Source organism: Xanthomonas sp. CFBP 7698 (assembly GCF_003600855.1).
Taxonomy (GTDB): Bacteria; Pseudomonadota; Gammaproteobacteria; order Xanthomonadales; family Xanthomonadaceae; genus Xanthomonas; species Xanthomonas cannabis.
This window is the reverse complement of record NZ_PRDN01000002.1, coordinates 956,680-1,014,191: the sequence shown is the minus strand read 5'-3', so window position 1 is coordinate 1,014,191 and position 57,512 is coordinate 956,680. Positions and strand designations below refer to the sequence as shown.

The following is a 57,512-nucleotide window of genomic DNA, read 5'->3' as shown; positions in this document are numbered from 1 at the left end:
TGCTGGCGGTGATGATCTGCTTCGGTGCGATCGGCTGGTACGACGACTGGATCAAGATCGTGCGCCGCGACCCCAACGGCCTGAAGTCGCGCTGGAAATACCTGCTGCAGTCGATCTTCGGTCTGGCTGCCGGGCTGTTTCTGTACTACACCGCCGACGTGCCGGCGGCGATCACCTTCTACATTCCGATGTTCAAGTCGATCGCGCTGCCGCTGGCCGGCGTGAGCTTCGTGGTGATCGCCTATTTCTGGATCGTGGGCTTCTCCAACGCGGTGAACCTCACCGACGGCCTGGACGGTCTGGCGATCATGCCGACCGTGCTGGTGGCCTGCGCGCTGGGCGTGTTCGCCTATGCCTCGGGCAACGTGGTGTTTGCCGAATACCTGAAAATCCCGCTGATTCCCGGTGCTGGCGAGCTGATCATCATCTGTTCGGCGATCGCCGGGGCAGGGCTGGGCTTTCTGTGGTTCAACACCTATCCGGCCATGGTGTTCATGGGTGACATCGGCGCGCTGTCGCTGGGCGCGGTGCTCGGCACCATCGCGGTGATCGTGCGCCAGGAAATGGTGCTGGTGATCATGGGCGGCGTGTTCGTGATCGAAACCCTGTCGGTGATGATCCAGGTGGCCAGCTTCAAGCTGACCGGCAAGCGCGTGTTCCGCATGGCGCCCATCCATCACCACTTCGAACTCAAGGGCTGGCCGGAGCCGCGGGTGATCGTGCGCTTCTGGATCATTTCGGTGGTGCTGGTGCTGATCGGCCTTGCCACGTTGAAGGTGCGCTGATGAACGACATGTCCCGCCAGGCCACGCGACTGGACGCCATCGGCGGTCGTTACGACCCGTGGTTGCTCGGCGCGGCCGCCACGCTCGCCTCGCTGGGCGTGGTGATGGTGGCCTCCAGCTCGATCGAATTGTCGGATAACCCGTTCTATTACCTGACCCGTCACCTGCTGTTCCTGGGCATCGGCATCGGGCTGGCGTTCTGGGCGATGCGCACCGAGCTCAAGACCATCGAGCAATACAACCAGGTGTTGCTGCTGGCCTGCTTCGGGCTGCTGATGGTGGTCTTCGTGCCGGGGCTGGGCAGCAGCGTCAACGGCGCCAAGCGCTGGATCAACCTGGGCGTGTCCAAGTTTCAGACTGTCGAAGCGGTCAAGGTGCTCTACATCGTGTGGCTGTCCAGCTACCTGGTGCGCTTCCGCGATGAAGTCAACGCCACCTGGCCGGCCATGCTCAAGCCGCTGGGCGTGGCCATCGCGCTGGTCGGCCTGTTGCTGATGCAGCCGGACTTCGGCTCGTCCACGCTGCTGCTGGCGATCACCGCCGGCATGCTGGTGCTGGGTGGGGTGAACCTGCCGCGCATGTCGATGCCGATCGTGTTCGGCCTGCCGGTGTTCGCCTTCATCGCGATCCTGGAGCCGTACCGCCTGCGTCGTATCACCTCGTTCCTGGACCCGTGGGCCGATCAGCTCGGCTCCGGCTATCAGCTGTCGAATGCGTTGATGGCGGTTGGCCGTGGTCAGTGGACCGGCGCGGGCCTGGGCGCCTCGGTGCAGAAGCTCAACTATCTGCCCGAGGCGCATACCGACTTCATCTTCTCGGTGATCGCCGAAGAGCTGGGCTTCGTCGGCGTCTGCGGTGTCATTGCGCTGTACGCGCTGCTGGTCGGCCGCGCGTTCTGGCTGGGCATGCGCTGCGTGGAAATGAAGCGCCACTTCTCCGGCTACATCGCGTTCGGCATCGGCCTGTGGATCAGCCTGCAGAGTTTCGTGTCGGTGGGCGTCAACCTGGGCATCCTGCCGACCAAGGGCCTGACCTTGCCGCTGATTTCCTCCGGCGGTTCGTCGGTGCTGATGACCTGCGTGGCGATGGGCCTGTTGCTGCGCGTCTCCTATGAAATGGATCGTGCCGAGCGCCTGCGCAGCAAGTTGTCGCCGCAGGGTGCGGGCACTGCGGCTGCCGAGCCGGCCGAACCTGTCGCCGACGCGGCGCCGCCGACATATTCGCCAGCGCGCAAGCCGCAGCGCGAGACCGCTGCCGCCGCCGCACCGGTCGCTGCCGCCTCGGTGGCACCGGCATCGGCGATCTTGCGCGGCACCAGCCGCATGCAGCCGCGCGTGGAACCGACGTTCGGGAGGATCGCATGAGCGTTGATGCGACTGCCTCGCAAGCATCCGCAGCGTCTGCCGGAGCTCGGCCTGTGATGATTCTGGCCGGCGGCACCGGCGGGCATATCTTCCCAGGGTTGGCCGTGGCCAAGGTATTGCGCGCGCGCGGCGTGCCGGTGACCTGGCTGGGCGCCGATGGCGCAATGGAAACCCGTCTGGTGCCGCAACACGACATCCAGATCGACACCCTGGCCATCAGCGGCCTGCGTGGCAAGGGCGTGGTGAAGTTGCTGGGTGCACCGGTGCGGGTGATGCGCGCGGTGCGCGCCGCCGGCTTCGTGCTGCGCAAGCGTCAGCCGCGTGCGGTGATCAGCTTTGGCGGCTTTGCGGCCGGCCCGGGCGGTCTGGCCGCGCGCCTGCTCGGCACGCCGCTGCTGGTGCACGAACAGAACCGCGCGCCCGGCATGACCAACAAGGTGCTGTCGCGTTTTGCGCGCCGCGTGCTGACCGGCTTCCCGGGCAGCTTCGCCGGCGAAGAAGCGGTGGGCAACCCGGTGCGTGCCGACATTGCCGCACTGCCTGCGCCGGCTGCACGTCTGGTGGGCCGCGATGGCCCGGTGCGCCTGCTGGTGCTTGGCGGCAGCCAGGGCGCACGGGCATTGAATCAGGCCGTGCCGGCCGCGCTGGCTGCACTCGGTCACCCGGATGTCGACGTGCGCCATCAGTGCGGCGAAAAGCTGCGCGCCGAAGCCGAAGCGTCGTACGCACAGGCAGGGGTCAACGCCAGTGTCGAACCCTTCATCGCCGACATGGCGGCGGCCTATGCCTGGGCCGATCTGGTCGTGTGCCGCGCCGGTGCATCCACGTTGGCCGAACTGTGCGCCGCCGGCATCGGCAGCGTGCTGGTGCCGTTCGCCGCAGCGGTGGACGACCATCAAACCCGCAATGCCGAATACCTGGTCAGCGCCGATGCCGGCGTGCTGCTCAAGCAGGACGACGGCCTCGCGGTGCGTCTGCAGCAGCTCCTGCAGACCCTGCTCAACGACCCGGCCCGTCGCCTGTCGATGGCGCAAGCCGCCCGCACCCTGGCCAAGCCGGATGCCGCAGAGCGGATCGCCGACATCATTCTTCAGGAAGCCGGGAGTGGTGAATCGGGAATGGGGAATGGGCAGAGCTCGAAACAACTGCAGGAACACACAGTGATGCAAGAAGACAAGCGTACCGATCAGGCGCTCAACGCCGTCGGTGCCTCGCTTTACACGATTCCCGATTCCCGATTCCCGATTCGCACCTCCGCAGGAGGTGCCCTGTGATCCGCCGTCTGCAGGACAGTGGCGATCTGGTGCGCGCATTTCCGCGCGTGCATTTCGTCGGCATCGGCGGCACCGGCATGAGCGGTATTGCCGAGGTCATGCTGACGCTGGGTTATGAAGTCTCCGGTTCGGATAATTCGGATAACGCGGCGACGCGGCGTCTGGCCAAGCTGGGTGCGCGCGTGATGCGCGGCCACTCCGCCGCCAACGTGCTCGGCACCGATTGCGTGGTGGTGTCCAGTGCCATCCGCGAAGACAACCCCGAGCTGATGGAAGCGCGCAGCCAGCGCATTCCGATCATGCCGCGCGCAGCGATGCTGGCCGAGCTGATGCGCTTCCGCCGCGGCATCGCCGTGGCCGGCACGCATGGCAAGACCACCACCACCAGCCTGGCGGCAGCCGTGCTGAGCGAAGGTGGCCTGGACCCGACCTTCGTCATCGGCGGGCAGCTGCTGGCCGCAGGTGCCAACGCAAAGCTCGGTGGCGGCCAGTGGCTGGTCGCCGAAGCCGACGAGAGCGACGGCAGCTTCCTGCGCCTGAATCCGTTGATGGCGGTGATCACCAACATCGATTCGGATCACCTGGAAAACTACGGCAACGACTTCGCCCGCGTGCAGGCCGCATTCGCCGAATTCCTGCAGCGCCTGCCGTTCTATGGCCTGGCGCTGTTGTGCATCGACGACCCGGAAGTGGCTGCACTGGCCGGCAAGACGCCGCGTCACGTGATGAGCTACGGCATGAGCGAGAACGCCGACGTGCGCGCCGAGGATGTGGTGCAGGACGGCCCGCGCATGCGCTTTACGCTGCGTCTGCCCGAAGGCACCACCACGCCGGTCACCTTGGCGCTGCCGGGCCGTCACAACGTGCTCAACGCCCTGGCCGCCGCCGCAATCGGTTGGCAGCTGGGCGTGGAGCCGCAGACCATTGCGCGCGCGCTCGAAAATTTCGCCGGCATCGGCCGTCGCTTCAACGATCTGGGCGAAGTCACCACCAGCACCGGCGCACGTGTGCGCGTGGTCGACGATTACGGCCATCACCCGCGCGAACTGGAAGCGGTGTTTGCGGCAGCACGTGGCGGCTGGCCGGACAAGCGCCTGGTCGTCGCCTTCCAGCCGCACCGCTACAGCCGCACCCGTGACCAGTTCGACGCCTTCGCCGCAGTGCTCAGCACGGTCGATGCACTGGTGTTGAGCGAGGTCTACCCGGCCGGCGAAGCGCCGATCCCCGGCGCCGATTCGCGCGCACTGGCACGCGCCATCCGTGCGCGCGGCCGCAGCGAGCCGGTGGTCGTGGGCCAGATTTCCGGCCTGGCCGAAGTGTTGCCCGACGTGCTGCAGGACGGCGACCTGCTGTTGATGATGGGCGCCGGCGATATCGGCTATGTGGCCCAGCACATCATCAACAACGGGTTTGTTGGAGAGCAGGCGTGAGCGCTGTCATCGCCAATGCCCGCACCAGCGACCCGGCCGCATTCGGCCGCGTTGCGGTGCTGCTCGGCGGCACCTCGTCCGAGCGGGAAGTGTCGTTGAACTCCGGCAGCAATGTGCTGGAAGCGCTGCGCGCACGCGGTGTGGATGCACAGCCGGTCGATGGCATTCCGGCGTTGGCCAAGGCATTGGTCGCACAGCAGTTCGATCGCGTCTTCAACGTGCTGCACGGCCATAACGGCGGTGGCGAAGACGGTATCGTGCAGGGCTTGATGGAAGCGTTCGGCGTGCCGTACACCGGCTCGGATGTGCTCGGCTCGGCGCTGAGCATGGACAAGATCCGCACCAAGCAGGTGTGGCTGTCGCTGGGCCTGAGCACGCCGCGCTACGCGCGTCTGGCTGCCGGCGCCAGCGCCGACGACATCCATGCCGCGGCCCGGCAGATCGGCTTGCCGGTCATCGTCAAGCCGGCCAACGAAGGCTCCAGCGTCGGCGTCAGCCGCGTCTTCGACCAGGCGCAACTCGAAGAGGCGGTGACCCTGGCTGCCCGCTACGACGGTGCGCTGTTGATGGAGCAATTGATCGAAGGCGATGAACTGACCGTTGCCGTGCTCGGCGATACCGCGTTGCCGTCGATCCGCATCGTGCCCAAGGGCCAGTGGTACGACTACAACGCCAAATACCTGGCCGACGACACGCAATACCTGTGCCCGGGTCTGGAGGGCGAGGCCGAAGTGCAGATCCGCCAGCTCGCGCTGGACGCCTTCCGCGCTGCCGGCTGCCGCGGCTGGGGCCGCGTGGACGTGATGCGCGATGGCAGCAGCGGCCAGCTCTATCTGCTCGAGGTCAACACCGCCCCGGGCATGACCAGCCACTCGCTGGTACCCAAGGCCGCCCGCCAGCTCAGCATCGACTTCGAAGAACTGGTCTGGCGCGTGCTGGAGCAAACGCTGTGAAGCCGGGAATCGTGAATCGTGAATCGGGAATGGGTAACAGCAGATGCGCTGTTGCCGTTGCGATTCCCTATTCCCGATTCCCAATTCCCGTGTGCGGAGCACACCCATGAACGCCACCCTGCGCATCCTGGCGTGGTTGCTCGCAGTGGCGCTGGTCGCGTTGCCGGTGGTGGCCGTGCTCAATGGCTGGGTCGGCGCCGAGCGCTGGCCGTTGGCGCGGTTGCGGGTGTCTGGCGATTTCAAGCGGGTGCCGGCCGAGCAGTTGCGTGCGGTGGTCCTGCCGTATGCGCGCTCGGGCTTTTTCGCGGTGAAGTTGCAGAGCGCGCAGGACGCGATCGCGCGCCTGCCATGGGTGGAAAGTGCGCAGGTGCGTAAGCGTTGGCCGGACGTGCTGGAAGTGCACGTGACCGAGCACAAGCCGTTCGCGCGCTGGGGAACCGACCGCATGTTGTCCGAGCAGGGCCGCTTGTTCCGCACCCCGCCACTGTTGAAGGACTTCAAGTTGCCGCAACTTGGTGGCCCGGACAGCAAGACCCAGGACGTGGTGGCGCTCTACAACGAGTCGCGTGCGTTGTTCGCGCCGACCGGGCTGGATGTGGAGCGTCTTGAAATGGACGCGCGCGGCAGCTGGTCGCTGGGCTTGAGCAACGGCGTGCAGATCGTGATCGGCCGCGACGATGCCCGCGCCCGCCTGCAACGCTTCGCCCGCGTGCTCCCGCAGCTGACCGACCCGCAGCGCCCGATCGCACGCGCCGACCTGCGCTACACCAATGGCTTTACGGTTGAACGGCGAATGGAGAATGGGGAATCGGGAATCGAGAAGAAGCCAAAGCCCGCATCGCCCGCTGCGTCTCACACACTTGTTCTCAACTCTCCCCGCATTCGTGTACCGCTGTTGACGATTCCCCATTCCCCATTCGCTATTCCCGGCTTTAAGACATGAACCGCAAAGGCGACAAATCCCTCATCGTTGGACTGGACATCGGCACCTCCAAGGTCGTTGCGCTGGTCGGCGAGTATTCGCCCGGCAATCCGATCGAAGTGATCGGCATCGGTTCGCATGAATCGCGCGGTCTCAAGCGCGGCGTGGTGGTGGATATCGAATCCACCGTGCAGTCGATCCAGCGTGCGGTGGAAGAAGCCGAGCTGATGGCCGGCTGCGAAATCCGCTCGGTGTATGCCTCGATCTCCGGCAACCACGTGCAGTGCAAGAACTCGCCCGGCATCGTCCCGATCCGCGATGGCGAAGTGACCTGGAGCGATCTGGAGCGCGTGCTCGATGCCGCCAAGGCCGTGGCCATTCCCGCCGACCAGCGCATCCTGCATGCCATTCCACGCGAGTACGTGCTGGACGATTCGCAGGAAGGCATCCGCAACCCGGTTGGCATGACCGGCGTGCGCCTGGAGGTGCATGCGCACCTGGTGGTGTGCGCGCAGTCGGCCGCGGCCAACATCACCAAGTGCGTGCAGAAGTGCGGCCTGCAGGTGGACGATCTGGTGCTGTCGTCGCTGGCCTCCTCGGTGGCCGTGCTCACCGCCGACGAGCGCGAGCTGGGCGTGGTACTGGTGGACATCGGCGCCGGCACCACCGACCTTGCGGTGTACGTGCAGGGCGCGATCTGCCACACCGCCTCGCTGCCGATCGCCGGCGACCACGTCACCAACGACATCGCGCACATGCTGCGCACGCCCACGCCGGAAGCCGAACAGATCAAGGTGCGTTATGCCTGCGCGCTGGCGCAGCTGGCCACCGCCGAAGAAAGCATCCAGGTGCCGTCGGTGGGCGACCGCCCACCGCGCCGCATGCCGCGGCATGCGCTGGCGCAGGCGGTGCAGGGCCGGTACGAAGAAATCTTCGAGATGGTGCAGGCCGAACTGCGCCGTTCGGGCTTTGAAGAAATGGTGCGCGCCGGCATGGTGCTCACCGGCGGCGCCTCGAAGATGGAAGGCGTGGTCGAACTGGCCGAAGAAATGCTGCAGATGCCGGTGCGCGTGGGCATTCCGCAGCACGTCACCGGCCTGGGCGAAGTCGTCGGCAACCCGGTGCACGCCTCCGGCGTGGGCCTGCTGCTGATGGGCAGCCAGATCGAACATCCGCGCCGTCCGTCGATCCCGACCGGGCGCGCGGGCAGCTTGTTCAAGAAATTGAAGAACTGGTATCGCGGCGAATTTTGAATCGGGAATCGGGATTCGAGAATCGGTAGAAGCAAAGGCAAAGCGGTTGCAGCAGGCTTGAGTGGAGAGCGGTGAGAGCGGTGAGAGCGGTGAGAGCGGTGAGAGCGGTGAGAGCGGTGAGAGCGGGCAGGGCGTAGTTTTTTTGTGGTTCCGCCGAGGAAACAGTGGTTGGCGTGAGGTGTTTCGCTGTTGCGATTCCCCATTCCCAACTCCCCATTCCCGGCATTCAAACAACAACATTCGCCGACATGCGGGTGTTGGGCTGGCGAACGGAGCGATCCGATTCCCCATTCCCGATTCCCCATTCACGGCATCTAAAGAGGACACTGACATGGCACATTTCGAACTGATTGAAAAAATGGCTCCCAACGCGGTCATCAAGGTCGTTGGCGTCGGCGGCGGTGGCGGCAATGCCGTCGCGCACATGGTCAACACCAATGTCGATGGAGTGGAATTCATCACCGCCAACACCGACTCGCAGGCGATCAAGAACTGCGGCGCCAAGTTGCAGCTGCAGCTCGGCACCAACGTCACCAAGGGCCTGGGCGCAGGCGCCAATCCGGAAGTCGGCCGTCAGGCCGCGCTGGAAGACCGCGAGCGCATCATGGACGCGCTGCAGGGTGCGGACATGGTCTTCATCACCGCCGGCATGGGCGGCGGTACCGGCACCGGTGCCGCGCCGGTGGTGGCGCAGCTGGCCAAGGAAATGGGCATCCTGACCGTGGCCGTGGTCACCAAGCCGTTCCCGTTCGAAGGCCGTCGCCGCATGCAGGTGGCGCTGAAGGGCATCGAAGAGTTGAGCCAGCATTGCGATTCGCTGATCACCATCCCCAACGAAAAGCTGATCACCGTGCTGGGCCGCAACGCCACCATGATCCAGGCGTTCCGTGCGGCCAACGACGTGCTGCAGGGTGCCGTGCAGGGCATCGCCGACCTGATCGTGCGTCCGGGCCTGATCAACGTCGACTTCGCCGACGTGCGTACCGTGATGTCGGAAATGGGTCTGGCCATGATGGGCACCGGCTCGGCACGTGGCGATGACCGCGCGCAGGCCGCCGCCGAAGCCGCCATCCAGAACCCGCTGCTGGACGATGTGAACCTGGCCGGTGCCAACGGCATCCTGGTCAACATCACCGCCGGCCCGGATTTCACCATGTCCGAGTTCGACGAGATCGGCCGCACCATCGAAGCGTTCGCTTCCGAAGATGCGACCGTGGTCGTGGGCACCGTGCTCGACCCGGACATGCAGGACGAAGTGCGCGTGACCGTGGTCGCCACCGGCCTGAACCGTGCGGTTGCCCGTCAGACCCAGCGTCCGGACCAGCGCGCCCCGATCAAGCTGGTGCGCAACGCCACCACCGGCCAGCCGGAGTTCGGCGACTTCGACGCCTCCAGCGGCGATGCAGTGTCCAAGGCCGTCGGCGGCAGCATGGGTCTGGGCCTGCGTCGCCCGAGCAGCGATTCGGTCGGCAGCAGCCACAGCACCGGCAATTCCGCACCGCCGGCCGCAGACCTGCCCAACGATTACCTGGACATTCCGGCGTTCCTGCGCCGCCAGGCCGACTGAGGGGCGCCGGCGGCGCCGCCACGGCGGCGTCGCCCGTCCCACCCGGGGGTTGCCTCGGGGCTGTAATGCCATGTCCTTTCTGCCGGATCGGTGACGGTCCGGCAGCTTTTGCACTGGCGTGACTGCAGGATTACAGCGCTCATCACGCGCAACTTGTTAAAATTCGGATAATCTCACCGGATTAGACAGCCGGTTCAGCGTCTGTCTGCATTGTTCCCCCAGACTTCGCATATGACCCAGCAACGCACCCTCAAGAACACCATTCGCGCCACCGGCGTCGGCCTCCACAGCGGCGACAAGGTCTATATGACGCTGCGACCGGCCCCGGTCGACCATGGCGTGGTGTTCCGACGTGTGGACCTGGAGCCGGTGGTCGAAGTGCCTGCCGATGCGGAGCTGGTCACCGAGACCACGCTGTGTACCGGTCTGACCTACAACGGCGCCAAGATCCAGACCGTCGAGCACCTGATGTCGGCGCTGGCCGGGCTGGGCGTGGACAATGTCATCGTCGAACTGTCGTCGGCCGAGTTGCCGATCATGGATGGCTCGTCCGGCCCGTTCGTGTTCCTGCTGCAGTCCGCAGGCATCGTCGAGCAGGACAAGCCCAAGCGTTTCATCCGCATCAAACAGCCGGTGGAAGTGCGCGAGGGCGACAAGGTCGCGCGCTTCGAGCCGTATGACGGCTACAGGCTGGGCTTCACCATCGAATTCAACCACCCGATGATCCCGGCGAAGCAGTCGCGCCAGGAAATCGAGTTCTCCACCTCGGCATACGTCAAGGAAATCTCGCGCGCCCGTACCTTCGGCTTCATGCGCGACCTGGAATACATGCGCGAGCGCAATCTGGGCCTGGGCGGTTCGATGGACAACGCCATCGTGCTGGACGAGTTTCGCGTGCTCAACGAGGACGGCCTGCGCTACACCAACGAATTCGTCCGCCACAAGATCCTGGACGCCATTGGCGACCTGTATCTGGCCGGCGGCGCCATCCTGGGTGCCTACGAAGGCTTCAAGTCCGGCCACGCGCTCAACAACAAGCTGGTGCGCGCCCTGCTGGCGGATCAGGCTGCCTGGGAATGGGTGAGCTACCCGCAAGGGTCCCAGCAGCCGCCGGTCACCTACGCCAGCCCTGTCTACGCCTGAAGGCACTGATCGAACCCTCCGCAGCGGGCGACGGGCGCGGCCAAGGCCCAGCGTTGCAGCGCCCGGCATCCGCTGGTCGTGTCACGCGTGCCATCTGCCCCGGCGCAGCCGAGCATTCGGCAGCGTTTGTGTCAGGGAATGCCGCAATCGGCATTCAAAGTGTGAACTCTGTCAGATTTTGGGCCGGTTCTTAACTTTTATTTAAGACTTCTCTAACTCCTGCGGCCTCCACGCCCGCTAGGATGCGTCGGGTCGTGCGTGGTCTTCGCAATCTTTTCACGCACAGGCGGTCGCTTCGAGAAGGCGGCCAGGACGTCACCGCTTGGTCGGTAAGACGTCCTGCAAGGACGCCAGCGCTTCGCGCAGACCTTTGTGCGTGGCTTCGGATACCGGCCGTGGACGGTCGCGGTTCTGCTGTGTTGGGGAATGCAGCGGAGTGCTTGCTGTCTTGACGGTCACTGCGGTGGCCTTCAATCCGAGGGATCGGGCGGCATCAAGGAGTTGGGTCTCGGCAAGCCGCACCTTGGCATGCCAGATCGGTGAATCAACCAGAAAAACGAGCTGTTCGCCTCGGACATTGGCCAACCGGCAACGGGTGGCCAGATGGGGCGGTAACAGGGGACGCAACTGCCGGTCCAGCGCATCGAGCCACAAGGCCCGGCGCAACGGGTCGCCAGCCTTTTCCCCCAGCGCGGCCTCGATGGCCGGTTGTGGTGTGGAGGGGTTGCGTGCGTTGGACTTGGGCTTGGACATGACACTCATATGGCGTTGAAAAAAGTTGTAATCAAATCCCGTCAGACACGGGCAGAACGATTGACCCGGCAGATCCAGGGCTTTGCCGCAGATCGGCCGATGGTCGTCCTGGGCGCGGTACTGGGCCTGGGCATGCTGATGGGCGTCGGTGCGAGTACCGCGACCGGCATGGTGACCAATTCCGCGCTGCAGGCCAAGGTCGCGCAGCAGCAGGTCGAGCTGGCCCAGGCGCAGCGCGCCTCGCAGGCGCAGGTCAACGCGCTGGCGGCCCGCATGGGCGAGCTGCAGGCGCAGGCCACCCGCCTCAATGCGCTGGGTGAGCGGTTGACCGAAATGGGCAAGCTGAAGGACGGCGAGTTCGACTTCGACGAGCCGGTCGGCGTCGGTGGCGGCGACGAGCCGGTCAGCGACATGCCGGTGAAGGAGCTCACCGAGACGTTGGGCCAGGTCGAACAGCAGTTTTCCGCCTCCGGGCAGCAGCTGAACGTGCTGGCCTCGCTGATGTTCGATCATCAGCTCGAGCAGAACGCGGTGCCGTCGCGGATGCCGATCCGCAACACCTACATCACCTCCGGCTTTGGCGGCCGCGCCGACCCGTTCGATGGCGGCTCGGCCTTCCACAAGGGTGTGGATTTCCATGCCAACGTGGGCGACCCGGTGATGTCGGTCGCCGATGGCGTGGTCAGTTATGCCGGCGTGCGCGGCGGTTACGGCAATGTGGTCGAGGTGGACCACGGCAACGGCTACGTGACCCGCTATGCGCACAACTCGCGGCTGGTGGTGAAGGTGGGCGACCTGGTCCGTGCCGGCCAGCAGGTGGCCAGGGCCGGTTCCAGCGGCCGGTCCACCGGCGCACACGTGCATTTCGAGGTCTGGGCGGACGGGCGCGTGGTCAATCCGCGCAAGTTCCTGGGCGACACCAACACGCCGGTGGGGCGCCGAGGGCGCGGTTGACGAAGGCATGGCAGGCTCCCGCGGAGCTGCTTGATTCGTGAAGGCTCGCCCCAAGCTACAATAGGGTGTTGCCATGACAGGGCGCAGTGCGCCCTGTTTCGTTTACGGCGGTCGGGTCTTGGGGACCGGCGTCGGTCAAACCGTTCCTTTTCAACCGGTTTCTTCAATGATCAACAGTCTGCTTACCCGTGTCTTTGGCAGTCGTAACGAACGCCAGCTGCGCCAGCTCAACCGCCTCGTCACCCAGATCAATGCGCTGGAGCCGACGATCGAGAAGCTCTCCGACGCCGAGCTGCAAGCCAAGACCCCGGAGTTCAAGCAGCGGCTTGCCGCCGGCGAGTCCCTGGACAAGATCCTGCCCGAAGCCTTTGCGGTGTGCCGCGAGGCCAGCCGCCGCGTGCTGGGCATGCGCCATTACGATGTGCAGCTGATCGGCGGCATGGTGCTGCACCTGGGCAAGATCGCCGAGATGCGCACCGGCGAAGGCAAGACCCTGGTGGCGACCCTGCCGGTGTACCTCAACGCGCTGCAGGGCGAGGGCGTGCACGTGGTCACGGTCAACGACTACCTGGCGCGTCGCGACTCCGCGCAGATGGGCAAGTTGTACAACTGGCTGGGCCTGAGCGTGGGCGTGGTGTACCCGGGCATGCCGCATAGCGACAAGCACGCCGCCTACGCTGCCGACATCACCTACGGCACCAACAACGAGTTCGGCTTCGATTACCTGCGCGACAACATGGCGCTGTCGCGGGCCGACCGTTATCAGCGCAACCTGCATTACGCCATCGTCGACGAAGTCGACTCGATCCTGATCGACGAAGCGCGCACCCCGCTGATCATTTCCGGCCCGGCCGACGAGTCGCCGGAGCTGTACATCCGCGTCAACCGCATCGTGCCGCAGCTGACCAAGCAGGAAAGCGAGGAAGGCGAGGGCGATTACTGGATCGACGAGAAGGGCAAGCAGGTGCATCTGTCCGAGGCCGGCATGGGCCACGCCGAAGAACTGCTGATGCAGGCCGGCATCCTGGAAAATGCCGAAGACGGCCTGTATGCCGCACAGAACCTGAGCGTGGTGCACCACCTCAACGCCGCGCTGCGTGCGCATGCGATCTATCAGCGCGATGTGGACTACATCGTGCGCGATGGCGAAGTGGTCATCGTCGACGAATTCACCGGCCGCACGCTGTCCGGGCGGCGCTGGTCCGACGGCCTGCACCAGGCGGTCGAGGCCAAGGAAGGCGTGCCGGTCCAGCGCGAGAACCAGACGCTGGCCAGCATCACCTTCCAGAACCTGTTCCGCATGTACAAGAAGCTGTCCGGCATGACCGGTACGGCCGACACCGAAGCCTACGAATTCCAGAGCATCTACGGGCTGGAAGTGGTGGTGATCCCGACCAACCGCCCGACCGTGCGCAAGGATCATCCGGACCAGGTGTTCCTCAACCGCAAGGGCAAGTTCAATGCGGTGCTGGCCGATATCGAAGATTGCGCCAAGCGCGGCCAGCCGGTGCTGGTGGGTACCACCTCGATCGAGACCTCGGAGATGCTCTCCGAGCACCTGCGCAAGGCGGGCGTGAAGCACGAAGTGCTCAACGCCAAGCAGCACGAGCGCGAAGCCACCATCGTGGCCAACGCCGGCCAGCCGGGCGCGGTGACCATTGCCACCAACATGGCCGGTCGCGGTACCGACATCGTGCTGGGTGGGTCGCTCGAGTCCGAATACCACGCACTCGGCGAGGAGGCGACCGAAGAAGCGCGTTTCCAGGTCAAGACCGAATGGCAGCGTCGGCACGACGCGGTCAAGGCGGCCGGCGGCCTGCACATCATCGGGACCGAGCGTCACGAATCGCGCCGTATCGACAACCAGCTGCGCGGCCGTGCCGGTCGTCAGGGCGACCCGGGTTCGTCGCGCTTCTATCTGTCGCTGGAAGACAACCTGATGCGCATCTTCGCCTCGGACTGGGTGCAGAAGGCGATGCGCATGATGGGCATGAAGGAAGACGACGTCATCGAAGATCGCCTGGTCAGCCGGCAGATCGAAAAGGCGCAGCGCAAGGTGGAAGCGCATAACTTCGACATCCGCAAGAACCTGCTGGATTTCGACGACGTCAATAACGACCAGCGCAAGGTGATCTATGCCCAGCGCGACGAGTTGCTGGATGCCGAATCGGTCAAGGACAACGTCGACGGCATCCGCGGCGATGTGATCTACGACCTGGTCGCACGCTTCGTGCCGCCCAACTCGGTGGACGAACAGTGGGACCTGCAGGGCCTGGAAGCCACGCTGGAATCGGAACTGGGCATGCCACTGGCGCTACGCGAAATGGCACGCACCCAGGAAGAACTGGACGCCGAACAGATTGCCGCCAAGGTGCAGGCAGCGGTGGACGCGCACTTCGCCGAGAAGGAAGCGGCCGTGGGCAACGACACCATGCGCGCACTGGAAAAGCATGTGATGCTGACCGTGCTCGACCAGGGCTGGAAGGAGCATCTGGCCAAGATGGATTACCTGCGCCAGGGCATCTACCTGCGTGGTTACGCGCAGAAGCAGCCCAAGCAGGAATACAAGAAGGAAGCCTTCGAGCTGTTCTCCGAGATGCTGGAGAACGTCAAGCGCGAGGTGATCAACCTGCTGGCGCGCGTGCGCATCCGCAGCGAAGACGAAGTGGCCGAACTGGAAGAGCAGGAGCGTCGCCAGGCCGAAGCCCGCCTGATGGCTTCGCAGTTCCAGCACCAGGATGCCGGCGGCTATGGTGCCGACGAAGAAGTGGAACAGATGCAGGGTGCCAACGCCCCGGTGCCGGTCTCGCAGGTCACCCGCGACGAACCCAAGGTCGGCCGCAACGACCCGTGCCCCTGCGGCAGCGGCAAGAAGTACAAGCACTGCCACGGTCAACTCAGCTGATGCTGAGTTGACCGTGGCGCAGCCCGCGAAGCGGGCTGCGCACCAGGCATCCGCGTAGCGGACGCCTGGTGCACGGTCCTTGCTTCCGATCCCCGCGCCGTTGGCGCGCCCCCTTACCAAGGGGGCTCTGCTTACGGATGGGATTCGCTGGAGCTGCTGATGTGCAGCTCATGGAGTGTCGTAGGCTGGGTGCAATGCCCCGCCGGGACCTTGCACTCTTGATCCGGTTCCCTGCCAATGGCATTTGCATGCATCGTTGCCAGGTAAGGTCGGAAACCGCGGCATAGACGCTGGAAGAGTCCAGCAGCTGTCTTGCGGTGGGCCTCGGCAGGGCAGGTCCGCGACACGCTGTCCATCTCGTGTGACCACAACTTCGCCTTCCGCATGCAGGCGTCTCCGCCGGTGCCACTATGGGGCGTATGCTCGATCCACGTCCTGCGGGGAGTGCGTCATGTCGCAGCTGTCGAGCCAGCAACTGAAGGTGTTCGTGCCTGCGCGCGATTACGCGCTGTCGCAGCGGTTCTATCGTGCGCTGGGTTTTGTGCAGGAGGACGAGGTGGGCAACGTGACCTGCTTTCGGCATGGGGCGCAGTGCGCGTTTCTGCTGCAGGATTTCTATGTGCGCGAACTGGCCGAGAACCTGATGTTGCACCTGTGGGTGGACGATGCCGACGGGTGGTGGCAGCACGTGCACGACATCGGCTTGGACGAGCAGTTCGGCGTGACGTTCAGCGCGCCGGAAGATCGGCCGTGGGGCGCACGCGATTTCACGTTGCACGATCCCAGCGGGGTGCTTTGGCGAATCGGGCAGCCGCTTTAATCGGGAATGGGGAATAGGGAATTGCAACCGCGGGGCTGCGACAGTTCTGCTTCCCCATTCCCCATTCCCCATTCTCAGCTCGCCAGCGATTGCGCTGCACTGCTCACTCGCGGCACTCTTGCGCCATGCCCGATTCCCTTCGATCCATTCACGTCGTTGCCGGCGTGATCACCGACCCCCGCGGTCGGATCCTGTTGACCCGCCGCACCGAAACCCGCGACATGCCGGGGCTGTGGGAGTTCCCTGGTGGCAAGCGCGAGCCCGGCGAAACCTCCGAGCAGGCGCTGGTGCGTGAGCTCAACGAAGAGCTCGGCATCGAGGCGCAGGTAGGCGAGTGGGTCATGGAGGTGCCGCAGCTGTATCCGGACAAGCGGCTGCGTCTGGAAGTGCGCCACATCACTGCCTGGAAAGGCAGCCCGCGCGGACGCGAGGGCCAGGCGATGACCTGGGTGGCGGCCGACAAGCTTGCCCGCTATTCGATGCCGCCGGCCGACGTGCCGGTGGTGGGCGTGCTGCGTCAGCCCGACCATTATCTGATCACCCCCGAACCCGATGACGCTGCGTTATGGCTGGAAGGTCTGGAGCGCGCATTGCACAGCGGACTCACGCGCATCCAGTTGCGCGCACGGCAGGCCGAGCCCGCGCGCTGGAGGGCCTTGCTGCAACAGGTGATGGGCTTGCGTGGTCGTGCACGCGCGCAGCTGTTGCTCAACCGCGACATCGCGCTGGCCGGGGAGCTCGGCATCGGCGTGCATCTGGGCTCGGAGCAACTTGCCACCTTGCAGGAGCGTCCGTTGCCAGCCGAACAGGTCGTCGCCGCGTCGTGCCATGGCCTGGAGGATCTGCGTCACGCGCAACGGCTCGGCTGTGATTTTGCGGTGCTGGGGCCGGTGCAGGCGACGGCGTCGCATCCAGGCGCGACGCCGTTGGGATGGGACGGATTTGAACGCTTGCGCGAGCAGGTCGCGCTGCCGATCTACGCACTCGGCGGGATGCAGGCCGACGACCTGCGCGAAGCGCGTTCCCACGGCGCACAAGGTATTGCGGCGATTCGCGCGCTGTGGCCGCAGTGACTGCGTCGTCAGCAACCTTGGTGGTGTTCGGCGGATTGCCGGGCGATCGCCGCACACGCAGCCGCCTGCTGGAAATCGAAGGAGTGTGCAGCGATCGCAAGATGCATCGGCAGCGCGTGGAATCGCGTCGGAGCGACGTGGTCGGACTGCGCGTGCCGGATTGGTCCTCCGTACTCGCGCATGAATATGCGGTGTGGACCGAGCCGCATTGGGTGATCGACAGCGCCGGGCTGAACCCGCAGCAGTCGGCTACTCAGATCATGGACCGGCTTGCCGCGTAGCCTGCAGGCGTCACCTCCCGAGGCATGGGGTCCAACGGACTCGCGGAGCCGATACGCTCCACCGACGAAGGTACTTCACCACTGCAATCCGCTGGCGTCCTTCAAGGGGGCGCTGCGCTAGAACGTCACCCAGAAGCAGTTGTACTGCCGGCGGAGCCGCAACACGCTGCGCGCCGGGGTGCCGCTGGCGAGGTTCTGTTCCAGGCGCAATCCCCATGGGCGGGGACGCGTGGGTGCCGGCAAGGGCGCATCGATTGCGCTGCCGTCCAGCGAGGGTGTTGTTGCGGTGTTGTCTACGTCCCAGGTGGGCGGGTCGCTTTGCGGATACATCGGCACGATGTCCAGCAAGGGGCGTTGCACGATGGCCTCCAGCCGGCTCAGCACCTGGTTGGCCGCCGCGTCGGATTGCCCGCTCCACAGGTACAGGCTGGACAATCGATTGACATCGCGGCTGTCTACGGCGGTTTGCAGCAGCGTCACCAGCTCGCTCAGCCGCCGGGGGCAGCCATAGCGATGCAGCCCGGTGTTGCCCGGCGCGCGCGGGGCAGGTGGCGCGCGCGTAGCGGCGCCCACATCTTCGCAGCGGCGGTCGGTGAACATGGTCTGCCCATCCGGCGTCACGCAGCGACGGATCTCCTGTGCCTGCACGCCGATAGCGGCAGACAGGCCAAACAGCAGCAACAGCATGGGCAGGATGCGGGGCATCCGCGCAGCGTAGCCGGCCACGTGTGAGCTGGCGACAAACACCAGGATTCATGGCCTTCCGGGTCCGGTGCTGCCGGCCACGCCTGCGTGGTGGACTTGATGACAGCCCCGATGCGGCAGGCCTGCCGGTTGCCGACTTGCGCCCGTGCGCAGCAAGCGCGAGCCGGCGGCGAGGGTAACGCACGTGCGGCGCATTGCCCGTGACCAGGTGCAATGCTGCGCTCAGCGACCGAGCAGCTGCAGCACCTGGGTGGTCGGCTTGGCCAGGTTGAGCGTGTAGAAGTGCAGCGCCGGCACGCCGCCGGCGATCAGGCGCTGGCACAACGTGGCCACTACTTCCGCACCGAAGGCACGCACCGCGTCGGCATCGTCGCCATAGGACTGCATCTTCTTGCCGATCCAGCGCGGAATCTCCGCGCCGCACTGCTCGGAAAAGCGCCGCAATTGCGAAAAATTGGAGATCGGCATGATGCCGGGAATGATCGGGATCGCCACGCCCATGCGCTGTACCGCATCGCGGAAATGGAAGTAGGCATCGGCGTTGTAGAAATACTGGGTGATGGCCGCATCCGCGCCGGCATCCACCTTGGCCTTGAAATAGCGCAGATCGCTCAGCGCATCGGCCGCCTGCGGATGGGTTTCCGGATAGGCGCCCACTTCGATCCGGAAGGCATCGCCGTGCTCGGCGCGGATGAAGGCGATCAGGTCCGAGGCGTAGCGCAGGTCGCCGGGATGGCCCATGCCCGAGGGCAGGTCGCCGCGCAGCGCCACGATGCGGGTGCAGCCGATCGCGCGATACAACTTGAGCAGTTCGCGGATCTCCTGGCGGCTGCCGCCGACGCAGGACAGGTGCGGCGCCGCTTCGAACCCGTGCTTCTGCTTGAGATGGCGCACCGTCTCGGAGGTGTAGCTGAGCGTGGAGCCGCCGGCACCGAAGGTGCACGAGACATATTCCGGCGCGTAGCCTTTCAACCTGGCCGCGGTGCGGTCCAGCTGCGCGCGCTGGTCGTCGGTCTTGGGCGGATAGAACTCGAAACTGAGATGCGTCATCGCGGCGGCTTCTGCGGATCGTGCCGGCATACTATCGCTTCATCGCGATGAATGCATATCTGGTGGCGGATGATGCTGCGCACGCATCCGCGCCCCGTGCACGCAGCCAAAAGCTGCAGCGGCTGGAAGGGCCGAGCCTGCTTCTGTGCGCTTGTCTCGGTCTGCGTTGCACGCGGTAAGCTCAGGCACCCCACGCCACTTGACCGGAGCGCAACATGCAAGAAGAAATGGATGTAATCGCCGAATCGTTGGGCCGCATCTGGGTTGCACTGGCGCGTAGCGTCGGCGATCTGGCGCTGGCGCTGGCCGAGCAGCCCGGCGTGGATGGCAACAAGTTGCTGAGCGACTTTGCCGCGCGTCTGCCGTCGGGCCAGGACGACGGTACTTCCAAGGTGTTCGAGGCGATCCGCCAGTACATCGATCAGGACGTGGTCCCCGGCCAGGAATGAGCGCTGCCACGCGCGTCTGCTGCTGGCAGGCGCGCGATGCAAGGTGCGCGGCATCTGTGCCACACGTTGACGTCTGCCTGCCTACACTGGGTGCCCCTCAACGGAGCGCCTGCATGAGCGACACCACGATGACCGCCATCGCCATCCGCGATGGCAAGGGCGACGCCGATGCGCTGTACGCCACCGAGCAACCGCGCCCGCGTGCGGCATCAGGGCAGGTGCTGATCCGCGTGCATGCCGCCGGCATCAATCGGCCCGACCTGCTGCAACGCGCCGGCCACTATCCGCCGCCGCCGGGCGCGCCGGAAACGCTGGGCCTGGAAATCGCCGGCGAAATCGTGGAGCCGGCTGGTCGCTGGAAGGTGGGCGACCGCGTATGCGCGCTGCTGGGTGGCGGTGGCTACGCGCAATACGCCGCCGTCGATGCGCGTCATGTGCTGCCGATTCCTGCAGGCATGGATCTGGTGCAGGCGGCCGCGCTGCCGGAGACCATCTTCACCGCCTACACCAACCTGTTCGAACATGGCCAGCTGGCAGCCGGCCAATGGCTGCTGCTGCATGGGGCGACGTCCGGAATCGGCGTCACCGCCATCCAGATGGCCAAGGCTGCCGGTGCGCACGTGCTGGCCACCGCACGCTCGGCAGCCAAGGCGGCGCAGGCGCGCGAGCTGGGCGCCGATATCGCCATCGACTCCACCCGTGAGTCGTTCGTCGACGTGGCCAAGGCGCACGCCGGGGTAGATGTGGCGCTCGACATGGTGGGTGCAGCCGTCTTTGCGCAGACGCTGGACGCGCTCAACCCGCGCGGACGCATCGTCTATATCGCCTCGCAGGCCGGCTCCACCATCGAGGTGCCGATCCCGCAGCTGATGCGCAAGCAGGCCATCCTGACCGGCTCGACCCTGCGCCCGCGCAATGCCGATGAAAAGGCGCGGCTCGCAGCAGAGGTCGAACGCGTGGTGTGGCCCTGGATCGAACAGGGCAAGATCCGCGTGCTGATCGACAAGCGGTTCCCGCTCAGTGAGGCGGCCGCCGCGCACCGCTATCTGGAGCAGGGCAGCCACCTGGGCAAGGTGGTGCTGGAAATGTGAGCGCACGCGGTCAGCAGCCTGGCGATGCGACGGTAGGCCAGGGTGCTGTGCTGGTGCTCATGCAACGACGCAGCGCCGGGCGGTTTATCGCGTGCCTGCTCGCACCGCTTCCAGATGGTGGCCGTCGGGGTCGATGACAAAGGCGGCGTAGTAGCTGCTGCCGTAATCCGGCCGCAGACCGGGTGCACCGTTACAACGGCCGCCGTGTTGTAGCGCTGCCCGGTGAAAGGCATCCACCGCTGCTGCATCGATCGCGGCGAAGGCCAGGTGGAAGCCGTCCCCCGGCGCGCAGTGCGTGGCCTGGCGTTGCTTCAATGCCAGGCTGTCTTCGCCGCCGGGTCTGGCGTAGCCCACGGCCTGGTCGAGCGTGCCCGGCTCCAGATCGGACCACACCCGCACATGGCCCAGCGCCCCCAGAACGGCGTCGTAAAACACGACAGATGCCTCGATTGCGCGAACGCCCAGCGAAACGTGGTGCAACATCGGAGCGGCCTTCGTGACGACGGCACATCGGCGTGCCGGCGGCGATGCTGGGCTGCATCGACGGTGAGGTCAATCGCAGGACAGGACCATGCCGCTAGCTGGCGCGGAATGCCCGCGCTTGCAGGTCGCCATCGCCGGGATGGCAAGCACGCCGGCATCGCCGGACGTGGGCAGGTATAGCAAAACAAGCAGGAGCGATGTCTCGCGGTGGGCTGCGGGCTGACCGTACACTGCATCGCGCTGGCGGACGCGGCCCACGGCTGCGCTGCCCCATGGTGCGCGATCAGTCGATCGTGTCGCCGCTCTCCTTATCAGTACGAAGGTTTCGATGAAGCATCCAGACGCATTGCGCATTGCCCTGGTGGGGATCGGCAAGATCGCCCGCGATCAACACGTGCCGACCATTGCCGCGCGCCCCGATGTGCAGTTGGTGGCCACGGTAAGCCGGCATGGCACGGTCGACGGCGTACCGGCGTATCAAACCCTGGATGAGGCGTTTGCCGCGCATCCGGAGTTGGAAGCGGTCGCGTTGTGCACGCCGCCGGTTGGGCGACATGCGTTGGCGCAAGCGGCGTTGACGGCTGGCCGGCATGTCTTCCTGGAAAAGCCGCCGGCGGCCACGCTCGCCGAGATCAACGATCTGCGCACTGTGGCGCAGCATGCGCAGCGCAGCCTGTTCACCAGCTGGCATTCGCGCTGCGCGGCCGGCGTGGAGCCTGCGCGTGCGTGGCTGGCCGACAAGCAGATCGTGCGGACGCACATCACCTGGAAGGAAGACATCCGCCACTGGCACCCCGGGCAGGACTGGATTCTCGAGCCCGGCGGCATGGGCGTGTTCGATCCCGGCATCAATGCCTTGTCCATCGTCACGCATCTGCTGCCGCGCCCCTTCGCCCTGCGCGAGGCCGAGCTGCACACGCCGGAAAACCGCCAGGCACCGCTATCTGCCCGGCTCGCCTTCGTCGATACCGCCGGCGTGCCGGTGACGGCGGAATTCGATTTCCTGCAGACCGGTCATCAGCGCTGGGACATCGAGGTGGAAACCACGCAGGGGCTGCTCGTGCTCAGCGAAGGCGGCGCCAAGCTGAGCATCGACGGGCAGCCGCAGGCAGTGCCGGCATCCAGTGAATACGATGGGCTGTACCGGCGTTTTGTGCAGCTGGTGCGCGCGGGCGACTCGGACGTGGATGTCGCACCGTTCGTGCATGTGGCCGATGCGTTCCTGCTCGGAGCACGCAAGGTCACCGCGCCGTTCGCCTGGTAACTCCAGGCCGCAGCGATCCGCAACGATGCCGATGGCTGCCTTCATTGAACATGGCGCTCATCGTGATGGCCGCCCCGGGCGCGGTGATCGCCGCGCCTGAGGCGGGCCGCGTCATCGGCTGTCCAGTGCGACGTCGCCTGGTGTGCCGGGCGGCGAAGCCGCTGTCGTGGCGCGCGCAGGGCGCTGCTGCAACGCCGGCTTGATCTGCGCACGGAAGCGCCGCACGACCCAGGTTTCATCCAGGAGCGCGAAGGCGAAGAAGCTCAGCAGCGTGCCGGCCACCAGGGTGGGTGCATGCGCGAAGGTGCCTGGCAGCAATAGGCTCAGCCACAGGAAGATGTTGGGCGATGTCTGCAGCAGATGGATATCGGAGCGGATGGCCGCGCCGATGGGCTTGCCGGTGACGCGCTGATGCACGTACAGGGACGCCGCGCTGCCCAGCCGGCATGTCAGCAGCAGCGCAAACGGCAACAGCAGTGCGCCCCAGGCCCGCCAGCCGCCATGCGCCAATGCATCCGTCAACGCGGGGCCACCGGCGCGTAGCGCGACCAGCAAGGCCATCGGCACCATCGTCAGTGAGCCGACCCAGCCCCAGTTGGTTGCCAGCTTGCCCGCAGCGATCGGACGCGCACGCCGCCAGCCCTGTGCCAGCAGGCAGGGTAGGGCGAGCGCAAGCAGCAGCACCACGAAATACCGCTCCAGTGCATGCGCATTGCCCAGGACCTCGCGGTGATCCAGGAACAGCAGCAACAGCACCACCGGCAACAGCATCGACAGCACCAGGGTATAGCGCGCGGCAAAGAAATAGTCGCCGCCGCGCGCCAGCGAAAAGGTCGGCACCGAGAGTGCCGGCGGCACGATCAACAACAGGCCCAGGACGTGCATCCACGCGTTATCGAACTGGGTAAGCAGCACCATCGCAATCAGTGCGCGCGCCAGACTGATCACGCTGAGCGCGACGTTCTCCGGGCCGCGGGTCAGTCGCATCGCGTCAGGTTCGATACGCACCGACAGGAAAAACGCATTGGCGGCCAGCAGCGCCACGATGGCGGCGGAGCTGATGCCATGCGGGAGCGACACGCCCAGGCACGACAGCGCAAAGCCGGCCACTGCGGCAATCAGCATCCATTGCAGTAAATGGATTTCGGTCTGCTCGCCCAGGTAGTTCAAGCGCGATGAACTGCGTGTGGTCATGTGTTTGAGTTCGTCCCACGACAGCGGCCGCGAGTTGGGAAGCCGGAAGTCGATGTAGTCGGCAGGCGGCAGGCCGGAGGCGATCAGGGCGAACACCTCGACGATGTATTTGTGCGCCACCACCAGCACCTGCTTGCCCTGGCGGTCCAGCGGCGCCAGCACGGTGTCGTAGTACTGCTTGCAACGCGCGTACACGTCCATCCAGTGCTCGCCGTCGGGTGGCGCGCCTTGCGCGTCATGGAAGCAGGCGTCGTAGAGCCGGTGGCCGATCGACTTCTTGATCAGGGTCTTGTTCTTGCCGGCGAAGATGCCGAAATCGCGTTCCACCAATGCCGCGCTGGAGATGACCTACGGCGTCCCGGGCACACCGTCGAGAATGATCGCCGCGGTCGCCTGCGCGCGCTCCAGCGTCGAGACGTGGACCTGGTCGAACTGCAGTCCGCGGCGCCTGACCTCCTCGGCCGCCTGCCGCGCCTGGCGACGCCCCAGCGGGGTCAATGGCGAGTTCTGCGCGCCGGCAAAATAGTTCTGTTCGTTGGCGAGCGACTCGCCGTGACGCACGAAGTACAAAGGCATCGGCTTGCTCCGATTCTGCTCCTCGGGTACGAGATCGCGTGCGTTCCCACGGTGGCGCGCTCGCGTCGCGGTCGGCCGTCTGCATGCCGGGTGGGCAGATGAATCGGCAAGCATCGGGCTGCGAGGTAGGTCCACCCGGCAGCAGGTTTTGTTGCGTTCGAAGACCTGGTCTTTTCGATCAATTCATGTTGCAGCGAAGTTCGTATCGATCGTGACCTGGCGCATCTCTGACCAGACCGCTCATCGCATGACCGAGCGAAGCAAGCGCAGGCTGCAGAATGCAAAACGCCTCCGCGCGCGCAAGGCGGCGGAGGCGGTGCTTGCTTGCAACGGCCTGATGCACGCAACGATTTCCAGGTCTGCTTTACATAACCTGGGCACGTTGTGGGAGCGCGCGCTGTGCGCGGTCTGCGGCTTGGTTCAGCGGCGCCACATCCGCGCGCCCCGCGCCGGCAGCGTGAACGTGTAGGAGCCGCTGGAGATACGCACCACGCTGCCCGAGCCCAGGGCATCCACGTAGTCGGCGTTCCAGTACAGCACGCTGTTGTTCATGCCGACCGTGGTGGTGACCGGGTTGCCGCACTTGTTGATGCCCACGATTCCGAGGCTGCCGCGGCGGAACAGGATGTGGCAGGCGCTGGACGACAGCACCTGCATGTCGGTGCCCTGTACGCCGTTGTGGAAGCCGATCATGCGACGCAGGTCATCGCGCTGATACGCGTTGACCCAGCGGTTGTCGCCACTTTCGTTGTTGTCGGTGTACACCATCGGCATGCCGCCATTGCGTCCGATCAGATAGGCATAGGCCAGGGTTTCGTCCACCGGGTCGAGAATGGCGTAGCGGAAGCCGGTGTTGTTAGGGATATCGTGGGTGATGGCGAAGGTGACCGCACGGTTGCCCGGCAACGCCTGCCCCGACGCGGCGGGGTCCACCAGCTGCTGCATGCTGGCGCCAATGGCGAACGCATTGCGCACCGCATTGAACAACGGGAAGTCGTAGGCCGCATGCGGTGTGGATTGCAGATACGGCGCCAGGAACTGGTCGTAATCGCCGTTGCCGCTGCCGCCGCCGGTGATGACCTCGCCAAACACGTACACGCCCGAGCGAATGCCTGCATCGAACACGCGGTTGAGATGATCGAAGGTCATGTGCTTGGCTGCATCCACGCGGAAGCCACTCACCCCCAGGCCCTTGAGTGCCTGCAGATAGGCACGCTGCTGCTGCACCACCCAATCGTTGCCGACCAGGTCCGGCAGGCCCGGATCGCTGCCGCCGCCGCAGATGCGGTAATTGCGCACCTGGTAGGCATCGTTGTAATTGCTGATGCATTGCGCCGGGCCGAAGTCGCTGGCGCCCAGGAAATTGGACTGCAAGGTGCCGAACAGGCGCAGCGAATCGTAGCGGCCGGGATTGGCGGCGTACTGCGACAACACCGCGCTGCCGGGGTAGTTCAGATCCGGACGCGTGGCCGCTTCGTTGGCCATGTGGTTGAGCACCACGTCGGCATAGGTTTGCACACCGTTGTTGGCCAATGCCTGCACCATGCGCGAAAACGCCGCGGTGTCGCCGAGCGGCCCGTCGATCACGCGCAGATCCTGCGGCTGGTAGCGCGCCCACCAGGCACTGCCTTGCGAACGGTAGGCAGGGGCCACCAGCACCTTGCGATAGCCTGCATCGGCGATCTGCTTGGCGCGTGCTTCGACGGTGGCATACGGCCAGTTGAAGGCGTGCAGGATCACATCGGCCTGCACATTGGCACTGGTCAGCAGCAGAACCAGTGCCGTCAGCAACAGGCGGGTGCATCGCTGCGTGAGCGAAGGCGGAGAAGGAGCAATGAGGGTGTGCATCGGATGGATCTCCAGTCGGTAGGAGCGAGCATCCGCGCAACTGGCGATGCCCACATTCAAGGCCTCCGGCCCCTGTTCCGGAAAGCGCGCGCACGGCGTGCAGCGCGCGGTGATGCTAAGCGCGCATCGCGCCGCAACATCGGTGTTGTGCATACGTATTCAATGCGGTGAACCGCCGAATTGCGTGCAGGGTTCGACGGCAACGGGGTGCGGGGTCGCAGAATTGCCAGCCCTCCGCGGTCACCCTGGTACGCGGGGGCGCGGCGCCCGCTTCAGCGACGAATGCATCTGCTGTGGCAGATCACCGGCTGGGTGACCGGCTCGGCCAGCGCAGGTGTCGCCAGGCCCGGCGCCATCATCATCGGGGATGCAGGTCGTACGCGGGCCACGAGCGGGCATCCTTGCCGCAGGACTGCACGTGCAGTCAGCGACCCTCCCTGCGCAGTTGATGGCCTATTGCCCAGGGCCGCGCATCGGTGAGTGGTGCCGTGAGCAGGCGATGCGGCATGACGTTGGGGCACGGCTTGTCTCCGGTAGCGGCAATGCCGTGGTGCGGCCGATCTTTCATCGGGCGCAGCGGCCGGCTGGCGTGCTCGCCGGGAGGGGGCGGCATGGGCTGCGACGGGAGCCCGCCGCCTGCCGCGCTAAACTGGCGGCCAATTCACTGCCGACGTCTCCCATGCGCAATCCACTGCAAGAACAGCTGCTCAAGGCCGGGCTGGTCAAAAAAGCCCAGGTGGACAAGGTCGCGCGTGAGCAGGTCAAGCAGCGCCATGCCAAGGGTGGCGCAGTGGTGCCGGCGCAGACCGACAAGGTGGATGCCGCACGGCTTCAGGCCGAGCGTGCCGAGCGCGATCGCGCACTGGCCGAAGAGCGCAATGCGCAGCTGCGCAAACAGGAAGTGCTGGCCCAGGTGCGCCAGATCGTGGAGACCAGCAAGGTCAAGCGCGAGGGCGAGATCGACTATCGCTTCAACGATGGCAGCGTCATCCGCAGCGTGCTGGTCAATCCCGCCTTGCGCACCCAGCTTGCCAGTGGCGCCCTGGTGATCGTGCGACATGGCGAAGGCTTCGAGCTGATTCCGCGTGCGGCCGCCGAGAAGGTCTACAGCCGCGATGCGGCAACCGTGGTGCTGGATCACGGCCGCAATGGCAGCTCGCCGGCACCGGACAGCGACGATGACTATTACAGCCAGTTCAAGGTGCCGGACGATCTGATCTGGTAGCGCCGCAGCGGGCGTTGACGCGGCCCGTCGCTCGACGCGCGCAACCGTGCGCCAGCTTCAACGGCAGCGACGCACGCGGTGCATCGCGGCTGGTTGCCAGCGCCGGCCTGCGCGTGAGAACCGCATGCAGGGGTTACCCTTGACGGCCTTGCCGCTGCCCGCACTGCCATGTCCATCGTTCTGACCGCGTTTGCCCGTCCCCGTCTGTTTCCGCGCGATGGCCGTCGCAATGCCATCCAGGACTGCACGCCCGAGCAGTTCATCCAGCATCTCAATGACGCCCCACCGTTGCGCGTGATCGAAGGCTACGCGCCGTTCTGCCAGCTGCAAGTACACCGCAACTGGACCAGCACGCGCTGCCTGACAGTGCCGATCACCGCAGACAACCGGCACCTGCTGCGCTCGGGCTACGAAGCGCGCAACACGCAGGAACTTGCCGTTCTGGTGCGTTGGTTCGAAGGCGTGGAGTCGCCGGTTGCGCAGTACATGGTGCCGATCCTGTACAGCCGCGAACAGCTGGCCAAGGAAGGCGCGCCGATCGATGCGGACTGGGGTGTGGTCGGCTGTCTGTACACCGCCGAGCCCGAAGACATCCCGATGGCGCCGATTACCATGTTGCGCAATGCATTGGGCGTGGATGAGGGCGGCTCCGGCGTGCCGCTGGACCGCGCGGCCTACCGGCGCAGCGTGGCGTTCTGGGAGTCCAATGCAAACTGGCGGCCGTGAGCATGATCATGATCGCGCCGCTGCGTTTCAAGCATCGCGTGCGTAGCCCGTCTCGCGTTGCGCGCGGTGACCGATCACGACACACCGTGTCGGTCACATCCACGTAGCGATATGACGCAACATGCCCGTGCGAACCGCAGCCCATCACCGGTTCGCGCTTGTCTCCATGCACTCGGCGGCCGATCAACGGATAACTGCCAGCACGTCGAACGCGCTGACGATCTCCTCGGCTCCCTCTTCTGCATGCTCGACCTCGTGCCAGGCGCTGCATTGCTCGGCCTCCCTCGGTGCATGATCGGCCGGTAGCATGTTTCGAGGTGCGCTCAGGCGCTGGGCACGTAAAAAAACGGGCGCCTCGCGGCGCCCGTTCATGCATGGCGATGGTTTGCCAAAGACTCAGTAGCGGTAATGATCCGGCTTGAACGGGCCTTCCACCGGCACGCCGAGGTAGTCGGCCTGGTCCTTGGTCAGGGTGGTCAGCTTCACGCCGATCTTTTCGAGGTGCAGGCGGGCCACTTCTTCATCCAGGTGCTTGGGCAGGATGTAGACCTTCTTCTCGTAGCTGTCGCGCTTTTCCCACAGGTCGATCTGGGCCAGGGTCTGGTTGGCGAACGAGTTGGACATCACGAAGCTCGGGTGGCCGGTGGCGCAGCCCAGGTTGACCAGGCGGCCGTCGGCGAGCAGGAAGATCGCGTTGCCGTTGGGGAACACATACTTGTCCACCTGCGGCTTGATGTTGATCTTCTCCACGCCCTTGAGTGCATTCAGCGCATCGACCTGGATCTCGTTGTCGAAGTGGCCGATGTTGCACACGATGGCCTGGTCCTTCATGGCCTGCAGGTGCTCGACGGTGATGATGTCCTTGTTGCCAGTGGTGGTGACATAGATGTCGCCACGGCCCAGGGTGGATTCGATGGTGTTGACCTCGAAGCCTTCCATCGACGCCTGCAGCGCGCAGATCGGGTCGATTTCGGTGACCACCACGCGGGCGCCATAGGCGCGCAGCGAGGCGGCGCTGCCCTTGCCCACGTCACCATAGCCGCAGACCACGGCGACCTTGCCGGCCAGCATCACGTCCATCGCGCGCTTGAGGCCATCGGCCAGCGACTCGCGGCAGCCGTACAAGTTGTCGAACTTGCTCTTGGTGACCGAGTCGTTGACGTTGATGGCCGGGATCAGCAGCTTGCCGGCTTCGGCGATCTGGTACAGGCGATGCACGCCGGTGGTGGTCTCTTCGGAGACGCCCTTCCAGTCCTTGACCACGCGGGCCCAGTAGCCCGGGCGCTCGACGGCCACACGCCTGAGCAGCGCCTTGATCACGCTCTCTTCGTGCGAAGACGCCGGCTCGTCGACCCAGGTGCTGCCGTTTTCGAGCTCATAGCCCTTGTGGATCAGCAGGGTGACGTCGCCGCCATCGTCCACGACCAGCTCCGGGCCGGTGAGGGTGCCGTCGGGCAGGGTGAAGGTCAGCGCATCCAGGGTGCAGTCCCAATACTCTTCCAGCGTCTCGCCCTTCCAGGCGAACACGGGGGTGCCGGTGGCGGCGATCGCCGCGGCGGCATGGTCCTGGGTGGAGAAGATGTTGCACGAGGCCCAACGCACGTTGGCGCCGATGTCCTTGAGCGTTTCGATCAGCACCGCGGTCTGGATGGTCATGTGCAGCGAGCCGGTGATGCGCACATCCTTCAGCGGCTTGGTCTGCGCATGCTTGCGGCGGATCGACATCAGGCCCGGCATTTCGTGCTCGGCGATGTCCAGCTCCTTGCGGCCCCAATCGGCCAGGGAGATGTCGGCAATCTTGTAATCGGCGTGCGGGGTAATCTTTGTGACAGCGTTCATGCGATGGCTCCGGTAGGCAAACGAATGTCTGCAATTCCGGGCGCCGTTGAACGGTAACTGCTGGTCGAGCCTGGCCGTATTGCCTGCACCTTGTGGTGCAGTGAGCGGATCAGTCCGCCCTACCGGTCGCAGCGCCCCTCGACGAGAGCCCCGATTATATCGGCAGCACCCCCCTTCGGCATGAATTGGCCGGTTTGAAGTGGCATGACCCCCAACCAACGGCAGGGGAGCGGCCGACAGGCGGCTGCTATGGTCGCAGATCGATCATCACCGGGGACGGGCAATGCAGGAGAAACCGCATGCGCAAGGTTGGCGGCAGTACACATGGGCGCTGGCAGGGGCGCTGGCATTGAGCGCGCCGTTGATGGCGATGGCGGCCGGCCCGGCGGCCGGCGCGACAGCGACGCAGCCGGGCACTGCGGCAGGCAGCGCCTACCAGCTGCCGTCCAAGGCGCTGCAGGCGGTGGTGGACGCACCGCGCGCACCGTTGCTGCAGCTCTCGCCCAAACGCGACCTGGCCGCGATGCTGCAGTTGCCGGCACTGCCGGACATCGCCGAGGTGGCCCAGCCGGAGTTGAAGCTGGCCGGCCTGCGCATCCACCCGAAGACCTTTGCCGCCAGCCGGTTCTCCTTTGCCAGCAAGTTGTGGCTGTTGTCGGTGGCCGATGGTGGTGAGCGGCAGATCGCCGGACTGCCGTCGCCGCTGTCGCTGGCCACGTCGAGCTGGTCGCCGGATCAGCGCTATCTGGCGTTCCGCCGCGAGGACGCGAGCAGTGGCGCCAACGAACTGTGGCTGGTGGACGTGGCCGCCGGGCAGGCGCGGCGTCTGGTCACCGGCCTGAATACCACCGTCGATGACGAACTGCGCTGGCTGCCCGATGGCAGCGGGCTGCTGCTGCAACAACAGGTGGCCGGGCAGGGCGCGCCGCCGACCCGCGATGCGACACCGGCCGGCCCGGCGATCCAGCAAACCAGCGCCGCTGCCGGGGTGCGCTCGCTGCCGACCTATCAGGACCTGTTGCGCAACGAGGCCGATGCGCGCGTGTTCGAGTACTACGCCACCGGCCAGCCGATCATCGTCACGCTGAGCGGGCAGGTCCGCCCGATCGCCGCGCCCGGCATCTATCTCAACCTGTCGGTGTCGCCGGATGGCCGTTACATCCTGAGCGAACGCGCTGAGCGGCCGTTTTCGTATCTGGTGCCTGCGGACAATTTCCCGCGCCGCATCGAGGTGCTGGACCTGCAGGGCAAGCTGGTGCGCCAGATCGCGCAGCTGCCGTTGGTCGAAGGCCTGCCGACCGGCAACGACGCCGTGCCCACCGGCGTGCGCGACATCGCCTGGCGGCACGACGCACCGGCCACGTTGGTGTGGGCCGAAGCGCAGGACGGCGGCGACCCGGCGCGCGCGAGCACCATCCGCGATGCGGTGCGGATGCAGGCCGCACCGTTCAACCGCGCACCGGTGACGCTGGCACAGCTGGGTAGCCGGTTCGACGGCATTCAATGGGGCCGCGGCGACCTGGCGATCGTGAGCGAGAGCTGGTGGAAGACCCGCCGCACCAAGCAGTGGCGCATTGCACCGGATCAACCGCAACGCGCGCCCGACCTGCTATGGGACCGCTCCTCGCAGGACCGCTACAAGGACCCGGGCACGCCGGCGACAGCGGCCGATGGCAAGGGCCGCACCTTGCTACAGACCAGTGCAGACGGCAACAGCCTGTTCCTGCTCGGCAAGGGCGCCTCGCCGGAAGGCGACCGTCCGTTCGTGGACCGGTTCGATCTGCGCAGCAAGCAGGCCACGCGCCTGTTCCACTCGCAGGCGCCGACCTATTCCGCACCACTGGCATTGCTGGACGCACAGGCCACCCAATTGCTGCTCAGCCGCGAATCGCCGGAGGAGCCGGCCAACTATGTCGTGCAGACGCTTGGCGATGGCGCAGCCGCACCGCGTGCATTGACCCACTTCGCGCACCCGCTGCCGCAGCTGCGTGGTGTGCAGAAGGAGCAGATCCGCTACAAGCGCGCCGATGGCGTGGACCTCACCGCCACGCTGTTGCTGCCGCCCGGCTATGACCCCAAGCGCGACGGCCCGCGGCCGCTGCTGATGTGGGCCTACCCGGGCGAATTCAAAAGCGCCGACACCGCCAGCCAGGTCACCGACTCGCCCTACCGCTTCAACGCCATCAGCTACTGGGGGCCGCAGGCATTTTTGGCGATCGACTATGTGGTGCTCAACAACCCGACCATGCCGATCGTGGGCGAAGGCGATGCCGAACCCAACGACACCTATGTGCCGCAGCTCATCGCCGATGCGCAGGCGGCCGTGGACGAAGTGGTACGGCGCGGGGTCACCGACCGGCAGCACATTGCCATCGGCGGGCATTCCTATGGCGCGTTCATGACCGCCAACCTGCTTGCGCACACGCGCCTGTTCAAGGCCGGCATCGCGCGCAGCGGCGCCTACAACCGCACGCTCACCCCGTTCGGGTTCCAGGCCGAAGAGCGCAACTACTGGCAGGCGCAACCGGTGTACCAGGCGATGTCGCCGTTCAACTACGCCGACAAGATCAAGGACCCGCTGCTGCTGATCCACGGCCAGGACGACAACAACACCGGCACCTTCCCGATCCAGAGCGAGCGCATGTTCGCCGCGATCAAGGGCCTGGGCGGCACCGCGCGGCTGGTGATGCTGCCCAACGAATCGCATGCCTACCGCGCACGGCAATCGATCATGCAGATGCTGGCCGAGAGCGAGCAGTGGTTGAAGACCAATGTCGGCGAGCCGGTGAAGGAGACTGGCGCTACGCGCACGCGTTGACCGGTGGTGCGCTGGCCCGGTAGGAGCGCGCTAGCGCGCGATGCGGCGTTACCGATGAAGCTTCGTCGCGCCCGGGTGCGCTCCTACAGCGGATGAGGATGTGGCTGATGCGCTGCCGGCAACGGCTGCTGAGCCGCATAGATGGGTGCCGCGATCACCTGTAGGAGCGGGCCTGCCCACGATGGGGCGTTACCGGTAACGCCTCATCGCGCGCTAGCGCGCTCCTACGCGATTCATCGCCACGTGCGCCAGCACACGATGGTTGGTGTTGAAACCGTCGTGCCGGTCGCGATCATCTAATCCTTTTGGGTTAGTCTTCGACGACTTTGCGCTTGAAGAGGGTGTGCGTTTCCGATGAACGAGTACCGCAGCAGTCTTGTGTTCGCTACCCCCGATCTTCCCTTGCGCGACGACGTGCGTCGGCTCGGCGCACTGGTGGGTGATCTGCTCGCCGAGCAGGTGTCTGCGGAATTCCTCGATGAAGTCGAACGCGTGCGCACCACGGCGATCTCGCGCCGCGAAAGCGATGCCCCGCCATCCACCTTGAGCGAACAACTCACCGGCCGCGAACCGCGTGAAGCCGAAGCGCTGGTGCGCGCCTTCAGCACCTATTTCCAGGTGGTCAACATCGCCGAGCGCGTGCATCGCATCCGCCGCCGCCGCGAATACCAGCGCAGCGGCACCGACACCCCGCAGCCCGATGGCCTGCACGATGCCATGCGCCGGCTCAAGGCCCAGGGCGTGACCCTGGAAGAGCTGAGCCAGTGGTTGCCACGCATCGATGTGGAGCCGGTGTTTACCGCGCACCCCACCGAGGCGGTGCGGCGCGCGCTGCTGGAAAAAGAACAGCTGATGGTCGCCAGCCTGGTCGACAACCTGGACGGCATGCGCACGCCTAACGAACGTGCCAGCGACGCGGCACGCTTCCGCATGGCCTTGACCGCCTCGTGGCAGACCGCCGATTCCTCGCCGGTGCGCCCCACCGTGGACGACGAGCGCGAGCATGTGGGCTTCTATCTCACCCAGGTGCTCTACCGGGTGGTGCCGGTGATGTACGAAACGCTCGAACACGCCATCGAAGAAACCTACGGCAGCGTGCCAACGCTGCCGCGCCTGCTGCGCTTCGGCACCTGGGTGGGCGGCGACATGGATGGCAACCCGAACGTGGATGCCACCACCATCGCCGGCACCCTGGATGCGCAGCGCCGCGCGGTGCTGGACCGCTACCAGAAGGAACTCTGGCAACTGGCCAGCCTGCTCAGTCAGTCGACCACGCTGGTGCAGGTCAGCCCGGAACTCGCTGCGCAACTGGAACGCTACCGTGCGCTGCTCCCCGAAGACGCCGCACGTTCGCGCCCGCGCCACGGCGACATGCCGTACCGCCTGCTCAACGACCTGATGCGCGCGCGCCTGCAGGCCACGCTGGACGATGCCGAGGGCGCCTATACCGCGCCGTCGGAACTCGAACACGATCTGCAACTGATCCTGGACAGCCTGCAGGCCAACAAGGGCCTGCACGCCGGTTGGTTTGCGGTTCGCCGGTTGCTGTGGCGCGTACGCAGTTTCGGTTTTCATCTGGCGCGGCTGGACGTGCGCCAGGAATCGAGCGTGCATGCGCGCGCGGTGGCCGACGCCCTGGGCCAGGCAGAGTGGGACGAACAGGACGCCAGGCAGCGCGCTGGCTTGCTCGGCCCGTACGCGTCCGGCGAACAGGCATTGCCGCGCGTGGCCGACGAAGGCAATGCGCGCCTGGACGCGGTGTTTGCCGCGCTCGCCGATGCGCGCACGCGCCACGGCGCCGATGCGCTGGGCAGCTACATCATTTCGATGGCGCATAACCGCGCCGACGTGCTCACCGTGCTCGCATTGGCGCGCCGCGGCGGCCTGGTCGACGACGCGGGCGCGGTGCCGCTGGACATCGTGCCGCTGTTCGAAACCGTGGACGACCTGCGTGGCGGCACCGGGACCGTGCAGGACCTGCTGGCCGACCCGGTGTATCGCCAGCACCTGGCCGCACGCGGCGACACGCAGATGGTGATGCTGGGGTATTCGGACAGTGGCAAGGACGGCGGCATTGCTGCCTCGCGCTGGGGCCTGCAGCGCGCGCAGGTCGAGCTGCTGGAAGCGGCCGCCGAGCTGGGCGTGCGGCTGACGTTTTTCCACGGACGCGGTGGGTCGATCGCCCGCGGCGGCGGCAAGACCAGCCGCGCGCTGGATGCCGCCCCGCGCGGCAGCGTGGATGGCCGCCTGCGCGTCACCGAGCAGGGCGAGGTCATCCACCGCAAGTACGGCATCCGTGCATTGGCGCTGCGCTCGCTGGAACAGATGACCGGCGCGGTGTTGCTGTCCAGCCTGCGCCCGCGTGCGCCCGAGCCGCGCGAGGAGCGCTGGCGCCCGGTGATGGACCTGGTGGCCGAACGCAGCACCGTGGCCTATCGCGCCTTCGTCGGCGCGCCGGACTTCATGCAGTACTTCCGCCTGGCCACACCGATCGATGTGATCGAGCGCATGACGCTGGGCTCGCGTCCGTCGCGGCGGCTGGGCCAGGATGCGGCGTTGTCCAACCTGCGCGCGATTCCGTGGGTGTTTGCGTGGAGCCAGGCGCGTGCGGTGATTCCGGGGTGGTACGGCGTGGGCAGCGGCCTGCAGGCGGCAGTGGATGCCGGGCATGAAGACACCTTGCGCGAGATGGCGCAGGACTGGCCGTTCTTCCGCACCTTCCTGGACGACATCGCCATGGTGTTGTCCAAGGGCGATCTGAATATCGCCGAGTTGTTCTCGCGGCTGTCCGGTGATCTGCACGAGCGCTTTTTCCCGCAGATTCGCGACGAGCTGGCCCTGACCAAGGGCTGGGTCAAGGCGCTGCTGCAACAGCAATCGCTGTTGCAGCACGACCCGCGGCTGGCGCTGTCGATCCGCCTGCGCAACCCCTACATCGACCCGATCAGCGTGCTGCAGGTGGACCTGCTGCAGCGCTGGCGGGCCACCGATGGCGAAGACGACGCGCTGCTGCGCGCGCTGGTGGCCTGCGTCAACGGCGTCTCGCAAGGCGTGCAGAACACCGGCTGATCCGGTTGGCCGAGTGGGCCATCGGCTCCGATGGTCTACTCCGAAGACCCAAGCTGACGGCCCACTCCGACCGCTCACTCCGACGACCCGCTCCGAACCGTCGGTCGGGAGGGTGTCGATTGAGCAAGCGGACTCTGGCATTACCGGACAAATCTGTCCGATAATGCCGGCATGATGACTTCCCGCCCTGATGCCGCGCTGCGCCGCCGGCAGATTCTCGATGCCGCCGACGAAGTGTTCAGCGAACACGGCGTCAATGCCCCGCTGGAACTAGTGGTGGAGCGCGCCGGCCTTGGCCGCGCCACCCTGTACCGCAATTTCCCGGACCGCGTGGCGCTGATGACCGCGCTGATGGCGCGCGGGCTCGATGGCCTGGAGCGGCTGGCCGCCGACCTGGCCGACCGCCCGGACGGGCTGGCCGTGCTGCTGCACGACGTGGCCGAACACATCGCCCAGTCCGCACCGCTGGTGGACTTCTGGCGCTCGATCGAGCGCGCGCACCCGGCGGTGGAAGCGGCCGACCGGCGCGTGGTGGCGATCTTCCTGCCCTTCGTGCACCGCGCCCGCGACGCAGGCCTGTGCCGGGCCGATGTCGACGACGAGCAGCTGCTCTTGGTGATCGACATGCTGGGCAGCTGCCTGCGCGGCAACGATGAAGCAGAACGCAAGCGGCTGGCCCACCGTTCGGCCGACTTGCTGATGCACGCGCTGGGCATGCAGGTGCCGGAGGGCGGCACGCGATGACACCGGCCACCCGCGCACGCATCGGCCGCTGGGCGTTGCGCACCGCGCTGGTGTTGGCCGCGTGCTGGGGCGGCCTGGCGATCTATTTCGCGCTCAGTGGCAATGCACTGGTACGCATCGGCTGGGTGGCCTCGTGGTGCGCGATGGCGCTGGCCGCGCTGTGGGGCCTGCGGCGTGGCCGCGAGAACTGGGCGCTGGTGGGCATCTTCGCTGCCGCATTCGTGGTGCTGGCGGTGTCGTGGGGGTTCATGCAGCCCAGCCAGGACCGCGACTGGGCCGACGATGTCGCGCAGCGTCTGCAGCCGCAGGTGCAGGGCAACATCGTCACCCTGCGCAACGTGCGCAATTTCGACTGGCACAGCGAAACCCGCTACGTGCCGCGCTGGGAAACCCGCCAGTACGATCTGGACCATCTGGTCAGCGCCGATCTGGCGTTGTCGTACTGGATGGGCCCGGCGATCGCGCACACGCTGGTGTCGTTCGGCTTCGACGATGGCTCGCGTGTGGTGTTCTCGCTGGAAATCCGCAAGGAGCGCGGCGAGTCGTTCTCGGCGCTGGGCGGGCTTTTCCGCAGTTTCGAAGAAACCCTGGTGGCCGCCGACGAGCGCGACATCCTGCGCGTGCGCACCAATGTGCGCGGCGAGGACATGTACCTGTATCGCCTGGCCATTCCCAAGGCCGGGTTGCGTCGCATGTTCATGGGGTATGTGGAACTGGCCAACCAGCTGGATCGCGCGCCGGCCTTCTACAACACGCTCACCAGCAACTGCACCACCATTGTGTTCGCGCTGGTGCGGCAATTGCAGCCCACGCTACCGCTGGATCACCGCCTGCTGCTGTCCGGCTATGTCGACGAATACGCCTACGACCATCACGGCCTGATGCCCGGTTACGACTTCGCTACCTTGAAGCAGCGCGGGCATTTCACCGCGCGTGCGATCGCCGCCGACAAGGCGAGCGATTTCTCCGAGCGCATCCGTGCCGGCATGCCGCAGGCGCCGGCGCCCGGCACCTCGGCGAGTGCGAAGCAGTGATGCCGCGCAGGCCATGGTGGCGGGCCACGACCGTGCTGGTGGCGGTGGTGATGAGTGGGTGGTTGAGCGGCTGCGCCATGGTCACGGTGCAGTCGCGCAACAGCGGCGATTACGTCGCGCAGACCCGCGGCGATGTGCTCAGCACCGGCGCGCTCAGCCAGGCCGGTAGCGAAACCCTGCAGGTGGCCGGACTGCAGCCCAAGGCCTGCCGCACGCAGCCGCTGCCCTGCCTGCAGCACCTGACCACGGTGGCAGGCATCGGCGAAGAGCGTCGCCTGGCCACCCAGGCCGAGCTCTGGACCGCGCGTGCAATCGACCTGGGCGGACGCAATCCGGCGCAGATGAGCGACGTGGCCACCGATGCCTGGCTGGAGGCGGCGCGGCATGCGTATGCCTACCTGTTTTTCACTGCGCGCGCGCCCAGTGCGCGTGCGTTTGAAAACCGCCAGACGCAGGTGCGCGACTACTACAACTATGCCGTGCAGCAGGTGGTCGAGCGCCTGTTTGCGCGCTCCAAGCAGGCCGGCGACACCACCCCGGCGCCCACCGCAGTCGGCCGCTGGCAGGTGGTGGTCGACATGTCGGCCTACCGGCTGCCCGGTGGTGGCAATACCCCGCGCGCCATCTTTGCCGCCTCGGCATTGCGCTTCAACGGATTGCGCAGCACCTATCGGCGCGACGGCTTCGGTGCCGAGCTGGTGGCCGAAGTGGACCCGCAACTGGTCGGCGATCCGGCCGGGCTGGCGGTCCAGCAAGCCATCGCCCCGAGTGCCGCGCCCGAGCGCCCGCTGCCGACCTTCAGCGAGATGCCATACGCACCGGCGACGCTGTTGCTGCGCTTCGATGGCGACACGCTCGCAGCGGTGCTGAAGACCGATCTGGTGACCCTGGTGCCGTACGACCCGTACCGCCAGAACGAGGTGGTGTTGCATGGGCAGCGCGTGCCGTTGGCGGCCAACTTCACCGCCGCCTACGGGCTGTGGCTTGCCAAATCGGGGTTTGCGGCGCAGTCGCTGCGCTCGATGCTGGGCAGTGCGCGCGGCATCGAGCGCCCGCATCTGTATCTGATGCAGCCGTACGACCCCGATCGTCGCGTGCTGCTGATGCTGCACGGGCTGGCCAGCAGCCCGGAGGCCTGGGTCAACGTGGCCAACGAAGTGATGGGCGATGAAACGCTGCGTCAGCGTTACCAGATCTGGCAGGTGTACTACCCGACCAATGCGCCCATCGCGGTCAATCGCGCGGAAATCCAGGCGTTGGTGGAACGCAGCCTGCGCCATTTCGACCCGGCGGGCAGCGCCGTCGCCTCGCACGACATGGTCCTGATCGGCCACAGCATGGGCGGAGTGATCGGACGGCTGCTGGTGTCCTCGTCCGGCGAACAGCTGTGGGACGCGCTGCTGCGGGATTACCGGCTGGACGGCGAGCGCGGCGCCCGCGTGCGCGCGAAGCTGTCGCCGTTGCTGCATTTTTCGCCGATGCCGCAGATCGACCGCGCGATTTTTATCGCCGCGCCACATCGCGGCACGCCAGTGGCCGAAGACGGGTTGGGGCGCTTCGTCGGGCGCCTGGTGCGGCTGCCGATTGCGTTGCTGGACCGGTTTGGCGATGTACTGCAGGACCTTGCCAACAGCGAACGTGAGGGCAGCGGTGGCCAGTCCCGGCGCAAGGGCCGCCTGCTGCCGCCGACCAGCATCGACAACCTGCGCGATACCGACCCGTTCGTGCGCGCCACGATGGATCTGCCGATTTCACCGCAGGTGCAGTACCACACCATCGTCGGCCGCGAAAAACCGCAGGTGCCGCTGGCCGATTCCGACGACGGGTTGGTGCCGTATCGCAGCGCGCATCTGGATGGCGCCGCCTCCGAACTGGTGGTGACCTCCTGGCACAGCGTGCAGGAAACGCCGCAGGCGATTCTGGAGATCCGCCGCATTCTGCATGCGCAGTTGCAGGCCGAAGCGGCAGGAAGTACGGCGGCCGCAGGGCACGGCGCAAGTACGTCCCCGTAAGCTTCATGGCGGCATCCATGCCGCCATGGCTCCCGAGACGGTTGGCGGCCAAGGACCAGTCACGATGGGTCGGTGCGCAGAGTTTTCAACCAGCAACCGACAACCTGCGCGATGCAGCATTTCCGTTTTTCAACAAAACCACCAGCCAACTGTCTGGTGCGGTGTCATCGCCGATTGCGGGACCGTGTGGCGGCATGGATGCCGCCATCGAGCCTCTACGACAGATTCACGGCGTGTCCCGCAAGCGGTGAGGGCACCGCGCCCTCGACAGACTTGAAGATAGCCAAGCGATTACGAGACGCACGATGCAGTCGTCGCTACCTGATTGCTCAATCCTGGTAGATCAGGCGGAAAACGGATCATCTGCGCCGTTGCTGCAGGGCCCTTGCCTGCCCACCATCGCGGGACACGCTGCAAGTACGTCCATGTAGCTCCGTGGCGGCATCCATGCCGCCAAGGGTCCCGCGACGGTGGGCGGGCAAGGACCAGTCAAGTTGGCTGGTTCGCAATGTTCTCAACGAGCAACGGCAAGCCGCGACACGCTGTCTTGATTCTTCAACAAAACCACCAGCCATCTGTCTGGCGTGGTGTCCTCGCCGCTTGCGGGACCGTGTGGCGGCATGGTGCCGCCACCGAGCTACATGGACGTACTTGCGGCGTGTCCCGCGAGCGGTGAGGGCGCCGCGCCCTCGACCCACTCGGCATCTGGCCTGGACGTCTGACGGCATCGCCAAGACGTGGCCCGAAAATCACTGCACGCACGCAGATACACACGCACACACACGCACGCACGTCTGACTGGCGAACGGATGCGCGGCAGGTCTGTCAGCCGCTCTTAGCGCGGTGTTGACCGGGCTCGTGCTATCAGGCGGTTCCCTCGAACTCGCTCGAACCAAGGAAGACGCGATGCGCAAGACGTTGTCGGCAGTGATTTGGGTTCCCTTGCTATTGGCGGCTTGCAGCCGTGGCGAAGGTCAGAAGACTGGGGCAGACGTTGCAGGCACAAGGCCGCAGGCAACGCAGACCGCAACGCTTGCCACCGATGCGACACCCGCGACCGATGCGGCAGTGCCCGAATTTCCGGCCATCCCGATGATCGTGGTCCCCGACATCGTCGGCGTGACCCCGGCGCAGCGCGCACTGGAAGCCTCGTTGCAGGACGTGCTCGACCCGATCGAAGGCGTCAGCGTGGCGCCCGCGCGTTGTGGCGATGGCGGCACGCTGATCACCGATGCCGGCATCACCAGCGTCGATGCCCATGGCAACCTGCTGCGTGACGGCGATGGTGGTTTGTTCGATCTCAAGGCCGACGGCAGTGGCACCGCCAACTTCGACGGTGGCTTGATCAGCATCAACGCCGATGGCAGCGGCACCATCAACGGCACCGGCCAGAACGGCGACGATGCGCTCATCGATGTGCAGTCCAATGGCGGCGGCACCTACAACGGCCCGGCTGGCTTGATCAGCCTGGACGGCAAGGGCGCCGGCACCTGGAACAGCAGCAGGAGCGGCCTGATCGACAATCGCGGCGATGGCAGCGGCACCTGGAACGGTCCACGCGGGCTGGTGACCATCAACGCCGATGGGTCGGGTACCTGGAACGGGCCCGAGGGTCTGGTGCAGAACCACGGCGACGGCACCGGCACGGTGGGCACGCCTCCCCGCGAGGTGCGCATGCCGCCGCTGCCCAAGGTGCCGCCGGCCGGCCGCTTCCCGCCGCTGCAGAAGTTCGCCCCGCCCGGTGCGCCCTGCGGTTATCTGATTACCTTGAACGACCGCATCCTGTTCGACTTCGACAAGTCCGACATCCGTCCCGATGCGGCACGGGTGCTCGATACCCTGGCCGCTGCGCTCGGCAAGGTGACAGCACAGGACATGCAGGTGCGCGGACATACCGACAGCAAGGGGGAGGACGCCTACAACCAGGCCCTGTCCGAGCGCCGCGCCAACGCCGTGCTGGCCGCGCTGCGTACGCGCGGTACCGCCCAGACGGCCGGTGCGAAGGGCTATGGCGAATCGCAGCCGGTTGCACCCAACACCCTCAATGGGCAGGACAATCCCGGCGGACGGCAGCTCAATCGGCGCGTGGAGATCTTTCTGCGGACGTGAGTGCGGCCAGCTGCCCACGGCATGGATGGCGGGTGCATGGTCACGCTCTTTGGATGGCGAGTAGTGGATGGCGAAACAGGCTGCGGGGGCCGTAGCGCGAGTGCCCGCACTGCGATCCGAGTGGAGATGTTCGCGACCGCAGCGCGGCCTTCGTCTGCGCAGCCCGGCTGCCATTCCAGCTGCGTGCTCGCGCAACTGTGCCGAGGTGCGCGCCTGAGGCATGCAGATTTCGGGTCTTGCCCGGCCGTCACCGGGGTGAAACAACCCATCCCCATCATGCGCCGCGCCTGCCTGCAGGCGTGGTGCAGGGCTGCTGCATCGCTTTTCCGCTTGTGCCGTCGCACTGTCGGGATGTCCGACGGTGTTGCAGCCCGGCTGTGCTCTGGATGACGGAATGTACGCTCGTTGTTGGCTGCTGCACCGCTTACGAAGCTGCTCAGAGGACATGCAGACGATATGGGCTGCCGTCGTCGGCAGGCGCCGGCGCAGCAGGATCGCCGCGCGCGAAGTCGGTGATGTAGGGCAGGGTGCCGGGCCGCAGGGGGCGTTCGCCGGCAAGCGGGAATTGCCGCGGTCCGCAGCGGATCGATGCAGCGGGCGCGATGCGATGGGGATCGCGTGGCGCCCGCCGCACTCCACGGGGCACCCTGCGCCGCCGGCAAGCAGCGCAACGCATGCCGCGCGCATGCCGCGTATCGGTATGCCATCGATGTTCGCCGCAAGCGCGCTGTGGACGTCGTTGGCCGCCACGTTGTTGAGCGGCTGCGCAGCATCGGAACCGCATGCACCGCTGCCGTTGTCGGATGCGCGCACGCAAGGCAGCGCCGCCGCAGCGGGACCATCACCCGCTACAGCCACGGCCCACCTCGAGCGCGTGGTGGTGATCTTCCGGCACGGCGTGCGTGCGCCGCTACAGGGCGAAGCAGCGGCGGCACGCTATGCCGACCAGCCCTGGCCGCAGTGGTCCACCCCGGCCAGCCTGCTGACCCCGCGGGGTCGCACGGCAGTGCGCTTGAGCGGGGAGTATCTGCGTCAGTGGCTGGCGGCGCAGGGGCTGCTGCCGCACGCCGGCTGCCCGTCGCCGGGCAGCGTGTCGGTCTGGGCCAACACCGATCAACGCACCATCGACAGCGGCGCGCTGCTGGCCGACGCACTGGCACCCGGCTGCGGCCTGGTCGCCGGCCACCGCGAGGCAGGCAGCGACGACCCGCTGTTCCGGCCGATCGAAGCCGGCGCGGTGGCATTCGACGCGGCCGCTGCCGTGGCATCGATCCAGCGGCAGACTGGCGGGCCGGCCGCCTTGCTGGTAGGCCATGCGGCCGAACTGCAGGCGATGCAGCAGATTCTGGGCTGCCGCCGCACGCCCTGCGATTTTGCGCGCATGCCCTCCACGCTGGCGCCCTCGGCCAATGGGCGGGGCCTGGCCCTGGACGGGCCGATCGACCTGACCTCCGGCACCGGCGAAGTGCTGTTGCTGCAGTATGCGGATGGCCTGCCGTTGGCGCAGGTCGGCTGGGGCCGCGCCACGCCTGAGCGTCTGGCACAGGTGTCGCGATTGCATGCACTGCTGTTCGATCTCTATGCACGCCCGCACTACATGGCGCAGCGTTCGGGCGCCCCGTTGGCGCGCGCGGCGCTGCAACGGTTCGGAAATGCGCAGGCGCCGAAGGTCTCGCTGTTCGTCGGCAGCGACACGCACATCGCCGCGCTGAGCAGCCTGCTGGGCGTGCACTTCCACTTGCCCGGCTACGGCGCCGACGACCCGCCACCGGGTGGCGCGTTGCTGCTCGGCCTGTGGCGTGCGCCAGACGGCACCCAGGTGGTGCGCGCACGTTACCTGGCGCAATCGCTGGATCAACTGCGCACGCTCGCACCGCTGGATCTGGCCCACCCGCCGCTGCAGCAGGAACTGTCGCTGGGCTTGTGCGCTCCGGAGCAACGCATGGCCTGCCCATTGGGGGATTTTGCTACGGCGCTGGAGCAGCAGTTGCAGCTCGATCGGTAGCACCAGGTTCGCGACAACAGTCCTGCGATGGTTTGCATGGCATGTGACTTCGACCGTACCCTCACCCCAACCCCTCTCCCGCAGGAGAGGGGGGGGGCTTGAGCAGACTGCTGGCGTCGTTGTCCCTTCTCCCGCAAGGCGGGAGAAGGTGCTCCGCAGGAGCGGATGAGGGTATGTGCGCAGCCAGGTGCTATTGGGCAGGTGAGTGGCTTCGCCCCCGTACCCTCACCCCAACCCCTCTTCCGCAGCGAGAGGGGCTTGAGCAGACTGCTGGCGTCGTTGTCCCTTCTCCCGCAAGGCGGGAGAAGGTGCTCCGTAGGAGCGGATGAGGGTATGTGCGCAGCCAGGTGCTATTGGGCAGGTGAGTGGCTTCGCCCGTACCCTCACCTCAACCCCTCTCCCGCAGGAGAGGGGCTTGAGCAGTGGTTGGCGTCGTTGTCCCTTCTCCCGCAAGGCGGGAGAAGGTGCTCCGTAGGAGCGGATGAGGGTGTGCGCAGCCAGGTGCTATTCGGCAGGGAGTGGCTTCGCGCGTACCCTCATCCCAACCCCTCTCTGCGCCCCGGCCCGCGCTTGCGGCGCGGGCGCTCCAAGGCACACGCGCCGGTGGCGCGTAAGCCGTGCCTTCTCGCCCCGCGGGGAGAGGGGCTCCATCTCGTCACGCCCGTCCGCGTGCGGGTCTGCCATAAGCCGACGCCTTCGCAACTTGCCATGTATTGAAGTTGGGCAACCCACCGAAAGACCTCCAAAACGCAACCGGGCCGCATCAGCGGCCCGGTCGTCACGCATCGCGCTCGCTCCCGCAGGAGCGGCGTGATTATTTCAGCTTGGCGTCGGCACGCAGGGCGTCGGCGCGGTCGGTCTTTTCCCACGAGAACGAGGTGGCGGAATGCTGCACGCCGGCACCGTCGGTGTAGGTGAAGTCCTTCGGCTTGCGACCGAAGTGGCCGTAAGAGGCGGTCTGCTGGTACATCGGGTGGATCAGGTCGAGCATCTGGATGATGCCGAACGGACGCAGGTCGAAATGCTTGCGGATCAGCTTCTCGATCTGCTCGTCGGCGATCTTGCCGGTGCCGAAGGTGGTGACCGAAATCGAGGTCGGCTCGGCCACGCCGATGGCGTAGGAAACCTGCACTTCGCAACGGTCGGCCAGACCCGCGGCCACCACGTTCTTGGCCACGTAGCGCGCCGCATAGGCAGCCGAACGGTCGACCTTGGACGGATCCTTGCCCGAGAACGCACCGCCGCCGTGACGGGCCCAGCCGCCGTAGGTGTCGACGATGATCTTGCGACCGGTCAGGCCGCAGTCGCCCACCGGGCCGCCGATCACGAACTTGCCGGTCGGGTTGATGTGGAACTTGGTGCCCTTGTGCAGCCACTTGGCCGGCAGCACCGGCTTGAGGATTTCCTCGCGCACGGCTTCGATCAGGTCTTTCTGCTTGATGCCCGGGTCGTGCTGGGTCGACAGCACCACCGCATCGATCGCGGTCGCCGCGCCGTCTTCATAGCGCAGGGTGACCTGCGACTTGGCATCCGGACGCAGCCAGGCCAGCGCCGAGTTCTTCTTCTTGCGGATCTTGGCCTGCTGCTCGACCAGGCGGTGCGACAGGTGGATGGCCGCCGGCATGAAGCTGTCGGTTTCGTTGGTGGCATAGCCGAACATCAGGCCCTGGTCGCCGGCACCCTGTTCTTCGGGCTTCTTGCGGTCCACGCCCTGGTTGATGTCCGGCGACTGCTTGCCGATCAAGTTGAGCACGCCACAGGTCTCGCCGTCGAAGCCGACGTCGGAGCTGTTGTAGCCGATGTCCAGGATCACCTTGCGGGTCAGCGCTTCCAGATCGATCCAGGCGCTGGTGGTCACTTCGCCGGCGACGATCGCAACGCCCGTCTTGACCAGCGTCTCGCACGCCACGCGGGCACGCTTGTCCTGGGCCAGGATGGCATCCAGCACGGCGTCGGAGATCTGGTCGGCGATCTTGTCCGGATGGCCTTCGGAGACCGATTCGGAGGTGAACAGGTAGCTGGACATCAGGCTTATATCCCTTAATTCGGATGAAAAGATGGGTGCGGATGATACACGCCCCGTGTGTCGGTTGCATTGTGCGCCTGAACGCGATGCCGTGGGGTTAAGCCGATGTCGGTGGGCGCGGCGCGTCCGGCGCAGGAGCCGGCGCATCCACAGCTCCGCGCCGACGAAACGTGGCAGTGGATATTCCCATGCGTGCATGTCGGGCCTGCTAGCATCGGCCGATGGATTCATTGACCCAGATCGTTCTTGGCGGCGCCATCGCCGCTGCCATCGCGCCGCCCGGACAGCGGCGCGCTGCCTTGTTGGCCGGCGCAGCACTGGGCACCTTGCCCGACCTCGACTCGCTGGCGTTGCTGCCGCTGACCGACGACCCGGTCACCCTGATGACCGTGCACCGCAGCGCCAGCCATTCGTTGTTCGTGCTGCCGTTGGTGGGCTGGCTGATCTGGTGGCTGTTCCGGCGCTACGGCAACGGGCGCGTGGCCAGTGCACCCACGCGCTGGTTCTGGGCGATCCAGCTGGCGCTGATCACCCATCCGCTGCTGGATGCCTTTACCGTCTACGGCACCCAGCTGTGGTGGCCGCTGCAGCCGCATCCGGCCATGTGGTCGAGCGTCTTCATCATCGACCCGGCGTACACGCTGTGGCTGTTGCTGGCCTGTGCGGTGGCCTGGTTCGCGCGTGCGCGCCCGCTTGCGCAGCGCGCGCTGCTGATCGGGCTGGTGGCGAGCAGCGCGTACCTGGGCTGGTCGCTGCTGGCCAAGCACCTGGTCGACCAGCAGGCCGATCGCGCGCTGGCGGCGATGGGGCTTGCCGACGCGCCACGCTTCTCGGTGCCCATGCCGTTCAACACCTTGCTGTGGCGCGTGGTGGCGATGACGCCCGGCGGTTATGTGATCGGCGAACGTTCGCTGGTGGCCGACAGCGGCCCGATGCAGTTCCGCGGGTTCTCCAGCAATACCCAGGCACTGGGCGAAGTGGCCCGGTTCGATTCGGTACGCAGGCTGACCTGGTTCAATCGCGGCTTCATGCGCGCACGCCTGGTCGATGACGACCTGATGCTCAGCGACCTGCGCATGGGCCTGGAGCCGGACTACAACTTCAATTTCGTCGTGGCCCATCGCGAGGACGGACAGTGGCAGCCGATCGTGCCGCGGCAGGTGCAGGCGGCGTATCGCGCACCGGTGGCCCGCGACCAGATCGGTGCGGTGCTGGCGCAGATGTGGCGCCGCATCTGGCAGGCGCCAAGCGGCACGACGTTGACCGGCGACCTGGACACGGCCGCCGTACCCGCTCCGAACGCTCAATAGACCGTGGCGCGGGCCTGCACGAACGAGTAGAAGAACACCGCATTCGGGTCGCTTTGCACCTGCGCCAGTTCGCCGCGCATGCCCTCCACGGTGTCTGCGTCGACGGCGCCGGCCTGCAGTAGCTGAGCGGCCGCCGACAGCAGCACTTCTTCCCAGAACCCGATCATGGTCTTGCGCCGGCCGGGCTCGCGGTTGTCCAGATGCAGGGTCTTGATCTGCGTGTGCACATCGCGGAAGCCGCCGGCCAGCAGCAGGTTTCCCAGCTTGGCACCGACGAACGGGTCGCCGCCCTGGTCATGCTGGAAGTCGTTGAACGCCATCCAGTAGCGCCACAGGTTGGGCGAGTACGGGTGCAGCAGGAACGAGGCATTCATCACCTCGGTCACGTAGACCGGCGCGCCGGGCAACAGTACGCGCCGCACTTCGTTGAGTACGCGCGCCGGCGAGGGTACGTGTTCGAGCACCCAGCACAGGAAGGCCGCATCGAACTGGCGCGCCTCGAATGGCAGGTCGCCCGCATCGGCCTGCTGCAGCGTGTAGCGCTCGCGGCACCACGCCAACCGTTCGAGATTGGCCCGCGCCGCGCCCAGCTGCGCCTCGCTCAGGTCCACGCCGGTGACGTGCAGGTCGGGAAACCGGCGCAGCAGGATCTCGGTCTGCGCGCCGACCCCGCTGCCCACTTCCAGCAGGCGCCGCGCGCCGCTGTAGTCGACCTCGTTGAACAGGGTCGTTTCCAGCAGCCGGGCCTGTTTGAGCAGACGCGCCTGTTCGGTGGCCGAAAATCCGTGCAGATAGGTCGGGGTGTCGCTTGGTGCACTCATGCGTGCGGCTCCAGCTATGCAGGAAAACTCAGGCAGCGTCCGACAATGCGGGCGGCACGCCGGCGATCAAGGCGTCGAAGTAATTGCGCGTCAGCGCCAACTGCGCTTCCGGCGTTTCGGCGCGATTGACCACCGCACGGAAGTCCGCGCTTTGCGGGTGATCCTTGGCATACCAACCCAGGTGCTTGCGCGCGATGCGCACGCCCTGCGGTTGGCCGTAGAACGCATGCAGGGCTTCCAGGTGGCCGAGCAGGGTGTCGCGCACGAAGGCCAGCGATGGCGGCGGCAACACCTCGCCGGTGGCCAGAAAATGCGCCACTTCGCCAAAGATCCACGGACGTCCCTGCGCCGCGCGCCCGATCATCACTGCATCCGCACCGGTCTCACGCAGCACCTGCGCGGCCTTCTGCGGCGAATCGATATCGCCATTGGCGACCACCGGAATGTGCAACGCGGCCTTGATCTGCGCGATGGTCGCGTACTCGGCGCTGCCGGTGTAATGCTGGTCGCGGGTGCGCCCATGCACGGCCAGCGCGGCGATGCCGCAATCCTGCGCAATGCGCGCGATGGTTGGGCCATTGCGGTGATCGCAATCCCACCCGGTGCGAATCTTCAGCGTCACCGGCACGTTCACCGCCTGCACCACTGCAGTGAGGATGCGTGCCACTAGGTCTTCATCGCGCATCAGCGCCGAGCCGGCCCAGGCATTGCAGACCTTCTTGGCCGGGCAGCCCATGTTGATGTCGATCAGCTGCGCACCGTGGTCCACGTTGTAGCGCGCCGCCTCGGCCAGTTGCTGCGGCTCGGTGCCGGCGATCTGCACGCTGATCGGGTCCGGTTCGCCGGCATGATCCATGCGGTGCAGCGATTTGCGCGTGCCCCAGAAGCGTGAGTCGGAAATGGTCATCTCCGACACCGCCAGCCCGGCGCCAAGCCGCTTGCACAGCAAGCGGAACGGCTTGTCGGTGACGCCGGCCATGGGCGCGAGAATCACCTTGGGGGCGATGGAGTAGGGGCCGACCTGCATGGGGGCATTGTAGCTGGATGGGGAATCGGGAATCGGGAATGGGGAATCGGGAATGGGGAGTCGGGAGTCGGGAGTCGGGAGTCGGAAAAGCGCTTCCGGCCTTCGGTCCTGCGCGATTGCTGTCTGGGGCGCGGACCAGATAGAACGAGGGCGGCGAACGTGTTGGCTGACCGTACCCTCACCCCAACCCCTTCTCCCGCGGGGAGAGGGGCTCTGTTCCTTCTCCCGTCGGGAGAAGGTGGCGCGTCAGCGCCGGATGAGGGTACGGGCGCCCGACGCTGCATCACGCCTCATTCCCTAGCATCACGCCTCGTTCCTGTACCCGACGCTTTCCGACGAAGGCGACCGAAGTTCCTGCAGCAGAGCTCGCGGCGCCCGTCGGCAGGCACGTCTCAACATGCCGTCCCAGCGCAAAACAGTCTCAACGTGCATACCAAACCCCTGAACGCAGAAGGCGACTGCATCGCTGCAGTCGCCTTTGTTGATCGCTTGACGCGTGCGGTTTACACAGCCACGTCAGGCAGCATCCGCGGCATCGAGGTTGCCGCGCCTTCCACTTCGGTGGAGCGCGCCGCGTAGCGGGTGGCAAAGCGCACGTGGGTGATGAAGCTTGCCCCCGGCGACTGCGCCAGCGAGGCGACCAGCGCGCCGTTGAAGGCGTCGCCAGCACCGGTGGTGTCCACCGTCTGCGCGCTTTCGGCGCCCACGCGGTAGTGCGCGGCAGTGTCGCCGCGCAGCTGTTCGTCGGCGTGCGAAATGAAGGCGCCCACCGCGCCCAGCGTGACCACCACGGTCCCGCCCGGCAGCAACTTGCGGCACAGCGAGTGCAGCGTGTTGCCATCCAGCGCCGCGACATCGTCGGCGTTGATGCGCTCGCCGACGTGGCGGCCGAGCAGCGCGGCGAATTCGGTCTCGTTCGGGGTCAGCACGTCCGACAGCTTGAGCAGGCCGATCGAGGTCGGCGCATTGGCGGGCGCGGCGTTGAGCACGGTCAGTACGCCGCATTCGCGTGCAAGCGCCAGTGCCGATTCGACGGTTTCTGCCGGCGATTCCAGCTGTGCCAGCAGCACGCGTGCCGAGGCCACCAGCGCGCGCTGGTTGTCGACAAAGGCTGCACTCAGCACCGAGTTGGCGCCGGCACCGATCACGATGGTGTTGCGGCCGTGACCATCCACATAGATGCCACCGGTGCCGGTGGGCTCGTTGCTGGGCTCGGCGATCAGCGCAAAGCCGTCGTGTGCGGCCAGCGAGCGCGCCAGCGCACCGCCTGCATCGTCGCCCAGCGCGCACAGGAAATGCGTCCTGGCACCGGCACGCGCGGCCGCGACCGCCTGGTTGAACCCCTTGCCACCGGGCCCGGTGCTGTAGCGGCCGGCGATGGTGGCACCCGGCGCCGGCAACACGTCGCAGCGCCACACGTGATCGACATTGAAAGACCCGACAACGACGACCGAACTCATAAATACCTGCTTGCTTGAATGACTTGAATAAAACGTGGCGTGCGGCGATTAGACCGTGACGCCGATGAACCCGCGCCGCCTCAACCGAAGTGCGAGAGCACCCCGGCAATGGTAGCGGTCATGAAGGTGGCGATCGAACCGCCGAGCACCGCACGCAGGCCGAATTTGGCCAGATCGTGACGACGTTCCGGCGCCAGCCCGCCAATGCCGCCGATCTGGATCGCGATCGAGCTGAAGTTGGCAAAACCGCACAGGGCATACGTGGCAATCAGGCGGCCTTCTTCGCTCAGGCTCACGCCGGCCACCTGGCCCTTCACGATCTGCGACAACTCGGTGTAGGCGACGAACTCGTTGATCACCACCTTCTGGCCGATCAACGAACCGACCGTGGTCGCGTCCGCCCAGGGCGTGCCGATCACCCAGGCAACCGGTGCCAGCACATAACCGAAGATCGTCGACAGGTTGGTCGGCCGGCCCAGCGCGGCAGCCGCGCCGGTGACCTCGCCCAGCCAGGTCAGCGGTGCGTTGATCAAGGCGATCAGCGCGATGAAGGCCAGCAGCATCGCACCGATGTTCAGCGCCAGGCGCAGACCGTCTCCGGCCCCGGCCGCCGCCGCGTCGATGATGTTGCTGGTGGTCTTTTCCACTTCCATCTTGACCGTGCCGCGGGTCAGCGGGGTGCCGGTTTCCGGCACCAGCAGCTTGGCGACCACCAGGGTGGCGGGTGCGGCCATGATGCTGGCGGCAAGCAGATGCTTGGCATAGAACGCCTGCTGCGCGGGGTCGCTGCCGCCGAGCATGCCGACGTAGGCGGCCAGTACGCCGCCGGCGATATGCGCCATGCCGCCGATCATCATCGTCAGCAGTTCGGACTGGGTCATCTTGGGGATGTACGGGCGCACCGTCAGCGGGGCTTCGGTCTGGCCGATGAACACGCTGGCGCACACGCTGGTGGTTTCCGCGCCGGACACACGCATCACCTTGGTGATTGCCCATGCCATCGCCCGCACCACCACCTGCATCACGCCCAGGTGGTAGAGCACGCCCATCAGCGCAGAGAAGAAGATGATGGTGGGCAGCACCTGGAACGCGAAGATGAAGCCGTAGCTTTCGATGTTCATCAGGCTGCCGAAAATGAAGGTGGAGCCTTCATTGACGAAGCTCAGCACCTTCACAAAGCCCTTGCCCAGCGAATCGAACACATCGCGTCCGCCCGGCACCAGCAGCACCAGCGAGGCAAACGAGATCTGCAGCAGCAGGCCGGTGCCGACCAGCTTCCAGTCGATCGCGCGGCGGTTGCTCGAAAACAGCCAGGTGATGCCGATGAGCACCGCCAGACCGAACAGGCCGAAACCGATCCTTCCCAAACCTTCGACCATTCCAATCCCCGGGGCTGCTGACGGCAAAACGAGAAGCCTAGAGCAGGGGGTGTCGGCGGGCAAGGCGAGCGGCATTCAGAAGGCCGTCACAGGCTTGCGCACAGCCCCGGCCCGGTAAACTGCGCAAGCCGGTCCGGGGCAGGTGCCCCGGAGGTTGCAGGAGTTCGCCATGCTTTACCGTCGTCTGGGTTCCACCGGGCTGCAGCTGTCGGCGTTGTCGTTCGGGGCCTGGGTCACCTTCGGCAAGCAGATCGGGCGCGGCGAAGCGCGCAACCTGATCGCTGCGGCCTGGGACAACGGCATCAATTTCTTCGACAACGCCGAGGTCTATGCACGCGGCCGCGCCGAAGAGGTGATGGGCGATGTGATCGCCGATCTGCGCCTGCCGCGCGACGGCTACTGCGTGTCGAGCAAGGTGTTCTTCGGTGCGGTGGACAGCCCGCGCCCGACCCAGCGCGGGCTGTCGCGCAAGCACGTCACCGATGCCTGCCACGCCGCGCTCAAGCGCCTGCGCGTGGACTATCTGGATCTGTATTTTTGCCACCGGCCCGACCCGGACACGCCGGTCCAGGAAACCGTGCGCGCCATGGACGCGCTGATCCGCCAGGGCAAGGTGCTGTATTGGGGTACCTCCGAGTGGAGTGCCGACCAGGTGCACGCGGCCATCGCCATCGCCGAGCAGGAGCACCTGCATGCGCCGGCGATGGAGCAGCCGCAGTACAACCTGCTGCATCGCCAGCGGCTGGAACACGAGTACGCGCCGCTGTGCGAGCGCGGACTGGGCACCACCATCTGGTCGCCGCTGGCCTCGGGCCTGCTCACCGGCAAATACAACCAGGGCATAGACGCGGACAGTCGTCTGGGCCAGCCCGGCAACGCCTGGTTGCAGGAAGAGGTGTTGGGCGCAGCGGAGTCGCGCCGTGTCGAGCGCGCACGGGCGTTCTGCGCGCTGGCCGCCGAACTGGGCCACGCGCCCGCACGGTTGGCCATCGCCTGGTGCCTGCGCAACCCGCACGTGTCCAGCGTCATCCTCGGTGCCAGCCGGGTCGCGCAGCTGGAAGAAAACCTCGGCGCCCTGGAGACGCTCGCGCAGATGGATGCAGCCGGATGGGAGCGGGTGGACGCAGTCACACTTTGACGCGTGGCACCACTATCGATTGATCCGGTCAATTGAGAACTATGAGTTGATGTAAAGATCCAGCCATTCAGATGAGAATGGCTCTTGATCATTAAATGAGAATGGTTATTATTTGTCTGGCCAACCGACTGGAGATCCAGATCATGACCGCTCATCCCGTGCTGCTCCGCTCCGAACCGGTCAACCTGCGCGACCGCGCCGCGCCGCGTGCCGTGCCCGCCGAAGACCTCATCAGCAGCGAGGCGCTGCTCAAGGGCCGCCGCGAAGTGCTGATCCAGCATGGCGACCGTGTGTATCGCCTGCGCCATACCAGCAACGACAAGCTCATTCTCACCAAGTAACCCTGGCAGCGCGCCCGGCTGCGCCCCCACCACGCGGGCGCGGCCGTACGACGCTGAAGGCAGGACAGGCGCGCCCTCGCGTTAGTGTCCAGGCACCGCTGCAACAGCAGTGCTTCACTGCTGTCGATTTGCACCAACGCACCCGCTGACGGGTGCGGCATCACCGCTGCGGGCGCTGCCGCCGCCGTCCGCCATTCCGTTCTCCCTCGGTTGCCGCATGCGGCGTATCGCCGCGCGCAAGGTCCGGGGTCTCCCACAAAGGTTCTTGAATGATCCGCCTGCATCCGCTGGTGGCCGCGCTGTCGCTTGCGCTGCTTGCAGTTCCGTTGTGTGCCCATGCTGCCGACGCAGATGCCGGCGGCGAGTCGGCGCGTGAGGTGCACGATTTCGACCGCCTGCAGGTCACGGCCACGCGCACCCAACGGGCGTTGGTCGACGTGCCGGGCACGGTGGACGTGATCGACCGCGAGCAGCTGGACAACCAACTGGTGCGCGAACTCAAGGACTTGTTTCGCTATACGCCCGGTGTGTCGGTCACCACCAACAGCGGCCGTTTCACCGGTGCCAGCGGCATCCGCGTTCGTGGCCTGGACGGTAACCGCGTAGCGATCCTGGTCGACAACGTGCCGGTATCGGACACCTTCGCGTTTGGCAGCTATCTCAATGCCAACCGTAACTTTGTCGACCTGGAAACGCTCAAGCGCGTGGAAGTGGTGCGCGGGCCGGCCAGCGCCTTGTACGGGTCCGATGCGCTGGGTGGTGTGGTGGCCTTCGTCACCAAGGATCCATCCGATTATCTGAGCGACGATACGTCCAGCTACGTCGGCCTGAAGTTCGGTTACGAAGGCGACTGGAACGGGCTGTTTGCCGGCGCCACCGGCGCCTTCGGCGGCGAGCGCTGGAGCGGGATGGTGGCCGTTGCGCACCGTCAGGGCCAGGAGGCGCAAAACCAGGGCGACATCCGCAGCCGCGATTTCACCCGCACTGCGGCCAACCCGCAGCAGGTCGACGGACGCAGCGTGCTGACCAAGTTGGTGTATGCGCCAAGCGCACGACAGCGTTTCAAGCTCACGGTCGAAGGCAACGAAGACTACGGCAGCATCGATGCGCTCAGCAGCATCGACACGCGCTCGCCAAGCGCATCGCTGCGCATTCTGTCGCAGGAGGGGCGCGACCATCAGACCCGTGCGCGGGTGTCGCTGCGGCACGAGATCGATGCGCTGGATTCCGCACTGGCCGACGATCTGCAGTGGCAGGTGTATCGCCAGGACAGCGAGAGCCTGCAGCGCACCAACGAGTTGCGCGGCAACAACACCCGCCGCCATAACCAACACAACTTCGATCAGCGCGTTTACGGCCTGCTGGTCAACGCCCACAAAGCCATCGACACCGGCACGCTTCGCCACGAAATCACCTATGGCCTGGACGGCACCTGGACCGACACGCGTGCCAAGCGCGATGGCTATTCGGTCAACCTCGCCAATGGGGCAGTCACCAATCGGGTAGGCCAGGACGTGTTTCCGGTACGCGATTTCCCGACCAGCGAAACCACCAAGCTCGGGTTGTATGCGCAGGACGAAATCGGCCTGCTCGATGGCCGCCTGTCGCTGACGCCGGGCGTGCGCGTGGACTATTTCCGGCTGTCGCCGCGGGTGGACGACATCTTCCGCGAAGACAATCCCGGCGTTGCCGCCGCGACCATCGAGCAAACCCAGGTCTCGCCCAAGTTCGGCGCGGTGTGGCGGTTCTCCGACGCATGGTCGGCGTACGCCAACTACGCGCATGGCTTCCGCGCGCCGCCGTACAACGACGTCAATATCGGCTTCACCAATCTGCAGGGGCGCTACACCGCCATCGCCAACCCCGACCTGAAAGCGGAAACCAGTCGCGGTGGTGAACTGGGGCTGCGCTTCAACGACGCGCTCGGTTATCTCGGCCTGGCGGTGTACTACACCGATTACCGCGATTTCATCGAGTCCAATGCGCCAGCCGGGGTCAACGCCGACGGCTTCATGGTGTTCCAGTCGCGCAACGTGGACGATGTGGTGATCAAGGGCGCAGAGGCACGCGGCGGCCTGGATCTCGGGGTGCTGGCCGGCTGGCAGGGCTGGTCGTTGAACAGCGCGGTTGCCTATTCGGAAGGCGACAACCTGACCGACAACACGCCGCTCAACTCGGTGGATCCGCTGCGCGGCACGCTCGGCGTGGCCTTCGACAGCGACAGTTGGGGCGCAGAGCTGATCGGCAGCTTCGTCGCGCGCAAGCGGCGCCCGCAGTTGGCCAGCTATTACACCCCGGCCGGCTACGCCACGCTGGACCTGATGGGACACTGGGAGTTCGCACCCGGCGCCAGGCTCACCGCCGGCCTCTTCAATCTGGCCGACCGCCGCTATGTGGACTGGAATGCACTGCCCAACGGCACGCTGGCCGGCAGCACGGTGGTGGACCGCTTCACCGGCGCCGGGCGTACCGCCGCAGTCAGCCTGGCCGTGAGCTGGTAGCGGCCATGCCCATCGCCCGCACACCGCTTGTGTCGTCGCATGCACGCGCTACCGCTACGGCGCTGCCGCGTCCGCCGCAGTTGTCGGCGTTGGGCACGGTGCTGTGCCTGTACCGCCCTGCGCTGGGCAATGAACTTGATGGCTGGCAACACGCGGTCGATGCGGCCGCCTTGCGACAGGTCGATAGCGAGGGCGTGCGCGAGAGCGTGTGGTTCTTCGATGCCGACGGCCACTGCTGCTGGCGGTTGTACCTGTTGCCGGACAGCGACTTCCTGAGTTGGGACCGGCTGGTTTCGCGCTTGCCGCCCGTACCGGACGACACCCAGGGCCTGGGCGTGGGCGAGCGCCTGTGGCGGCGGCTGGCCGGACGCATGCGCGGCGAGAGCTGGCGGTTGAGCGCGCTGCGGTTGCACCCGGCCGGCGGGCGCGCGCAACCCCTGGCGGCGAGCCTTGCGACCGTGTCGGCGTTGGGGGCGGAGGTCGCCGCACGGCTTGCGCGGGAAGAAGGCATCGACGGTCGCGTGGCCGTGGACGATTGCTGCTGCGCGCGCGCTGCCTCATCGCGCGCGGCGCAAGCCGACGCGCGCGGGGCCGATCCCATCGCCATGACCGCTGCGCTGCTGCGCCTGCGCCGCTGACATCTTCGTCTTCACCACCGAGAGCTCCGATGAGTCGATTCGTCCCCCCTTGTCTTGCCCTGACCCTGAGCCTGTTACCCGTGGTCGCCACTGCAGCGACAGATGCCGAGCGCGATCGCCAGAGCATCCTGGCGATGCAGGGCGAGTACGCGGTGGATTTCGCTTTCGACGAAACCGTGTTGCTCAAGCCCGGCTACGAGCGCGCCTCGGCGATGCGCAGCGGTGCAAGCGAGGTGGTCATCGTGGTCGAGGACAGCCCGCGCAAGATCGTGTTGCAGCACCTGCTGGTGGACGAGAAGACCAAGCACGTGACCAAGCACTGGCGGCAGGATTGGGTTTATCAGGCGCCGCAGCGGTTCGAGTTCAGTGCGGACCAGACCTGGCAGGTACGTGCGGTGCCGGCCGCCACGACCACCGGTGCGTGGACCCAATGTGTGTTCGAAGTCAGCGATGCGCCACGCTATTGCGGTACCGGCCGCTGGGACTACGCCGATGGCCACCCGACCTGGACCAGTGACTTGAGCTGGCGCCCGTTGCCGCGCCGCGAGTACACCAAGCGCAGCGACTACAACGCGCTGTCGGTGATCAACCGGCATACCCTCACGCCCAATGGCTGGACGCACGAACAGTTCAACACCAAGGTGCTGCGCAAGCCCGACGGCAGCCAGGAAGCGATCGCACGCGAGTTCGGCTTCAACGACTACCGCAAGACCACCGAGGTCGATTTCGCTCCGGCCTATGCCTACTGGAAGGGCACGCAGGATTACTGGGCCAAGGTGCGTGCACGCTGGGGCAGATTTCTGGACACCCCGCCGGGCCTGCACCTGAAGACCAGGCCCGATGGCATGGCGATGATCATGCCGATGTTCGAGCAGGCCGAAGCTGTGCAAGCGGGCAAGCGCGTCAAGGACGCGCAGATCGATGCAGTGTTCGCGCAATGGGCCGAACCGGCGAACTAGCCAGCCCAGGTCGTAGGAGCGCACCAGAGCGCGACGTGGCATTCCCGACACGCCCATCGCGCCGCGCCCCGGGACGCGGCTGCGAGGTCGCGCCCTGGTGCGCTCCTACAGGCGAGGCGGGGGCTGGTCGCTCAAAGGGCCGTTATTCCTTGAACATCAAAAACGCCGCCACCAGGATCAGCCCGAATGCGGCC

Annotated in this window: 44 protein-coding genes, 3 pseudogenes and 1 riboswitch (2 of these 48 only partly in view); of the genes and pseudogenes, 33 read left to right on the top strand and 14 right to left on the bottom strand. The window is 66.3% G+C overall.

Annotation, left to right across the window (positions count from 1 at the left end; translation table 11 throughout):
• The 9 genes from mraY to lpxC form a co-directional block, all read left to right on the top strand.
• Positions 1 to 785: the 3' portion of a phospho-N-acetylmuramoyl-pentapeptide-transferase gene (mraY, locus tag XnspCFBP7698_RS12490; protein WP_010367638.1), read on the top strand. Its footprint begins 301 nt before the window's first position; the window shows 785 of its 1,086 coding nt (coding positions 302-1,086); the start codon falls outside the window, past its left edge; its stop codon occupies positions 783 to 785.
• Entirely contained in the window at positions 785 to 2,149 is a 1,365-nt protein-coding gene (ftsW, locus tag XnspCFBP7698_RS12485) for a putative lipid II flippase FtsW (protein WP_104580961.1), read from the top strand. Before mraY ends, ftsW begins: the two co-directional genes overlap by 1 nt.
• Positions 2,146 to 3,423: an undecaprenyldiphospho-muramoylpentapeptide beta-N-acetylglucosaminyltransferase gene (murG, locus tag XnspCFBP7698_RS12480; protein WP_104580960.1), complete on the top strand. Its 1,278-nt coding sequence runs from the start codon at positions 2,146 to 2,148 to the stop codon at positions 3,421 to 3,423. Before ftsW ends, murG begins: the two co-directional genes overlap by 4 nt.
• On the top strand, positions 3,420 to 4,853 hold the full coding sequence (gene murC, locus XnspCFBP7698_RS12475; protein ID WP_047697602.1) for a UDP-N-acetylmuramate--L-alanine ligase: 1,434 nt from the start codon (positions 3,420 to 3,422) through the stop codon (positions 4,851 to 4,853). Before murG ends, murC begins: the two co-directional genes overlap by 4 nt.
• Positions 4,850 to 5,806, top strand: coding sequence for a D-alanine--D-alanine ligase (locus XnspCFBP7698_RS12470; protein ID WP_104580959.1), 957 nt, complete (start codon positions 4,850 to 4,852; stop codon positions 5,804 to 5,806). Before murC ends, XnspCFBP7698_RS12470 begins: the two co-directional genes overlap by 4 nt.
• Positions 5,807 to 5,912: 106 nt before the next feature.
• A complete protein-coding gene (locus XnspCFBP7698_RS12465) occupies positions 5,913 to 6,749 on the top strand; it encodes a cell division protein FtsQ/DivIB (protein WP_104580958.1) in 837 nt (278 codons plus the stop codon).
• Positions 6,746 to 7,981, top strand: a complete 1,236-nt coding sequence (gene ftsA / locus XnspCFBP7698_RS12460) for a cell division protein FtsA (protein WP_003485272.1) — start codon at positions 6,746 to 6,748, stop codon at positions 7,979 to 7,981. The genes XnspCFBP7698_RS12465 and ftsA overlap by 4 nt, the downstream gene beginning before the upstream one ends.
• A 331-nt stretch (positions 7,982 to 8,312) precedes the next feature.
• The gene (gene ftsZ / locus XnspCFBP7698_RS12455; RefSeq protein WP_039404161.1) at positions 8,313 to 9,548 is read left to right on the top strand and encodes a cell division protein FtsZ; all 1,236 of its coding nucleotides are present in this window, start codon (positions 8,313 to 8,315) and stop codon (positions 9,546 to 9,548) included.
• A gap of 231 nt (positions 9,549 to 9,779) precedes the next feature.
• Entirely contained in the window at positions 9,780 to 10,691 is a 912-nt protein-coding gene (lpxC, locus tag XnspCFBP7698_RS12450; protein ID WP_104580957.1) for a UDP-3-O-acyl-N-acetylglucosamine deacetylase, read from the top strand.
• A gap of 315 nt (positions 10,692 to 11,006) precedes the next feature.
• Here the strand turns inward: lpxC and XnspCFBP7698_RS12445 are convergent, their stop codons facing one another.
• The gene (locus tag XnspCFBP7698_RS12445; protein WP_081422662.1) at positions 11,007 to 11,453 is read right to left on the bottom strand and encodes a DUF721 domain-containing protein; all 447 of its coding nucleotides are present in this window, start codon (positions 11,451 to 11,453) and stop codon (positions 11,007 to 11,009) included.
• Here XnspCFBP7698_RS12445 and XnspCFBP7698_RS12440 point away from each other — a divergent pair, their 5' ends adjacent.
• The 5 genes and pseudogenes from XnspCFBP7698_RS12440 to XnspCFBP7698_RS12420 all read left to right on the top strand — a co-directional run.
• Positions 11,454 to 12,398: a M23 family metallopeptidase gene (locus XnspCFBP7698_RS12440; RefSeq protein ID WP_104580956.1), complete on the top strand. Its 945-nt coding sequence runs from the start codon at positions 11,454 to 11,456 to the stop codon at positions 12,396 to 12,398.
• Between the two features lie 166 nt (positions 12,399 to 12,564).
• Positions 12,565 to 15,303 carry a preprotein translocase subunit SecA gene (gene secA, locus XnspCFBP7698_RS12435; RefSeq protein ID WP_039404154.1) on the top strand — a complete coding sequence of 913 codons (2,739 nt, stop codon included), beginning with the start codon at positions 12,565 to 12,567 and terminating at the stop codon, positions 15,301 to 15,303.
• A 451-nt stretch (positions 15,304 to 15,754) separates the two neighbouring features.
• Positions 15,755 to 16,123: a VOC family protein gene (locus XnspCFBP7698_RS12430; RefSeq protein ID WP_047697592.1), complete on the top strand. Its 369-nt coding sequence runs from the start codon at positions 15,755 to 15,757 to the stop codon at positions 16,121 to 16,123.
• Positions 16,124 to 16,248: 125 nt separating this feature from the next.
• Positions 16,249 to 17,196 carry a Nudix family hydrolase gene (locus tag XnspCFBP7698_RS12425; RefSeq protein WP_104580955.1) on the top strand — a complete coding sequence of 316 codons (948 nt, stop codon included), beginning with the start codon at positions 16,249 to 16,251 and terminating at the stop codon, positions 17,194 to 17,196.
• 47 nt (positions 17,197 to 17,243) lie between these two features.
• Positions 17,244 to 17,477: pseudogene (locus XnspCFBP7698_RS12420) on the top strand (hypothetical protein); the annotation flags it as partial.
• 117 nt (positions 17,478 to 17,594) lie between these two features.
• On the opposite strand, the gene XnspCFBP7698_RS12415 reads toward XnspCFBP7698_RS12420, so the two are convergent.
• Together XnspCFBP7698_RS12415 and metF are read right to left on the bottom strand one after the other, a co-directional pair.
• Positions 17,595 to 18,224 carry a hypothetical protein gene (locus XnspCFBP7698_RS12415; RefSeq protein ID WP_123137432.1) on the bottom strand — a complete coding sequence of 210 codons (630 nt, stop codon included), beginning with the start codon at positions 18,222 to 18,224 and terminating at the stop codon, positions 17,595 to 17,597.
• Between the two features lie 180 nt (positions 18,225 to 18,404).
• Positions 18,405 to 19,232 (bottom strand): methylenetetrahydrofolate reductase [NAD(P)H], encoded by an 828-nt coding sequence (gene metF / locus XnspCFBP7698_RS12410; RefSeq protein ID WP_104580952.1) that lies wholly within the window; start codon positions 19,230 to 19,232, stop codon positions 18,405 to 18,407.
• A gap of 215 nt (positions 19,233 to 19,447) precedes the next feature.
• On the opposite strand from metF, the gene XnspCFBP7698_RS12405 reads away from it, so the two are divergent.
• Both XnspCFBP7698_RS12405 and XnspCFBP7698_RS12400 read left to right on the top strand, forming a co-directional pair.
• Complete coding sequence (locus XnspCFBP7698_RS12405) at positions 19,448 to 19,681, top strand: hypothetical protein (protein WP_104580951.1); 234 nt, start codon at positions 19,448 to 19,450, stop codon at positions 19,679 to 19,681.
• A gap of 113 nt (positions 19,682 to 19,794) precedes the next feature.
• Positions 19,795 to 20,772, top strand: a complete 978-nt coding sequence (locus XnspCFBP7698_RS12400; protein ID WP_104580950.1) for an NAD(P)H-quinone oxidoreductase — start codon at positions 19,795 to 19,797, stop codon at positions 20,770 to 20,772.
• Positions 20,773 to 20,856: 84 nt separating this feature from the next.
• On the opposite strand, the gene XnspCFBP7698_RS12395 is transcribed toward XnspCFBP7698_RS12400, so the two are convergent.
• Positions 20,857 to 21,255 carry a VOC family protein gene (locus XnspCFBP7698_RS12395; protein WP_104580949.1) on the bottom strand — a complete coding sequence of 133 codons (399 nt, stop codon included), beginning with the start codon at positions 21,253 to 21,255 and terminating at the stop codon, positions 20,857 to 20,859.
• A gap of 328 nt (positions 21,256 to 21,583) precedes the next feature.
• Between XnspCFBP7698_RS12395 and XnspCFBP7698_RS12390 the strand changes: the two genes are divergently transcribed.
• On the top strand, positions 21,584 to 22,519 hold the full coding sequence (locus tag XnspCFBP7698_RS12390) for a Gfo/Idh/MocA family oxidoreductase (protein ID WP_104580948.1): 936 nt from the start codon (positions 21,584 to 21,586) through the stop codon (positions 22,517 to 22,519).
• A gap of 111 nt (positions 22,520 to 22,630) precedes the next feature.
• Here XnspCFBP7698_RS12390 and XnspCFBP7698_RS21760 read toward each other — a convergent pair.
• A pseudogene (locus XnspCFBP7698_RS21760) lies at positions 22,631 to 24,289 on the bottom strand (histidine phosphatase family protein).
• Positions 24,290 to 24,440: 151 nt separating this feature from the next.
• Here XnspCFBP7698_RS21760 and XnspCFBP7698_RS21365 point away from each other — a divergent pair.
• Complete coding sequence (locus XnspCFBP7698_RS21365) at positions 24,441 to 24,758, top strand: hypothetical protein (RefSeq protein ID WP_146093249.1); 318 nt, start codon at positions 24,441 to 24,443, stop codon at positions 24,756 to 24,758.
• On the opposite strand, the gene XnspCFBP7698_RS12375 is transcribed toward XnspCFBP7698_RS21365, so the two are convergent.
• On the bottom strand, positions 24,710 to 26,080 hold the full coding sequence (locus XnspCFBP7698_RS12375) for an alpha-amylase family protein (RefSeq protein WP_199680166.1): 1,371 nt from the start codon (positions 26,078 to 26,080) through the stop codon (positions 24,710 to 24,712). The two genes, XnspCFBP7698_RS21365 and XnspCFBP7698_RS12375, sit on opposite strands and share 49 nt — an antisense overlap.
• Before the next feature lie 736 nt (positions 26,081 to 26,816).
• On the opposite strand from XnspCFBP7698_RS12375, the gene XnspCFBP7698_RS12370 reads away from it, so the two are divergent.
• The gene (locus XnspCFBP7698_RS12370) at positions 26,817 to 27,362 is read left to right on the top strand and encodes a DUF2058 domain-containing protein (protein WP_039404136.1); all 546 of its coding nucleotides are present in this window, start codon (positions 26,817 to 26,819) and stop codon (positions 27,360 to 27,362) included.
• 168 nt (positions 27,363 to 27,530) lie between these two features.
• Positions 27,531 to 28,088: a DUF3228 family protein gene (locus XnspCFBP7698_RS12365; protein WP_104580947.1), complete on the top strand. Its 558-nt coding sequence runs from the start codon at positions 27,531 to 27,533 to the stop codon at positions 28,086 to 28,088.
• A gap of 183 nt (positions 28,089 to 28,271) precedes the next feature.
• On the opposite strand, the gene XnspCFBP7698_RS21755 is transcribed toward XnspCFBP7698_RS12365, so the two are convergent.
• Positions 28,272 to 28,460 (bottom strand): hypothetical protein, encoded by a 189-nt coding sequence (locus XnspCFBP7698_RS21755; RefSeq protein ID WP_233548961.1) that lies wholly within the window; start codon positions 28,458 to 28,460, stop codon positions 28,272 to 28,274.
• A 24-nt stretch (positions 28,461 to 28,484) separates the two neighbouring features.
• Positions 28,485 to 29,927: an adenosylhomocysteinase gene (ahcY, locus tag XnspCFBP7698_RS12355; protein ID WP_123137431.1), complete on the bottom strand. Its 1,443-nt coding sequence runs from the start codon at positions 29,925 to 29,927 to the stop codon at positions 28,485 to 28,487.
• Between the two features lie 31 nt (positions 29,928 to 29,958).
• A riboswitch (S-adenosyl-L-homocysteine riboswitch) is annotated at positions 29,959 to 30,073 on the bottom strand.
• Positions 30,074 to 30,210: 137 nt separating this feature from the next.
• Here ahcY and XnspCFBP7698_RS12350 point away from each other — a divergent pair.
• From XnspCFBP7698_RS12350 to XnspCFBP7698_RS12305, 7 genes and pseudogenes are all read left to right on the top strand, one after another.
• Positions 30,211 to 32,745: a prolyl oligopeptidase family serine peptidase gene (locus XnspCFBP7698_RS12350; RefSeq protein WP_104580945.1), complete on the top strand. Its 2,535-nt coding sequence runs from the start codon at positions 30,211 to 30,213 to the stop codon at positions 32,743 to 32,745.
• Positions 32,746 to 33,099: 354 nt separating this feature from the next.
• Positions 33,100 to 35,814 carry a phosphoenolpyruvate carboxylase gene (gene ppc, locus XnspCFBP7698_RS12345; RefSeq protein ID WP_104580944.1) on the top strand — a complete coding sequence of 905 codons (2,715 nt, stop codon included), beginning with the start codon at positions 33,100 to 33,102 and terminating at the stop codon, positions 35,812 to 35,814.
• Between the two features lie 171 nt (positions 35,815 to 35,985).
• A complete protein-coding gene (locus XnspCFBP7698_RS12340) occupies positions 35,986 to 36,558 on the top strand; it encodes a TetR/AcrR family transcriptional regulator (RefSeq protein WP_047694391.1) in 573 nt (190 codons plus the stop codon).
• Entirely contained in the window at positions 36,555 to 37,592 is a 1,038-nt protein-coding gene (locus XnspCFBP7698_RS12335) for a DUF4105 domain-containing protein (RefSeq protein WP_104580943.1), read from the top strand. The genes XnspCFBP7698_RS12340 and XnspCFBP7698_RS12335 overlap by 4 nt, the downstream gene beginning before the upstream one ends.
• Positions 37,592 to 39,604 carry a hypothetical protein gene (locus tag XnspCFBP7698_RS12330; protein WP_104580942.1) on the top strand — a complete coding sequence of 671 codons (2,013 nt, stop codon included), beginning with the start codon at positions 37,592 to 37,594 and terminating at the stop codon, positions 39,602 to 39,604. Before XnspCFBP7698_RS12335 ends, XnspCFBP7698_RS12330 begins: the two co-directional genes overlap by 1 nt.
• Positions 39,605 to 40,447: 843 nt before the next feature.
• Positions 40,448 to 41,713, top strand: a complete 1,266-nt coding sequence (locus tag XnspCFBP7698_RS12315; RefSeq protein WP_199680144.1) for an OmpA family protein — start codon at positions 40,448 to 40,450, stop codon at positions 41,711 to 41,713.
• Positions 41,714 to 42,578: 865 nt separating this feature from the next.
• A pseudogene (locus XnspCFBP7698_RS12305) lies at positions 42,579 to 43,718 on the top strand (histidine-type phosphatase); the annotation flags it as partial.
• An 814-nt stretch (positions 43,719 to 44,532) separates the two neighbouring features.
• On the opposite strand, the gene metK reads toward XnspCFBP7698_RS12305, so the two are convergent.
• Entirely contained in the window at positions 44,533 to 45,744 is a 1,212-nt protein-coding gene (gene metK / locus XnspCFBP7698_RS12295) for a methionine adenosyltransferase (protein WP_047694400.1), read from the bottom strand.
• A gap of 221 nt (positions 45,745 to 45,965) precedes the next feature.
• Between metK and XnspCFBP7698_RS12290 the strand changes: the two genes are divergently transcribed.
• Positions 45,966 to 47,054 carry a metal-dependent hydrolase gene (locus XnspCFBP7698_RS12290; RefSeq protein ID WP_104580938.1) on the top strand — a complete coding sequence of 363 codons (1,089 nt, stop codon included), beginning with the start codon at positions 45,966 to 45,968 and terminating at the stop codon, positions 47,052 to 47,054.
• Here the strand turns inward: XnspCFBP7698_RS12290 and XnspCFBP7698_RS12285 are convergent.
• From XnspCFBP7698_RS12285 to XnspCFBP7698_RS12265, 4 genes are all read right to left on the bottom strand, one after another.
• Positions 47,048 to 47,875 (bottom strand): class I SAM-dependent methyltransferase, encoded by an 828-nt coding sequence (locus tag XnspCFBP7698_RS12285; protein WP_104580937.1) that lies wholly within the window; start codon positions 47,873 to 47,875, stop codon positions 47,048 to 47,050. The two genes, XnspCFBP7698_RS12290 and XnspCFBP7698_RS12285, sit on opposite strands and share 7 nt — an antisense overlap.
• 28 nt (positions 47,876 to 47,903) lie before the next feature.
• Positions 47,904 to 48,902, bottom strand: a complete 999-nt coding sequence (gene dusB / locus XnspCFBP7698_RS12280) for a tRNA dihydrouridine synthase DusB (RefSeq protein WP_104580936.1) — start codon at positions 48,900 to 48,902, stop codon at positions 47,904 to 47,906.
• Positions 48,903 to 49,405: 503 nt separating this feature from the next.
• Positions 49,406 to 50,362, bottom strand: a complete 957-nt coding sequence (locus tag XnspCFBP7698_RS12270) for a ribokinase (RefSeq protein WP_039565492.1) — start codon at positions 50,360 to 50,362, stop codon at positions 49,406 to 49,408.
• Between the two features lie 80 nt (positions 50,363 to 50,442).
• Positions 50,443 to 51,741 carry a nucleoside transporter C-terminal domain-containing protein gene (locus XnspCFBP7698_RS12265; RefSeq protein WP_039408521.1) on the bottom strand — a complete coding sequence of 433 codons (1,299 nt, stop codon included), beginning with the start codon at positions 51,739 to 51,741 and terminating at the stop codon, positions 50,443 to 50,445.
• 154 nt (positions 51,742 to 51,895) lie between these two features.
• On the opposite strand from XnspCFBP7698_RS12265, the gene XnspCFBP7698_RS12260 reads away from it, so the two are divergent.
• The 5 genes from XnspCFBP7698_RS12260 (at position 51,896) to XnspCFBP7698_RS12240 (ending at position 57,318) form a co-directional block, all read left to right on the top strand.
• Positions 51,896 to 52,879, top strand: a complete 984-nt coding sequence (locus tag XnspCFBP7698_RS12260; RefSeq protein WP_184439511.1) for an aldo/keto reductase — start codon at positions 51,896 to 51,898, stop codon at positions 52,877 to 52,879.
• A gap of 101 nt (positions 52,880 to 52,980) precedes the next feature.
• Complete coding sequence (locus XnspCFBP7698_RS12255) at positions 52,981 to 53,220, top strand: hemin uptake protein HemP (protein WP_024938306.1); 240 nt, start codon at positions 52,981 to 52,983, stop codon at positions 53,218 to 53,220.
• A gap of 269 nt (positions 53,221 to 53,489) precedes the next feature.
• Positions 53,490 to 55,721: a TonB-dependent hemoglobin/transferrin/lactoferrin family receptor gene (locus XnspCFBP7698_RS12250; RefSeq protein ID WP_104580934.1), complete on the top strand. Its 2,232-nt coding sequence runs from the start codon at positions 53,490 to 53,492 to the stop codon at positions 55,719 to 55,721.
• Positions 55,722 to 55,726: 5 nt separating this feature from the next.
• Positions 55,727 to 56,359: a Hemin transport protein gene (locus XnspCFBP7698_RS12245; RefSeq protein WP_047696443.1), complete on the top strand. Its 633-nt coding sequence runs from the start codon at positions 55,727 to 55,729 to the stop codon at positions 56,357 to 56,359.
• Between the two features lie 29 nt (positions 56,360 to 56,388).
• Entirely contained in the window at positions 56,389 to 57,318 is a 930-nt protein-coding gene (locus tag XnspCFBP7698_RS12240) for a DUF6607 family protein (RefSeq protein WP_104580933.1), read from the top strand.
• A 142-nt stretch (positions 57,319 to 57,460) separates the two neighbouring features.
• On the opposite strand, the gene XnspCFBP7698_RS12235 is transcribed toward XnspCFBP7698_RS12240, so the two are convergent.
• Positions 57,461 to 57,512 carry the final stretch of a DMT family protein gene (locus tag XnspCFBP7698_RS12235; RefSeq protein ID WP_039408585.1) on the bottom strand. The gene runs 302 nt beyond the window's last position, so only the last 52 of its 354 coding nucleotides appear in the window; its start codon lies beyond the right edge, outside the window; its stop codon occupies positions 57,461 to 57,463.

What these genes read in the sequence shown, in the direction of transcription:
- ftsA (WP_003485272.1), top strand. Translation starts at nt 6,746, where the DNA reads ATGAACCGCAAAGGCGACAAATCCCTCATCGTTGGACTGGACATCGGC.
- XnspCFBP7698_RS12425 (WP_104580955.1), top strand. Translation starts at nt 16,249, where the DNA reads ATGCCCGATTCCCTTCGATCCATTCACGTCGTTGCCGGCGTGATCACC.
- XnspCFBP7698_RS21755 (WP_233548961.1), bottom strand. Translation starts at nt 28,460, where the DNA reads ATGAACGGGCGCCGCGAGGCGCCCGTTTTTTTACGTGCCCAGCGCCTG.
- XnspCFBP7698_RS12405 (WP_104580951.1), top strand. Translation starts at nt 19,448, where the DNA reads ATGCAAGAAGAAATGGATGTAATCGCCGAATCGTTGGGCCGCATCTGG.
- XnspCFBP7698_RS12365 (WP_104580947.1), top strand. Translation starts at nt 27,531, where the DNA reads ATGTCCATCGTTCTGACCGCGTTTGCCCGTCCCCGTCTGTTTCCGCGC.
- XnspCFBP7698_RS12255 (WP_024938306.1), top strand. Translation starts at nt 52,981, where the DNA reads ATGGTTATTATTTGTCTGGCCAACCGACTGGAGATCCAGATCATGACC.
- ppc (WP_104580944.1), top strand. Translation starts at nt 33,100, where the DNA reads ATGAACGAGTACCGCAGCAGTCTTGTGTTCGCTACCCCCGATCTTCCC.
- XnspCFBP7698_RS12400 (WP_104580950.1), top strand. Translation starts at nt 19,795, where the DNA reads ATGAGCGACACCACGATGACCGCCATCGCCATCCGCGATGGCAAGGGC.
- XnspCFBP7698_RS12445 (WP_081422662.1), bottom strand. Translation starts at nt 11,453, where the DNA reads ATGAGTGTCATGTCCAAGCCCAAGTCCAACGCACGCAACCCCTCCACA.
- lpxC (WP_104580957.1), top strand. Translation starts at nt 9,780, where the DNA reads ATGACCCAGCAACGCACCCTCAAGAACACCATTCGCGCCACCGGCGTC.
- murG (WP_104580960.1), top strand. Translation starts at nt 2,146, where the DNA reads ATGAGCGTTGATGCGACTGCCTCGCAAGCATCCGCAGCGTCTGCCGGA.
- XnspCFBP7698_RS12340 (WP_047694391.1), top strand. Translation starts at nt 35,986, where the DNA reads ATGATGACTTCCCGCCCTGATGCCGCGCTGCGCCGCCGGCAGATTCTC.
- metK (WP_047694400.1), bottom strand. Translation starts at nt 45,744, where the DNA reads ATGTCCAGCTACCTGTTCACCTCCGAATCGGTCTCCGAAGGCCATCCG.
- secA (WP_039404154.1), top strand. Translation starts at nt 12,565, where the DNA reads ATGATCAACAGTCTGCTTACCCGTGTCTTTGGCAGTCGTAACGAACGC.
- XnspCFBP7698_RS12285 (WP_104580937.1), bottom strand. Translation starts at nt 47,875, where the DNA reads ATGAGTGCACCAAGCGACACCCCGACCTATCTGCACGGATTTTCGGCC.
- XnspCFBP7698_RS12330 (WP_104580942.1), top strand. Translation starts at nt 37,592, where the DNA reads ATGCCGCGCAGGCCATGGTGGCGGGCCACGACCGTGCTGGTGGCGGTG.
- XnspCFBP7698_RS12290 (WP_104580938.1), top strand. Translation starts at nt 45,966, where the DNA reads ATGGATTCATTGACCCAGATCGTTCTTGGCGGCGCCATCGCCGCTGCC.
- ftsZ (WP_039404161.1), top strand. Translation starts at nt 8,313, where the DNA reads ATGGCACATTTCGAACTGATTGAAAAAATGGCTCCCAACGCGGTCATC.
- XnspCFBP7698_RS12370 (WP_039404136.1), top strand. Translation starts at nt 26,817, where the DNA reads ATGCGCAATCCACTGCAAGAACAGCTGCTCAAGGCCGGGCTGGTCAAA.
- XnspCFBP7698_RS12465 (WP_104580958.1), top strand. Translation starts at nt 5,913, where the DNA reads ATGAACGCCACCCTGCGCATCCTGGCGTGGTTGCTCGCAGTGGCGCTG.
- dusB (WP_104580936.1), bottom strand. Translation starts at nt 48,902, where the DNA reads ATGCAGGTCGGCCCCTACTCCATCGCCCCCAAGGTGATTCTCGCGCCC.
- ahcY (WP_123137431.1), bottom strand. Translation starts at nt 29,927, where the DNA reads ATGAACGCTGTCACAAAGATTACCCCGCACGCCGATTACAAGATTGCC.
- XnspCFBP7698_RS12270 (WP_039565492.1), bottom strand. Translation starts at nt 50,362, where the DNA reads ATGAGTTCGGTCGTCGTTGTCGGGTCTTTCAATGTCGATCACGTGTGG.
- XnspCFBP7698_RS12350 (WP_104580945.1), top strand. Translation starts at nt 30,211, where the DNA reads ATGCAGGAGAAACCGCATGCGCAAGGTTGGCGGCAGTACACATGGGCG.
- XnspCFBP7698_RS12440 (WP_104580956.1), top strand. Translation starts at nt 11,454, where the DNA reads ATGGCGTTGAAAAAAGTTGTAATCAAATCCCGTCAGACACGGGCAGAA.
- XnspCFBP7698_RS12240 (WP_104580933.1), top strand. Translation starts at nt 56,389, where the DNA reads ATGAGTCGATTCGTCCCCCCTTGTCTTGCCCTGACCCTGAGCCTGTTA.
- XnspCFBP7698_RS12265 (WP_039408521.1), bottom strand. Translation starts at nt 51,741, where the DNA reads ATGGTCGAAGGTTTGGGAAGGATCGGTTTCGGCCTGTTCGGTCTGGCG.
- XnspCFBP7698_RS12390 (WP_104580948.1), top strand. Translation starts at nt 21,584, where the DNA reads ATGAAGCATCCAGACGCATTGCGCATTGCCCTGGTGGGGATCGGCAAG.
- XnspCFBP7698_RS12250 (WP_104580934.1), top strand. Translation starts at nt 53,490, where the DNA reads ATGATCCGCCTGCATCCGCTGGTGGCCGCGCTGTCGCTTGCGCTGCTT.
- XnspCFBP7698_RS12395 (WP_104580949.1), bottom strand. Translation starts at nt 21,255, where the DNA reads ATGTTGCACCACGTTTCGCTGGGCGTTCGCGCAATCGAGGCATCTGTC.
- XnspCFBP7698_RS12430 (WP_047697592.1), top strand. Translation starts at nt 15,755, where the DNA reads ATGTCGCAGCTGTCGAGCCAGCAACTGAAGGTGTTCGTGCCTGCGCGC.
- XnspCFBP7698_RS12245 (WP_047696443.1), top strand. Translation starts at nt 55,727, where the DNA reads ATGCCCATCGCCCGCACACCGCTTGTGTCGTCGCATGCACGCGCTACC.
- ftsW (WP_104580961.1), top strand. Translation starts at nt 785, where the DNA reads ATGAACGACATGTCCCGCCAGGCCACGCGACTGGACGCCATCGGCGGT.
- XnspCFBP7698_RS12335 (WP_104580943.1), top strand. Translation starts at nt 36,555, where the DNA reads ATGACACCGGCCACCCGCGCACGCATCGGCCGCTGGGCGTTGCGCACC.
- metF (WP_104580952.1), bottom strand. Translation starts at nt 19,232, where the DNA reads ATGACGCATCTCAGTTTCGAGTTCTATCCGCCCAAGACCGACGACCAG.